The sequence below is a fragment of the Pseudomonas sp. PAGU 2196 genome (assembly GCF_022179005.1).
In the GTDB taxonomy this organism is placed as follows: Bacteria; Pseudomonadota; Gammaproteobacteria; order Pseudomonadales; family Pseudomonadaceae; genus Aquipseudomonas; species Aquipseudomonas kermanshahensis.
In genome coordinates this window covers 1-56,192 of the sequence record NZ_BNTL01000026.1, presented here as the reverse complement: position 1 = coordinate 56,192, position 56,192 = coordinate 1, and the positions used below count along the sequence as shown (strand labels likewise).

Here is a 56,192-nt window from a genome sequence, read left to right as displayed (position 1 = left end):
TGAATGGCAGAAGCGTTACCAGGACTTCAGCGACGAACAGCGCCGCCTGCTCAAAGAGCGCCGTACTGCCGAGCAGCAAGAGAAAGCCGAGGTGCGCCGATGAGCAGTGACAACCTGGTCAAGATGGCCAACCAGATTGCCCATTATTTTGACAGCGAACCGAACCGGCAGCTGGCGGTGCAAGGGGTAAGGCAGCACATCCAGAGCTTCTGGACGCCGGCGATGCGCCGGCAGTTGCTGGCGTGGAGCGAGGCCAATGCAGGGGAGGGGTTGGACCCGAAAGTGCGCGAGGCGCTGGTGTAAACGCGCCGCCCTTTGTATTTGTAGGAGCAGCCTTGTGCTGCGAAGAGGCCGGTGATAGCAGCATAGATTCTCTGAGCTGTCACCGGCCTCTTCGCAGCGCAAGGCTGCTCCTACAAGGGCCACGCATGCTTCAACCGCGGGCCAGCTCTGTCAGGTGGGCAATCGCTTGTTCGCTCTTGAGCACCAGCACATCCCCTTCGAGCGAATCGAGCACCACCTCGGAGGTATTCCCGATCAATGCCCCGGAAATACCCGTGCGGGCCACCGTGCCTATCACCGTCACCACGGCATCGTATTTTTTCTCGGTGTAGGGAATCAGCACATCCGCTGGGCCTTCGGCGACATGCAGGCGGTCATCGCTGATGTCGAACTCGGCCTGAAACGCGCGGCAGGCTTCCCGATAGCGGTTTTCTATCGTTTCGCTGAGCTGGTAAGCCGGGTCCGAGGCCGACAGCATTGGCGACGGATGGGCGCTGATGACATGCAGTTCGCCCTTGGCCAGTTTGGCAATCTCGAAACCATGGTCGATGATGCTGGCATGCAGGCGGCGGTGGTCCTCGTCATGGTTACCCACGTCCACCGCAGCCAGAATCTTGCCCCCGGTCCATGGCCGTTCGCTCTTGACCATCAGCACGGCACACGGGCAAAGGCGCAGCAGCTTCCAGTCGGTCGGGGTCAGCAGTGCCTTTTTCAGCGGGTTGTCCGGCCGATGCTCCTTGATGACCAGCTCGCAGCCCTCGGCTTGCTGCACATAGATGATGGTGTCGTGCAGGTTGTCACGCCAGGCTGCCTCATGGGTGACGTTGTCGTATCCGTCATCGTGCAACTGGCTGCTCAGCAGGCTGAGCAACGCACTGTGATCCTGCTTTTTGTCGCACATCAACAGGTGCAGGCGCGCGCCGGTCACGCCTGCGATCAGCTTGGCACGGGTCAAGGCCCGGCTGTGGGCATGCGCGGGGTCGAGGACGACGAGGATGCTGCGGACGGCTTGCATGGGCGTGAGCTCCGTTCAAAGATGGCGACCAGTGCCTGACTATAGTCGGCGTCTCACCCGTCGCCGCTTGATGTACATCAAGCATAGTCACTGGCGCTGCCGGTTGCCGCCGGTATAATCGCCGGCCCTGCCTGTTCTGTCTGGTTGCACGCTTATGTCCTTGATCCCCGAAATCGACGCCTTTCTTGGCTGCCCGACCCCAGATGCCTGGATCGAAGCGGCGCTTGCCGACCAGGAAACCCTGCTGATCGACCACAAGAACTGCGAGTTCAAGGCCGCCAGCACCGCCTTGAGCCTGATCGCCAAGTACAACACGCACCTGGACCTGATCAACATGATGTCGCGCCTGGCCCGTGAAGAGCTGGTGCACCACGAGCAGGTGCTGCGCCTGATGAAGCGCCGGGGCGTGCCCTTGCGGCCAGTGTCGGCCGGGCGTTATGCGTCCGGCTTGCGCCGCCTGGTACGTGCCCACGAGCCGGTCAAGCTGGTCGATACCTTGGTGGTGGGGGCGTTTATAGAAGCACGCAGTTGCGAGCGCTTTGCCGCGCTGGTGCCGCACCTGGATGAAGAGCTGGGCACGTTCTACCACGGCCTGCTGAAGAGTGAAGCGCGCCATTACCAAGGCTACCTGAAGCTGGCCCATCAGTATGGCGAAGAAGCGGATATCGCCCGCAGGGTTGAGCTGGTACGTGAGGCAGAAGCCGAGCTGATCCAGTCACCGGACCAGGAACTGCGCTTTCATAGCGGCATCCCAATGGCGCAGGCCGCCTGAAGCCGTTCAGGCGGCACTGCGTTCATAAAAGGGCTTAGTAGCGGCGACCCAATAGCAGGCCGACCACCAGGCCGAAGCCTGCGGACACCGCGACGGTCTGCCAAGGGTGGCCGCCGATGTAGTCCTGGGTGGCATCCACCACCGGTTGAGCCTTGTCACGCACGTTGCTCGCGGCCTGGCGAGCCTGGCGCAGTTTGAGGCTGACTTGCGCGCGCAGGGTTTCGGCCTCCTCGCCAACCAGGGCAGCGCTGTCGTTGAGCAGCTTTTCGGATTCTTCGATCAGTGACTGCAGTTCGCTGAAGACCTGATCCTTGATCTGATCGCTGGCGGCTTGTACGGCGTTTTTTCGGGCCATGAACTCATCCTCGTCAATGGGGGGGTGAACAATGGATGCCGGTGCGTCGGGAAAGTTGCGCCGGCTTTCCGATGACGCGTCGCTACGGTGTAAGATAGCGGCCATTTTCAGCAGGCAGGTACCTTCAATGAGTTTCAATCTGGCCAACAAGAGCTTCGAGGAACGGGCGCAGATCGAGGCAGAGAAGGCGCGGTTGTTCGAACTGTGGCAGAGCAACCTGGGCAAGGCCAAGGGCGAAGCCGCCCGGCTTATCTCCGAAAAGCCACGGCGCAAGGGTAAATGGGCGGAATGGGTACGGGCTGAACTGGAGGCCATGTCGCCGCCTGAATACGCCAGCATGGTGCGCAGCGAAGTCAACAAGATGATGGCCGCCGCCAACAGCAATCGCTGAGTGGTCTACCAGTAAGTCCCGGCTGCCTTGGGCAGGTCCAGCGTGCCCTCATCGGTGAAGCGGACGGTGCCCAGCAGCCCACCGGCCAATTTGCCGCGCAGTACATAGGGTAGCCCTTGCAGCGAACTCCGCTGGCCCAGGCCATAGGCCTGGCGCAGGAAGGAGAACGCGGTCACGCTCACCGGCACCACGATTACCGCCTCGTCGAAACGGCCTATGTGGCCCTGCTGGTCGCTGACACCGGCGGCCAGCGGCTGGCCGTTCACCTGCAGGTCGAGCGCGATACCGTTGTAATCGATCGCGGTTTCGTTGGGGTTCTGCACACGTATCTTCACCGCCATGCGCAGTTCCAGCTCCTGCCCGGGCAGCGGTTCGATGCCAATCACGTTGATATTCAGTGGGTCACGCGCCTGGAACAAGGCGCAGGCACTGAGGCCGTAAGCCATCAGCAGTATCAGCAACCAGCGGTGCAATCGGGCAGTCATGGGTTGCAACCTTGCCTGAAGAATTCATCCGCCAGTGTGGCAAATGCGCGTTGACGTTGAAAGTAGCGCGTCTAATGAAAGATACTGTTTCTCATTAACGCCCGATAATTCCTCTTACTGGCCTTTGTCCTACCCCATGCTGACGTCTCCCGTGTCTGGTCTGCTGGCGAGTTTCCAGGAGCACTACGACGACCTCTTGCTGTTCCTGACTCGGCGCATGAGCGACCGGCAGCGTGCTGCCGACGTCGCGCAAGAGACGTACCTGAAGCTGGTGAAGATCGACGCGCAGGCCGTGCCGGTGCTGCATGCACGCAGCTTCATTTTCCGGGTGGCGGGCAACCTGGCGATCGATGCCTTGCGCCGAGAACAGCGTATCGCCGCCCGCCACGAAGATGCCGATGGCACTGGCGAGGTGGCCTGCCCGGCGCCTGCGCCCGAGGCCGCGCTGCTCGCCCGCGAGCGCTTGCAGATACTCGATGAGGCGCTGTTGCAACTGTCCAGCAATGCCCGCCAGGCCCTGTTGCTCAACCGCGTCGAAGGCCTGACCCAGGCGCAGATCGCACAACGGTTGGGCGTTTCCGAGAGCATGGTGGCAAAATACATCGGCCAGGCGCTGCGCCATTGCCGTGACTGGCTCAAACACAACCATGACTGAGCCTCACGCCATGCCAGCCGCCCAACCGCTCAGCGACCTCTCTGACGATGCCCTCGATTGGCAGGTGTTGTTGCATTCGGGCAACGCCAGTGCGGCGGACCACGCGCGCTACCAGCGCTGGTGCGCACTGAGCCCGGCGCATGCCGAGGCCGCGCGCGAGGCAGAGGCACTGTGGCTGGACATCGGCCACACCCCAACCGCTCAGGTTGTCGCGCCACCGCCTGCCCGACGCAAACGGCACTGGGCCGCAGGCCTGGCAGCATCGCTGGCGCTGTTGGTCGCGGGTTATACCGGCTGGCAGCAGGCGCCTATCTGGCTGGCGGACTACCACACAGGCCTCGGGCAACGGCAGGCGGTGACCCTGGCCGATGGCTCGCGGGTACTGCTGAACAGCGGCAGTGCCTTGACCGTCGCGTTCACCGACCGCGAGCGCCGCGTGGTGCTTAATGCTGGCGAAGCCTTGTTCGAGACGGCCAGTGACCCACGGCCCTTTGTGGTCGATGGCGCAGGCGAGGCGGTGCGCGGCACGGGCGCGACCTTCAGCGTGCGCCGCGATGGCCGCGTGGTGCTGGCCCAGGGCGAAGCCACGGTGGGTGAGCGCAGCGTACCGGTGTCGCCTGACGCCAGTGCACAGACCGCTTGGCAGCGCGGCAAGCTGATCTTCAACGGCAAGCCGCTGGGGCAGGTGCTGGCGGAGCTTGAGCGCTACCAACAGGGGCGCATTCTGCTGTCTGACACGAAGTTGGCGGCCCTGGAAGTCAGCGGTGTATTCGACCTCGATGAACCCCAGGCGCTGCTGCGCACCCTTGAGCAACGTTATGGCCTGCAGGTCACCTACTTGCCATGGTTGGCCGTGGTGCACTGAGCCGGTAAAAAATAATCAAAATATTTTTCATCTGCCGCTGCAAGTTCAGCCAGGCCAGATCGTCGTAGTGGGACTGATCAGCAACCCATTCTCATTTACGACTTGCCTGGAAGCTCATTCGTGGCCCTTACGCTCAAGCCTACGCACCGCCGCAGCGGTCCCCTTCATCACGCCTTGTTGTCTTGCACTGCCTTGGCCATGCTGGCTGGCCCCTTGCAGGCGATGGCCTCAAGTGGTGCGCAACAGGCCCCGGTGGAAGCCCGCCAAGTGCAGCTGGACCTGCCTGCCCAGGCGCTGGACCAGGCACTGACGGCCTTCGCCGACCAGGCCGGGTTGCACCTGCTGTACACCACCCACGATGTCGCGGGCCTGAACAGCCCGGCGTTGCAGGGCAGCTACAGCATCGAGCAGGCACTGCAGCAGTTGCTGGCGGGCAGTGGCATGAGCTGGCAGTTCAGTGATGCCCGCACAGTTACCCTGCGCAAGGCGGACGCCACGCCGCAGGCCGTCAACCTCAAGCCCATCGAGGTCAGTGTGGCCTCGCGCACCAGCACGGCGATCAGCGAAATCCCTGGCACCGTTTGGGTGGTCGACCAGCAGCAGCTGCGTGAGCAGATCGACAGCGGGGTGAGCCTCAAGGAAGCCATCGGCAAGTTGGTGCCTGGCCTGGACCTGGCGCCAGAAGGGCGCACCAACTATGGCCAGAACATGCGCGGGCGCAATGTGCTGGTGATGATCGACGGGGTCAGCCAGAACAGCTCGCGCGGCCTGTCGCGCCAGTTCGACAGCATCTCGCCGTTCAACGTCGAGCGCGTCGAAGTGCTGTCGGGGGCCAGCGCCCTTTACGGCGGCGGCGCCACCGGCGGCATCATCAACATTGTGACCAAGAAGGGTGAGCCCGGCCCGGCCCGCTTCGAGACCCAGCTGGGTGCCAGCAGCGGCTTCAACAACAGTGATGACCTGGCCACCCGCATCGCCCAGTCGATCAGCGGCAGCAACGAGCGGGTCAGTGCCCGCCTTGGTATTTCCGGCGAACAGAACGAAGCCTTCTATGACGGCGCTGGCGATCAGATCTTCATCGACAACACCCAGACCGACCTGCAATACAACCGCACCATCGACGTGCTCGGCACCCTGGGGCTGAAGCTGACCGATGAGCAGAGCCTGGACCTGCTGGCCCAGTACTACGACTCGGGCAACCACGGCAGCACCGGCATCTACTTCCCCAACCTCAACTACAACGCCCCTTCGGACCTGGAAGACGCCGAGCTGCGCAGTGGCTATTCCTCTGACCTGGAGCCACGTACCCGGCGCCTGTTGCTCAACGCCAATTACCATCACACCGATGTGCTGGGCCAAGACTTCTACCTGCAGGCCTCGTACCGCAAGGAAGACGACAACTTCTACCCGTTCCCGTACTACAACCGCGCCACACCCACCGGTTCGCGCGGGGTGTACTTCGCCGCATCACAACAGAACTTCGAGGTCACCAGCCTCAAAGGCCTGTTCGCCAAGCAGTGGGACACGCTCAAGCTGACCTACGGTGTCGACCTGGACCGCGAGCGCTTCAACGCCGAACAGACCACCTTCGACGCCCTGACCTCATCCGAAAGCGGTGGCCTGGACATGGAAAAGGCCAGCAAGGCCGCGCGTTACCCCAGCTACCGGGTTGACGGTGTGTCGGTGTACGCCCAGCTCGATTGGCATGCCACCGACAACCTGACCTTGTCCGGCGGCGCCCGGCGGCAGCAGATGGACGTGGATGTCAGCGAATTCAAAGGCGTACCCGGCGGCAGCAACGATTACCAAGTCAACCTGTACAACGTCGGCGCCATCTACGACTTCAAGAATGGCCATCAGGTGTGGACCAACTACGGTGAAGGTTTCGACCTGCCGGACCCGGCCAAGTATTACGGCAAGCCGGGCTTGAGCGTCGCCGACAACCCGCTGGCCGGCATCAAGAGCCGCCAGGTCGAGCTGGGCTGGCGCTATGCCGACGTGGATTGGGACGCTCAGGCGGCGCTGTACTACATCTGGTCGGACAAGATCATCAATGTCGATTCGCAAACGCTGACCATCAATGTCGAAGAGCAGAAGAGCCGTGACTTTGGCTTCGAAGGTGCGTTGACCCGCCACTTCCAGAGCGGTTGGGAAGCCGGGGGTACGCTGCACCTGACCCGCTCCGAGGAAGAAGACGTCGACGGTGGCTGGATGAAACGCGATGCCCGTTACGCGTCGCTGTCCAAGTCCACGGCGTTTGTTGGCTGGAAGGGCGATGGCCGCAGTGCCCGCCTGCAAGCCAACCATGCGTTCACCCTCAAGGACGATGCCGACCACGAGATCGACGGCTACACCACCTTCGACCTGCTGGGCAGCCAGGAAACCGGCTTCGGCACCTTCAGCGCAGGCATCCAGAACTTGCTGGACAAGCAGTACAGCACGGTCTGGGGGCAGCGGGCGACGTTGTTCTACGCACCGACCTATGGCCCGGCGTACCTGTATGACTACCAGGGCCGTGGGCGCACCTACACCCTGACCTGGAGCATGGCTTACTGACAGCTATGCCGGGTTTCAGGTAGGAGCAGCCTTGCGCTGCGAAGAGGCCGGTGCAAACAGCGAAAATCTATGCTGTTGTCACTGGCCTCTTCGCAGCACAAGGCTGCCCCTACCCGAATCGTGCAGGGTGCGAGTGGTGTGGACTACAGTGACGGACAGCTCCCTTTGCCGAGGTGTCCGTCATGCGTCGATCGCTGTGCCTGCTGTCCCTGTGCCTGGCCCTGCCGCTGCAGGCCCAAGAGAAGGTCGTCAACCTCTACAGCTGGGCCGACTATGTCGCCCCGCAAACCCTCCAGCGCTTCGAGCGCGAAACGGGCTACAAGGTACGCTACGACACCTTTGACACCACCGAGGTGCTGGAGACCAAGCTGCTGACCGGTGGCAGCGGCTATGACGTGGTGGTGCCGTCATCCACCGTGCTGGCCCGGGCGCTCAAGGCCAAGGCCCTGCAGCCGCTCGATGCCCAGGCCATGCCCGGCTATGCCAACCTCGACAAGGACTTGCTGGCCAAACTGGCCGAGGCCGACCCCGGCAACCGCTACGCGGTGCCTTACACCTGGGGCACGCTGGGCCTGGGGGTGAATGTCGAGGCCGTGCGCCAGCGCCTGGGCGATGTGCCGCTGGACAGCCTCGACCTGTTGTTCAAGCCGGAGTACGCCAGCCGCCTGAAGGATTGCGGCATCGCCATGCCCGACTCGCCGCAGGAAGTGATCGGCCTGACCTTGAACTACTTGGGCAAGGACCCTTACAGCCAGAACAAGGCCGACTTGGACGCCGCGCAGGCACTGCTGAACCAGCTGCAGCCCTCTGTGCGCTATGTTGCCAACGGCCGGCAGATCAGCGACCTGGCCAATGGCAGCGTGTGCCTGGCACTCACCTACAACGGTGATGCGGCGATGGCCGCCGACCAGGCACGCCGTGCTGGCAAACCGTTCGAGCTGATCTACCGCATCCCCCAGGAAGGCACCTTGGTCTGGCAGGACAACCTGGTCATCCCCAAGGACGCGCCACACCCCGAGGCAGCCCGCGCGTTCATCGCCTTCATGCTCAAGCCGGACTCGGTCGCCGCGCTGACCAACACGCTGTTCTTCGCCAATGCCAACCAAGCGGCCACCCCCTTGGTCGACGCTGCCGTGCGCAACGACCCGGACATCTACCCGCCAGCCCAGGTGCGTCAACGGCTGTACGCCGACCGCAGCATGGCGCTGTCCGACTTGCGCCAGCGTAACCGCCTGTGGATGGCCTTCCGCAGCGGCCAATGAGCCCGGCGGGGCTGCGCTGCAGCCCCTTGGGGTCCATACTGAAACATCAGGAATTATCTCCAGCCGCTTTCACACTTTTGCCGCGAACCCCTCGCGCCTTAGGCTATCCAACGCACAAGGCGCGGCATTTCGTACAGGAGGTGAAGCATGAACCTAGCACTGCCAATCCTGGCCATTGGCCTGGCGTTGTGCCTGCCCGCGCGCGCAGCGCCGGTTGCGCCCTTGCAACTCGCGGCCAGCAACAACCCCTACAACAGCCCGATCCAGCGCGCCAACCCCAATAGCCGCCAGGGCAGCATGCCGGCCACACCGCCCGTGCGTGGCCCGTCCACCGACCCCTACCAGCGCACGCCCTCGCTGGACAACCGCGGCATTGGCAACGGCGACAACCTGCGCCGCCAACAGCAAGCGCCCAATCTGGAACCCACCCGGCCGCCGCGCGATAACCCACGCGCGCCGTAAGCCCCGTCGAAAGGAATTCTGCATGACCCGAGCTACCTGGCTGACCACCTTGACCGCTGCCGCGCTGCTGCCCCTGTTGGCGCACGCGGCTTCCGAGCAGCAGTTCCCCAGCGAAGAAGGGCCATTGACCGTCAGCACCGTCGCCGATGGCCTGCGCAACCCTTGGGCATTGGCTTTCTTGCCGGGCGGCAAGGACATGCTGGTGACCGAGCGCCCCGGCAACCTGCGGGTAGTCAACGCCGAAGGCAAGGTCGGCCCGCCTATCAGTGGCGTGCCTCAGGTCTGGGCCGAAGGGCAGGGCGGGTTGCTGGACGTGGTGTTGTCGCCGGAGTTCGGCAAGGACCGCACCGTTTACCTGTCCTATGCCGAAGCGGGTAATGATGGCAAGGCAGGGACGGCGGTCGGCCGCGGTCAGCTGTCCGAAGACCGCGCACGGCTAGAAAACTTCACGGTGATCTTCCGCCAGCAGCCCAAGCTCTCGGTGGGCAACCATTTCGGTTCGCGGCTGGTGTTCGACCGAGACGGTTACCTGTTCATTGCCCTGGGCGAGAACAACCAACGGCCGACTGCCCAGGACCTCGACAAGCTGCAAGGCAAGGTCGTGCGGATCTTGCCTGACGGCGAAGTGCCCAAAGACAACCCCTTCGTCGGCAAAGACAACGTGCGCTCCGAGATCTGGTCGTTCGGCCATCGCAATCAGCAGGGCGCAGCACTCAACCCTTGGACTGGCAAGCTCTGGACTCACGAACACGGCCCACGGGGCGGCGACGAAATCAACATTCCCCAGCCCGGCAAGAACTACGGCTGGCCGGTTGCCACCCACGGCATCAATTACTCGCTGCTGCCGATCCCGGAGGCCAAGGGCAAGCACGTCGATGGCATGGTCGACCCGCACCATGTCTGGGAAAAGTCCCCTGGCATCAGCGGCATGGCGTTCTACGACAGCCCGACGTTCAAAGCGTGGGACCACAACCTGTTCATTGGGGCGCTGGCTACTCAGCAATTGATCCGTCTGCAGCTCGAGGGCGACAAGGTGGTGCACGAAGAGCGTTTGCTTGGGGACCTCAAGGCGCGTATCCGTGATGTGCGGGTAGGCCCGGATGGGTATCTGTACGTGTTGACCGATGACAAGGACGGGGCGCTGTTGAAAGTGGGGCTGGGCGAGGGCTGAAGCGCTGGCTTCTGCCATGCACGGTCGGTGTAGGAGCAGCCTTGCGCTGCGAAGAGGCCGGTGGTGACACTTAAGATAGTTGTGGCCTGCACTGGCCTCTTCGCAGCACAAGGCTGCTCCCACACAGGAGCGGCGTTGGCTTGCTGAGGATGGGGCCAGTACCGATAATGCGGCATGACCGCCCAACCGCAGACCCTCTACCAACAAGCCCTGACCGACCACGGCTATGTCCATGACCCCGCCCAGGCCCACGCAGTCGATGCGTTGCAGGCCTGTTTCGAGGCGATCGAACAGGGCCGCCTCACCCAGGGTGTCTACCTCTGGGGCCCTGTCGGCCGGGGCAAGACCTGGCTGATGGACCAGTTTCACCGTTGCCTGCAGCACCCCAGTCGGCGCCAGCACTTTCACCATTTCATGGCCTGGGTGCACCAGCGGTTGTTCCAGCTCAACGGCACCGCCGACCCGCTGCTGGCCCTGGCCCGTGAACTGGCCCGGGAGATTCGCGTACTGTGCTTCGACGAGTTGTTCGTCAATGACATCGGTGACGCGATTATCCTCGGCCGCCTGTTCCAGGTGTTGTTCGACCAGGGCGTGGTGATTGTCGCCACCTCCAACCAACCGCCCGACCAGCTCTACCGCGATGGCTTCAACCGTGACCGCTTCCTGCCCGCGATTGCCGCCATTGAACGGCACATGCGGGTGTTGTCGGTGGCCGGCGAGCAGGACCATCGCCTGCATCCGGGCGCTGTGCGGCAGCGTTACTGGGTCACTGAGGCCGGTGAGCGCGGCGTGCTGGGTGAAGTGTTCCGCCAACTCAGCCCGGCTGACCTCGGCAGCGAGCAGCCGCTGGCCATTGGCTCAAGGCAGATAAAGGTTATTCGGCGCAGTGAGCAGGCCATTTGGTGCCGCTTCACCGACCTCTGCGAGCAGCCTCTGGCGGCGATGGAGTTCATGGCCCTGTGTGACCGTTTCCCGTCGATACTGCTGGAGGGCGTGCCGGCGTTAGGTGGCGAGCAACGGGCCGGGCGGATTGCCCGCGGTACCGAGGATGGTGCGGCGCGGGTCGCGGCAGGAGACCGGGAGCTGCCGGCGCTGTCGCCCAAGGACGATGCGGTGCGCCGGTTCATTGCCCTGGTCGACGAATGTTACGACCGCCGGGTGGCGTTGTACCTGGAGGCGCAGGTGCCGCTTGACGCGCTTTATACCCAAGGGTACTTGGCGTTCCCGTATCAACGCACCTTGAGCCGCTTACGCGAGATGCAGTTGCAACGCTTCGGCTAAGCCCCTGTGGGAGCGACGCGATGGATGGCACGGGCTGCGCCCGTGTTCGCGGGCAAGCCCGCTCCCACAGTGATCGCGCATAAGTTTAGATTTTGCCCAAGGCAGTTGCGCCCACTCAGTAGGTTGGGGGGTAGCCGACTCAGCGCCCCAACCACTCGATGAGCGTTCGGTTGAACCGCACCGGCTCTTCGATCTGCGGCGCGTGGCCCATACCCTCGAACGTCACCAGTTCACCCTGGGGGATCAGCTTGGCCACTTGTGGCCCCAGCACCTGGTACTTGCCCAAACGTGCCTTGACCTCTGGCGGCGCGATGTCGCTGCCGATGGCCGTGGTGTCCTGATCACCGATCAGCAACAGGGTCGGCATCTTCAGGTCCTTGAACTCGTGGTACACCGGCTGGGTGAAAATCATGTCGTAGATCAACGCCGAGTTCCACGCCACTGCTTCATGCCCCGGCCCTTGGTTGAGGCCCACCAGCATCTGTACCCAGCGCTCATACTCCGGCTTCCAGCGCCCGGCGTAATAGGTCTTGCGCTCATACTCACGCACCCCTGCGGCATCGAGCTTGAGCTCCCGTGCATACCACTGGTCCACCGTACGGTAGGGGACGCCCAGGGCCTTCCAGTCTTCCAGGCCAATCGGGTTGACCATCGCCAGGCGTTCGACCTGCTGCGGGTACATCAGCGCATAGCGGGTCGCGAGCATGCCGCCGGTGGAGTGGCCAAGCACAATGGCCTGCTTGACGCCCAGCTGGTCGAGCAAGGCGTGGGTGTTGTCCGCCAATTGCTGGAAGCTGTACTGGTAATACGCAGGTTTGCTTGAGGTGCAGAAGCCGATCTGGTCCGGGGCGATGACCCGGTAGCCGGCTTTGCTCAGGGCATTGATGGTGGTTTCCCAGGTAGCGGCGCAGAAGTTCTTGCCATGCATCAGCACCACGCTGTGGCCATTGACCTGGCCTTGGGCGGGTACGTCCATGTAGCCCATCTGCAGGGCTTGGCCCTGGGAGCTGAAGTCGAAATGCTTGAGCGGGTGAGGGTAGCTGAACCCTTCGAGTTGTTTGCCGTAGGTGGGCGACTCGGCAGCAAGGGCCGGGCCGCCGACAAGGCAGGCAAGGGCCAGGGCGGTTGCGCGCAGCATGGGGGCACTCCGTGTAGGGCCATGTAGGAATAGGCGACTGTATCAGCCAGTTGACCGCCTGAAGCGGCAAAGGTGTTACCAGGCGTGAAACCAGCCCAGGGTGATCATCGCCACCACGGCGTAACGGCCGGCCTTGGCCAGGGTCACCAGCAGCATAAAGCGCCAGAAGGGCTCACGCATGATCCCCGCGATCAGGGTCAGCGGGTCGCCGATCACTGGCATCCAGCTCAGCAGCAGCGACCACTGCCCCCAGCGCTGGTAGCGGTGTTGCGCACGTTCGAGCTGGCGGGCGCTGAACGGGAACCACCGCTTGTCACGCAGGTGCTCGATGGCCCGGCCCAATACCCAGTTGACCACCGAACCGAGCACATTGCCCAAGGTGGCCACCAGCAACAAGGTCGGCCAGGCGTCGGGCTGGCGCAGCAGCAAACCAACCAGCACAGCCTCCGATTGCAGCGGCAGCAGGGTGGCGGCGCCGAAGGCGCTGAGGAACAGCGCCCACTCGCTGAGCATCAGTAGTTGGCGACCACGGTGTCCTGGCCATCCTGGGTCACACCGATGACCTGGTAGGCGTCTTTGTGGTCACCCATTTCCATGCCCGGCGAGCCCATGGGCATGCCGGGGACGGCCAGGCCCTTGAGGTCGTTGCGTTTGGCCAGCAGGCGGACCTGTTCGGCCGGCACATGGCCTTCGACGAACTTGCCGTCGATCACTCCGGTATGGCACGACGCCAGGCGCGGTGCCACGCCCAGGCGTTGCTTGACTGCGCTCATGTTCGGTTCGACGTGGTCGTTGACGGTGAAGCCGTTGTCGCGCAGGTGGCTGATCCAGGCCTTGCAGCAGCCGCAGTTGGGGTCGCGGTAGACATCGATGGCCTCGGCGGCCTGGGCCAGGCCAGTGATAGCCAGCAGCCCGAGGGTCAGCAGGTGTTTGTGCAGCATGGTGAAACACTCCTTTAGAAACGCAGGCGGATACCGGCCACCAGGCGGGTCTGGCCGGTGTCTTCGCCGTCTTCGCGGGCCTGGTCGGCGCGGTTGCCGTGCAAGCGATTGAAACTGACCCCGACGTACGGCGCGAAACCACGGCTGATTTCATAGCGCAGGCGCAGGCCGATTTCGCTGTCGGCCAGCCCCGTGGCTTGCTCGCGGCGCGCATCGTCGCGGCCAAAAACATTGGCTTCCAGGGTGGGTTCGAGTACCCAGCGGTTGGTCAGCAGCATAGCGTAAGCGGCTTCCAGGCGCAGCGCGGTCTGTTGCCGCTCGCCGACGTAGGCAGTGGCCTCCAGCTCAACGCCATACAGCGGCGTGCCCTGGATACCGAAGGCGGCCCAGGCCTGCCCGCTGGCGGGCTTGAAGTCTTGGCGCAGGCCGCCGACCAGTTCCCACCAAGGGCTGATGGCGTGGCCCCAGAGCGCCTGCAGTTCGGCCTTGTGGGTCTTGCCCTGCTCGCGTTCGCCCTCGCTGCGCAGCCACAGGCGGTCGATGTCGCCGCCGACCCAGGCGCTGGCGTTCCAGTTCAACGCGCCGCTGCTGTCGAAGTGCTGGTATTCAAGCTGGTCGACGATCACCGCCCCGTTCAGCGCCCGGTCATGCACCTGGTGCCCTGGCAGCGGCGGGAAGGCTGCGCGACGGTCGGCGTCACTGAGCACCGGCAGCGGCGTACGCGGCTGTTGCGCAGGCGGCGTTGCGTGGTTCATCTGGCTGTGGTCCATGGGCATGGCTCCGTGGCCCCTGTGCTGCAGGCCGGCGGCCATGGTGCGTTCACTGGCGAGCAGCGCCACCAGGGCCACACCGGTGACGATGCGACGGCTATTGAGCTCATTCATCGACGCGCACCTCGCGGAACATGCCGGTCTCCATGTGGTAGAGCAAATGGCAGTGGTAGGCCCAGCGGCCCAGGGCGTCGGCGGTGACTCGGTAGCTGCGGCGGCTGCCAGGCGGGATGTCGACGGTGTGTTTGCGCACCAGAAAGCGCCCCTGTTCGTCTTCCAGGTCGCTCCACATGCCATGCAGGTGGATGGGGTGGGTCATCATGGTGTCGTTGACCAAGGTGATGCGCACCCGCTCGCCATAGGCCAGGCGCAACGGTTCGGCATCGCTGAACTTGACCCCGTCGAACGACCAGGCAAAGCGCTCCATGTGGCCGGTCAGGTGCAGCTCGATGTCGCGTGAGGGTTCGCGGCCATCCGGGTCGGGGTAAGGGCTGCGCAGGTCGGCGTAGGTCAGCACGCGCCTGCCGTTGCCACGCAGGCCGATGCCTGGGTCGGCGAGGTTGGGCCGTGGGGCCATGGTCTGCATGTCCACCAGAGGGTTGCCGGTTTCGCTGGGTGGGTGTTGCTGCATGGCGGCCATGCTGGAATGGTCCATGCCGGCCATGTTGCTGTGGTCCATGCCTGCCATGGCGCCGTGGCCCATGTCGGCCATGCTCAGTACGGGGCGCGGGTCTGGTTGCGGCACGGGCGCCTGCAGGCCGTTGGCGCGGGCCAGGGTGCCGCGCGCGTAGCCACTGCGGTCCATGCTCTGGGCATACAGCGTGTAGGCGGGCAGGTCGCCGACGGTCACCAGCACGTCGTAGGTTTCGGCCACGGCGATGCGCAGTTCGTCCACGCTCACGGGTGTCACCGGCAGGCCGTCGGCGGCGATCACGGTCAGCGTCAGGCCGGGGATGCGGAAGTCGAAATAGGTCATGGCCGAGGCGTTGATCAGCCGCAGGCGCACGGTTTCGCCCGGCTGGAACAGGCAGGTGAAGTTGCCATCCGGTGGTTGGCCATTGAGCAAGTAGGTGTAGGTGGCTGCGCTGACATCGGCCAGGTCCGTGGGGCTCATGCGCATGCGGGCCCAGCTCATGCGTTCGGCGACGGTGGTACTCCAGCCATTGTCGGCCACGTCATCGATGAAATCGGCGAGCGTACGTTTGTGGTAGTTGAAGGCGTCGGACTGCTTTTTCAGGGTCGCCAACAGCTGTTCAGGGGGCTGGTCCGACCAGTCGCTGAACAGCAGCACATGGTCACGCTGGGACTGATGCGCCTCGGGTTCGCGGGGCTCGATGACGATCGCCCCATACACCCCGGCCTGCTCCTGCAGCCCGGAATGGCTGTGGTACCAGTAGGTGCCGCTTTGGCGCAGGGTGAACTGGTAAAGGTAGTCGCCGCCGGGCTCGATACCCGCAAAGCTCAGGCCTGGCACACCGTCCATGTTGGCCGGCAGGAGGATGCCATGCCAATGGATCGAGGTGCTCTGGGCGAGGCGGTTACGCACGCGCAGGCTGACGGTGTCACCTTCGCGCCAGCGCAGCAGCGGGCCGGGCAGGCTGTCGTTGACGGTCAGGGCGGTGCGAGGGCGGCCGGTGATGTTGACTGCGGTCTGGCCGATCGACAGCTCGAAGTGCTGGCTGGCCAGGTCGCGGCCATTGGCGGCCTGGGCCAGTGGCCGCCAAAGCCCAAGGCCCGCCAGCGTAGTGGCGGCGCCCAGGCCTTTGACGAAGGTACGGCGGGAGGGGTTGCGCAACATGGCGTGGCCTCATGCGAGAGAACCCCGATGTTGGCCGTTGCTGGCTGTCAGCCAGCTGAGCTGCGCATTACAGCGTTGTCAGGCGGCGGCCTCGTCGTGGCGCAGGTCACGCATCAGCAGGCCGTACTCCAGCGGGACCTGCTCCGGAATCGGTAGGTACACCACATGGCCGTCACCCGGCGCTACTTCGATGGCCTGCTGCTGGCGGTCGCACAGGCGGTGCAGGTCGAAATGGTAGTTGCCGCGCGGGGTCATCAGCTCCAGGTGGTCGCCCACGGCGAAGCGGTTCTTGACCTTGACCTCAGCCAGGCCGTCCACACGCGCGCCGGTCAGTTCGCCGACGAACTGCTGGCGCTCGGACACCGAGTTGCCACGCTGGTAGTTCTGGTACTCATCGTGCACATGCCGGCGCAGGAAGCCTTCGGTGTAGCCGCGCTGCGCCAGGGATTCGAGGTTGCCCATCAGAGCGCGGTCGAAAGGCCGGCCTGCCACGGCGTCGTCGATGGCCTGGCGGTAGGACTGCACCGCGCGGGCGCAGTAGAAGTGCGACTTGGTGCGGCCTTCGATTTTCAGCGAGTGCACGCCCATGCTGGCCAGGCGTTCGACGTGCTGGATGGCGCGCAGGTCCTTGGCGTTCATGATGTAGGTGCCGTGTTCGTCCTCGAACGCCGGCATCGCTTCGTCCGGGCGGTTGCTTTCCTGCAGCAGGAAGACCTGATCGGTAGGGGCACCGAGCCCCAGGGTCGGTTGCACTTCGCGCACGATGTCGCCGGTGGCATCCTCGCTGGCCGGCGTGGCGTCGTACTTCCAGCGGCAAGCATTGGTGCAGGTGCCTTGGTTGGCGTCGCGCTTGTTGAGGTAGCCCGACAGCAGGCAGCGGCCGGAGTAAGCCATGCACAGGGCACCGTGGACGAACACTTCCAGTTCCATGTCCGGCACGTGGTGGCGGATGTCTTCAATCTCTTCGAGCGACAGCTCCCGCGACAGGATCACCCGGCTCAGCCCCAGCTGCTGCCAGAACTGCACGCTGGCCCAGTTGACGGTGTTGGCCTGCACCGACAAATGCACCGGCATCTGCGGGTAGTGCTGGCGCACCAGCATGATCAGGCCGGGGTCGGACATGATCAGCGCATCCGGCGCCATTGCGATCACCGGTGCGAGGTCCTTGAGGAAGGTTTTCAGCTTGGCATTGTGCGGGGCGATGTTGATCACCACGTAGAAGCGCTTGCCCAGGGCATGAGCCTCCTGGATGCCCAGCGCCAGGTGGGCGTGGTCGAATTCGTTGTTGCGCACCCGCAGGCTGTAGCGTGGTTGGCCGGCATAGACGGCGTCGGCGCCGTAGGCGAAGGCGTAGCGCATTGTCTTGAGGGTGCCAGCGGGGGCCAGCAGTTCGGGCTTGGCGGGAAGGGTCATGTGCGCACCGGGGCAAAAGGCCTGAATGCTATGGCTTGGCGGTTTTGCCGGCATTGACCTGAATCAACGGCGCGACGGCACTTTTACCCCTACGCCGCGCACTAACGTTCAGGACACTTGAGGATCCTTCATGAACGAAACCGCTTTGCAGAACAGAGCCTTGGCCGTGCTCCTGGCACTGGTGACCATCGCCTTCGTGTGGATCTTGCTGCCCTACTACGGGGCCATCTTCTGGGCGGTGATTCTCGGCATCCTGTTCGCGCCGCTGCAGCGCAGCCTGCTGATACGGTTTGGCAGACGGCGCAACCTTGCCGCCGCCACGACGCTGTTGATTTGCCTGGTGGTGGCTGTATTGCCTGTGATCATCACCAGTGCCTTGTTGGTGCAGGAGGGGGCGACGTTGTACCAGCGCATCGAGAGTGGGCAATTGGACATTGCCGGCTACGTCGAGCATGGCATGAACATGCTGCCGGGGTTCGTGCAGCACGGCCTGGACAGCTTGGGCATCGGCAACCTTGAAGGGCTGCGCGAGAAGATCACCAAATGGGCCACCCAAGGCAGCCAGGCGTTGGCCAGCCAGGCCTATAGCTTTGGGCAGGGCACGTTCGAGTTTCTGGTGAGCTTCGGCATCATGGTTTACCTGCTGTTCTTTTTCCTGCGCGAGGGTGCGGAAGTCGCGCGCCGCGTGCGCCTTGCGGTGCCGCTGCCCGAACACCAGAAGCGCCGCTTGCAGCTGAAGTTCAACCGCGTGGTGCGGGCAACGGTCAAGGGCAACGTGTTGGTTGCCATTACCCAGGGCGCGCTTGGCGGCTTCATATTCTGGGTGCTGGATATCCCCAGTGCGTTGGTGTGGGCGGTGATGATGGCGTTTCTGTCGCTGCTGCCAGCGGTGGGGGCGGGGATCGTGTGGGCGCCGGTGGCGGCGTATTTCCTGTTGAGCGGGGCGATTCTGCCGGGGGTGATCCTCACGGCGTTCGGGGTGCTGGTGATCGGCCTGGTGGACAACGTGCTGCGCCCGATTCTGGTGGGCAAGGACACGCGCATGCCGGATTACCTGATTCTGGTGTCCACCTTGGGTGGGTTGGCGGTGTTCGGGCTCAACGGGTTTGTGATCGGGCCATTGATCGCCGCATTGTTCGTGTCGAGCTGGGCCATTTTTGTTGCCACCAAGCCGCAGGTGCAGTTGCCTCAGTAGGGCTGCTTTGCAGCCCATCGCCGGCAAGCCGGCTCCCACAGGTGCGGCGCTAACCTTGGCGTCTGCACAGATCCTGTGGGAGCCGGCTTGCCGGCGATGAGGCCTGAACAGGCTGCAACTTGGGTTGATTACAGCCAGATCGCATCCCAGTGTGAGTAATCCCCAATCCGCTCTACCAAACCCGCCCGCTTAGGGTTCAAGACGATGTAGCGTGCCACTGCCTGCACATTCTCCTTCCTTCGCAAGGCTCGATCATGAAAGCCTTTCTGCCAGAGCCGCCCACTGCGTCCTTGCAGTCTGTTGATCGCCAGCGTGCTACGAGACTTCACGCGGCGCATCAGGGTTTTCAGGCTCACCGGCTCCAGCTCAACCAGCCAATGAAAATGGTCAGGCATCACCACCCATGCCAGAGATTGAGCTGTGCCTTCGTCCTGCGCCTGGCGCAACTGAGCGACCAGCAAGCGGGCAGACTGAAGCTCATTCAGAAGCGGGGCTCTGTGTAGCGTTGTGCTGGTTAATAGGTATAACCGGTTGGGCTCTGAAAACCGACCGAGTCTCAATTGGCTAGAGCGAGGACTGTCCATGTTGCCTACTCCTGATGGTTTGCTCATCAGGCTAGTGACAGTGGGCTTTTGCTGCAGGCTGGATTGAGACCGAGTATTTCATATTTAATGGTCGCCGCTCCCATCGCCGGCAAGCCGGCTCCCACAGGGATAGCGCTGGCATTGAACACTGCGCATTTTTTGTGGGAGCCGGCTTGCCGGCGATGGGCTGCAAGGCAGCCCCGTTTGGGTCGGGTCAGGATGCCTGCGGCATTTCACCCTTGGCCAGGCGCCGGTTGATGTGGGCAATCACTTCGGGCAGCTCATTGATGGTGTCGATCAGGTAGTGCGGGCGCGAGCTGGCGAACAGCGCGTGAATGCGCGTGCGCTCGCGCTCCAGTTTCTCGGCACTCAATGCCCGGTAGCCTTCCCAGGTCAGCCCCAGGGCGTTGCCGGAGCACACCAGTGCCACCGTCCACATGCCTGCACGGCGGCCTTCGAGGATGCCCGGTACGGTGTCATCGACCTTCACGCAGGCGGCCACGTCATCGATGCCCAGGGCAATCACGTTGGCCAGGGCTTGGGCCGGCCAGGGGCGGCCGTTCGGGGTTTCGTCGGTGGCCACCACATGGTCGGCGACATAGCCGTTTTGGGCGGCCAGCTCCACCACTTTATCCATCACCACCTTCGGGTAGCCTGAGCACGAGCCAATCTTCAGGCCGTCCTGGCGCAGGCCGGTGAGGGTGTCCAGGGCGCCGGGGATAAGCGCCGAGTGCACGGCGATCTTCTCGATTTGCAGCGGCATGAAGCGGTTGTAGATGGCCGTGACGTCATCGTCGGTGGGGGTGCGGCCGAACACATTGCGGTAGCGTTCGGCGATTTCCGGCACGTTGCACAGGGTGCGGATGTGGTCCCACTTGCCCATGCCCATCGGGCCTCGGGCTTCTTCGATGGACACCTGGACGTCGAACTCGGCGAAGGCTTCGACGAAGATCTGGGTGGGGGCGAACGAGCCGAAGTCGACCACGGTGCCGGCCCAGTCGAGGATGGCGGCTTGCAGCTGGGTAGGGTTGCTGTAATTCATGTGCGCTATTTCCTGAATTGGGGTGGGCAAAGGGTCAGATGTCCAGCACTTCCATTTCCCGCAGCACCTCGGCCACGGCGTTGACCGCGGCTTGCATGCCCTCCGGCCCGACCACGCCGATGCAGCCGACGCGGAAGGTCTCGACCTGGGTCAGCTTGCCGGGGTAAAGGATGAAGCCCTTGGCCTTGACCCGCTCGTAGAAGTCTTTGAACTGGTAGCGGGCATCGTTTGGGGCATGGAAGGTGACGATGATCGGCGCCTGGATCTCCGCCGGCAGGAAGCTGCGCAGGCCGAGGGCGGCCATGCCGTCGAGCAGGGTTTTGCAGTTGTCGGCGTAGCGCTGGTGGCGCGCAGGCAGGCCACCTTCTTCGTTGTACTGCTGCAGCGCTTCATGCAGCGCCGCGACCACGTGGGTGGGCGGGGTGAAGCGCCACTGGCCGGTCTTGGCCATGTAGGCGTGCTGGTCATGCAGGTCCATGGCCAGCGAGTGGGCGTTGCCTTCGGCAGCGGCCAGGGCGGTTTTTTCGGCGAAGACAAAGCCCATGCCCGGCACGCCTTCCAGGCACTTGCCCGAGGCGGCGATCAGTGCGTCGAAGGGGACCTTGCGGGCATCGATCGGCAGCGCGCCGAACGAGCTCATGGCGTCGATGATCAGGCGCTTGCCGTGGCGCTTGATCACCTGGGCGATCTCGGCCAGTGGGTTGAGGATGCCGGTACTGGTTTCGCAGTGGATCAACGCCACGTGGGTGATGGCTGGGTCGGCGGCCAGCAGGCGGTCGACATCGGCGGCGGTGGTCGGTTGGTCTTCGGCGGTTTCGAAGGTGCTGTAGGTGCGGCCCAGCACCTTGCAGATTTTCGCCAGGCGTTGGCCATAGGCGCCGTTGATCAGCACCAGCACCTTGCCATTGCGGGGTACCAAGGTGCCGATGGCGGCTTCCACGGCGAAGGTGCCGCTGCCTTGCAGGGGCACGCAGTGGTGGCTGGAGCTGCCGTCGATGACCGCCAGCAGTTGTTCGCAGACGCTGGCGGTGAGTTGGTTGAAGGCGTTGTCCCAGGAGCCCCAGTCCACCAGCATGGCTTGGCGGGTGCGCAGCGACGTGGTCAGGGGGCCGGGGGTCAGCAGGATGGGTGCGTTGCTCATTCCGTGGTTCCTCACAAGCGGCGGGTGGTCAGCCGAAAAATCTGGCGCTGAAACTACGGGGGCTAGGTTGCAATTGGCTAAGCTATCAATCAAATTGTTTGTTGTTATGCCAGCCATAAGTCAGGCCGATAAACATGAACCTGTTCCAGCTCCGCGCTTTCGATGCCGTCGCCCGTGAGGGCAGCTTCACCCGTGCCGCCGCGCGGCTGTTCATCAGCCAGCCGGCCGTGACTGGGCACGTCAAGGCGCTGGAAGAGCACTACCAGATCACCCTGCTCAGGCGCACGGCGCGGCGGGTGGAGCTGACCGAGGAGGGCACGCGGCTGGCGGCCATCACCCGGGCCATGTTCGGCCTGGCCGAAGAAGCCCAGGCGATGCTCGAAGCCAACCGGCAGCTGCTGACGGGGCGCCTGGAGGTGGCGGCGGACGGCCCGCACCGCGTGATGCCGATGCTCGCCCAGTTGCGCGAGCGCTACCCGGGCATCACCGTCAACCTGCGCTTGGGCAATGCCCAGGAAACCTTGGCCGCGCTGCTGTCCGAGCACGCCGATGTCGCGGTGCTGACCGAAATCGAACCGCGCAAGGGCTTGTACCTGCAAAGCTTGTGCGAGTCGCGGCTGTGCGCGTTGCTGCCAGCGGGGCATGCGTGGGCGGACGGTGACGGCGACTTGCCGTTGACCGCGCTGAATCAGCAGATCATGGTGCTGCGCGAGCCCAGTTCGACCACCCGCCGTACGTTCGACAAAGCCTGTGCCGCCGCCGGGGTGCAGCCCCGTGTGCTGCTGGAGCTCGACAGCCGTGAAGCGGTGACCGAGGCGGTGGCGTCGGAACTGGGGGTTGGCGTGGTGTCGTCGACCGAGGTGGCCCATGACCCGCGTGTGGTGGCGCGGCCGCTGGCGGGAGACGGCCTGGTCAACCAGCACATGATCGGCTGCCTGGAGCGGCGCCGCGAACTGCGGTTGATCCAGGCGTTTCTGGGTTTGGCGGCCAGCCTGTGAGGCAACGCTGGCGTTTTTCCTGCCCCGGCCTAAGATGGCCGGCATAGACCCACCTGGATGGCCGATGAGCGATAAAGACACCATCTCCATGCAACTGGTGCGTGAAGCCCTGTTGCAGACCTGCCCGGCCGGGCAGCCCGATGTCGGCGTGCTGCAGCGTGCCGGCATCGACCCGGCGCAGCTCGAGTTGCCCCAGGCACGTGTCTCTGCCGATGCCTATGCGCGGCTGTGGCGGCTGCTGGCGCGTCGCTGCAACGACGAGTTTTTCGCCATGGACCCGCGCGGTCTGCCGGTGGGCAGCCTGGCCTTTCTGACGCGTGCGGCCATGGCACAGCCTACTCTCGGGGCTGGCCTTGAAATTGCCATGGGCTTTCTGTCGCTGATGCTCGAAGACCTGCAGCCAAGCGTGGTGCGCCAGCAAAGCCTGGCCGAAATCGTCATCAACGAGCCGCGTGAGCAACCGCGTCGGGCCTTTACCTACTTCACCTTCTGGATGATCGTGCACGGCGTCGCCTGCTGGTTGGCGGGGCGGCGCATTCCGATCCTGGCCATCGACCTGCGCTGCGCAGAGCCGCCGTTCTGTGACGATTACCGAGTAATGTTCTCGGAAAACCTGCTGTTCGAACGCCCGCGCTCGCGCATCATCATCGCGGCCGACTGCCTGGACCTGCCGCTCAAGCGCACACCGCAGGAATTGCAGCGGTTTCTGGCCGAGGCGCCGGGCAATATCTTGGTCAAGTACCGCGACCCGGCCAGCCTCGCCCGGCGCATCCGTGGCCAACTGCTGGCCCTTGACCCGGCGCAGTGGCCGGATGCCGAAAGCCTTGCCCACGACTTGTGCCTGTCTGGCGCGACCCTGCGGCGGCGCTTGGCCGACGAGGGCCAGACTTATCAGCGGCTCAAGGACAGCGCCCGCCGTGAGCTGGCCATCGCCTGGCTGGCGCAAACGGAGCCGGCCCTGGGCGAAATCGCTGAGCGGCTGGGGTTTGCCGACAGCAGTTCGTTCTACAAGGCTTTTCGCAAGTGGTTTGGTTGTAACCCGGGGCACTATCGGGCGTTGATCCAGGCAGAAGGCCAGGGCGATGATTGAAGCGTTTCCAGCTGATGGACTGGGCATACAGGCACAAGCATGTACGGTCCATCGCCTACCACTGGAACCGCCATGCCCACGCCAACTGCCACTCAGCAATCGCCTGCCGTGCAAGCGAAGCTGTCGACTGCAACGGATGACTTCATCAAGGGCCAGTTACCCGACTGGCTAAAGCGCGCCACGCGGGCGCAGATCAATGCGCTACGCAGCCGTTTCAGTGAGCACAAGAACAGCCAAGATCAACTGCATGAGGCAATAGGTGGCTTGCCTGCGCTGCGGCAATTTGCCGAAACACATTTTCAAACGTTGCTGCCGGACAACGTGCCCCACGACGTGCGCTTGGCTGATCTGTCCTGGATCAAAGTGGTCAACGTAGCCCAGCCGAATTTGAATAGGTTTGTCTACCCCCGCAAGTACACCTACGAACCTGCTCTGGCCCGCCTGATGCAGGGCCTGCAAGCCAGTGCTGATGTTGTACTGAGCAAGGGCCTGGGTTTTGAAGGGAGCACTTCCCTGCTGCTGGAAGCCGATGATGCGTTTCTCGAACGCTATCGACAACTGGACGTAGGCAGGCGCTACCAGGATGAACTAGACCAGGTCTACAACCCACAGAACCTGAACTTGCTTGGCGCAGATAAACGCAGCGGCTTCAGTCTGGCCACTGAGCTTGCGGCGCTCAAAGGGCACCTTAGCCCGTGGGAGCATGCCGCCCTGCGCGAGATTGCGGCGTTTTCCCCGAATACCTATGGGCAGCCCAAACCTCACAGTGTCAGCACGCTCGAGATGCTCGGGCAGACACTTTCCAATACTTTGTTGATAGAGCTGCGTACACCCGCCAACGTCAGCCAGAGCGTGCTGCTGTACCTGCCTGGCGATTCGCATTACGCCTTGCGCCGCTATGGCTCGATGACCGAGATGCAGCAGAAGCTTGCCGTCGAGTTGCAGCAAGCGGGCTTTCGACAGGCGTTGGCGCAGCAAGTGAGCCTGAAGCAGCGTCCTGGGTTTATGCAGACCCTCAGCTTGCGCTTGCAGGACACGCAGCCGGACCTGTCGCTGACACGGGGTGAAATGGTCGAGGACGCCTTCCTTACGCTAGCCCGGCTGCAAGTGCTACAAGCGAAAGCCGATGCCCGGTTGCTGCTCGTGCCTACTGCCGACGTCGACGAGGCTGCAGCCGAACACAGCCGGCAGATGTGGAAGGCGCTGGGTGCCGGCGTGGTCAACCTGGCCGGGCTGTTCGTGCCAGCAGTGGGCGCGTTGCTGTTGGGGCAACTGGTGGTACAGACCTTGTCTGAGGTGTTCGAGGGCGTCAGGGATTGGTCGCGGGGCCATCAGCATGAGGCGCTGCAGCATTTTCTCAGCGTCGCCGAGGTGGTGGCGCTCACCGGCGCCACGGTCGCCGGGGTGGCGGTGGTGCGCAGTGTGTTCGTCGACAAGCTCGAACCCGTCGCGCTGGGCACGCAGCAGGTGCGGCTCTGGAACAACGACTTGGCCCCATATGAAACAACCCCTGAAGACCGAAGCCTGCAGCCTGATGGCCTGTATGGCGCGGGCAAGCGCCGCTGGATGCGGTTGCAGGCCCGTTATTACGAAGTGCATCGCCCTGTGGCCAACGGTTCTTGGTGCTTGCGCCATCCGCTGGACGACAGTGCTTATGGGCCGGCGCTGGTGCATAACGGCGAGCGCGGCTGGCGCTTGCAGCTCGACCCGCCACTGGCGTGGGACGACAGCGCCCGCATGCTCGATTGCCTGTGGCCACAGGACCCGCCCGTCGACAGGCAGACGGCCGAGCAGATCCTGAAGGTGGCCGGTATCGACCAGGATGAGCTGCGCGGTGTGTTGGTGGAGAACCGTACGGCCCCCATCACCCTCGCCGACACGCTGCGCCGTTTTGCTGCGGACGCACGTATCGAGGCCTTTGCTCGCCATTTACGCAACGAAACGCGCCTCCCCCGTGATGAAGAGCTGCTGACCTGGCTAAGCGCGCAGCGTGAAGTGGCAGGCCCCCCAGCCGGCCTGCGCGACAGGTTGCTGCAACAGCTACCGGGCATGCGTTGGCGTGCGTTCGAACATTTGGCCTATGCCCCGCGCTCTGCAGCATCGGTGGCCGGCCTGGTGTTGCGCGAGTTCCCAGGTTTGCCGAAGGGTTACATTCCTGAGGTTTTGAAAGACTGCAGTGCAGTCGAGTATGCCATTGCCCGTCGCGAGCAGCGCTTACCACTGCCACTGGCCAGCAAAGCGCGAGCGCTGCTGCGCGCCGCACGCCTGACCCGTGCCATCGAAGGTTTCTACCTGGCCAGTGCCAGTTGCAGCGAAACCGATGAGCTTGCCGTCGCCTTGCTGCGCAAGCTGCCAGCGTGGCCCGCCGGGCTTGCGCTGCAGGTGCGCGAGGCGACGCCGCAGGGCCGGCTGGTGGCCAGCTTTGTTCCAGAGGGCCAGGAAACGGCGCGTGTTCAGTTGGTTCGCATCGATCGGCATTTCCACCTGTACGATGCGCAAGGGCAAGCCCTGGCACAGCCCCATCCGGTGCCTGCCACGGTTTTCGAAGCCTTGGTCGCGGCGTTGTCGCCAGCCCAGTTGCAAGCACTCCGCCTTGAAGGAAATGACCCCGCCCTGGCCTTGCGAGAAAAGCTGCGAGCACAGTTGCCAGCCTCACACCAGGATTGTGTGGCGCTGCTAGGGTGGACGCCGCAACAGCGCTGGTTCAACCCGGGCCAGCGCCTGGCCGATGGCCGCGTGGGCTATCTGCTCAGCGGCCGTGGTGCGGTGGTACAGACACCGCGGCAAACCTTGCTCACCGGCTTGCGCCGGCTTTTCCCGGGCCTGGACGACAACCAACTGAACCAGGAGCTGGAGCATCTGCTGCAGAGCGAGGACATGCCGTTTGCACGGCTGGCAGGTTTGCAGGATGACCATGAGCAATTGAATCGGGCGGTCAACCGTTGGGTATCCGCAGAGTTCAACAACAGCAGGCGGGCCAGTCGGCAGTTGATTGCCGATCGGGTGCTCCGTGCCTGGCGTGGACAAGGGGATCGCTTGTCACTGGGCTTCGGCGAACTGGCCAGCCTGCCGGCACTGCCGGGGCATGTGCAATTTCGCTTCGTGACGTCGCTGGTCATTAACGACACCGCCATCAGCAGTGTGCCGAGTGACTTTCTGCACAGCTTCACCCACGTGAACTACCTGAACCTCAGTGGTAACCGGTTGTTGAGTGTTCCGCCCGGGCTCAGCTACTTGCCCCAGTTACGGACACTGCGGCTGGCGCGCAACTTGATTCGCCTGAATGCGTCGGCTGTCGAGACACTTGCCGGGCTGTCCGAACTGTCACGGCTGGACCTGAGCTACAACCCGCTGGGGGCGCTGCACTTGCGCTTCAATCGGCTGCAGCAGCTGATGCACTTGAACCTGCGACATTGTCGGCTCGGTATCTGGCCGCAGTACATCGAGCTGTGCCAGAACCTGCAAGTGGTCGACCTGCGTGACAACCAGCTCAGCGCGGTGGCTGATGAAACACTGCAGATGCCGCAAGCCTTCCGGCAGGTGTTCCTGGTGGCGCGCAACCGCTTGAGCAACCGCCAAGTCATGGCCCTTTACGCGCCAGACTCGATACCCGAAGTCCCGGAGGCCGATGTGGACCCCGCCTACGTGCGCGACCTGTGGCTTCAGGCCTCGCCTGAATCACTGCAGGCCGAGCGGGGCTTGGCATGGGCAGCAATAGCGACGCATCGCAACAGCGACGCGTTCGTTCAATTGTTAGGGCAATTGGAGCATGCCTCGGATTACGAGCAGGCACGCCCGCATATCGCCAGACAGGTGTGGTCACTGCTGGAGGAGATGCACCTCAGTGACACGCTGCGCGATGCCGTATTCGAGCAGGCTGGCGATACGCCCTCGGACGAGAGACGAGTAGTGGATGTGTTCAGCCGGATGCAGCTGCATAGCTTGCAGGCACGTGCTGCGGCAAATGCCCACCGGCTCGAGCGCATCAACGAGCATATCGGCCTGGGGCTCAGCCTGTTCCGTTTGGACTTCCTGGCAGTGATTGCACGGGAGACGGCCGCACACGTGAATGAGGAGCGGGAAATCGCCCGGTTGGCTAACCCCGCGATGATGGGCTTGGAGGATGTCGATGTCCGGGACATCGACTTGCTCTATCGCGTCAGGCTGAGGGAGGCCCTGAACCTGCCTGGCCAACCCCGAACGCTGCGTGACGCCGAGGCGCTGGGTGTCAGTGAGGCATCGATAGACGATACCAGGCAACGTATCGAACGGGTGGGCGATATCGAGACGTTCGCCGACGACTTGAGCCAGCGAGGCTTCTGGCAGCGCTACTTGCGCAGCCAGCATGCGGAAGATTTTCTCGCCTTGGAGCGTGCTCATGGTGAGCGTGTCCGCCGGCTCCATACCGAGCAGCCAGACGCACCTGCGCCAGTGCGTGCGCAGGCCTTGGAAAATCTGGAAATCGAGCATGAGTCGGCCATGCAGCGTCACAGCGTGGCACTGACGCGCTTCGAGCTGAGGACCCACTTGGCCCGCCAGGGCTGACGCTAGCTACGCTATCAGCCCTTGAGCGTGCCTGAAGGGGCGGCTTTCCGGGTTCAGGCAGGGTGTGGAGGGCCGCAGAGTTAGCGGCTCATCCACCACTGTGATCACCGCCATGACCGAACCGACTCCAGACCTCCCACGCCAACAGGCAACCGATGCGTTCATCGCGCAAACGCTGCCCGACTGGCTGAAAAACGCTGATCACCAACAGTTGCTGGCCCTGCGCAGCAGCTTCGACGCGCACATCCAGAGCCAACAGAAGATTCAGCAGACGTTTGCCCGGCTGCAGCCGATCGATGCGTTCGCCACCGCGTTGCTGCAAGAGCGCTTGCGCGTCGCCATGGCACTGAGCATCACGCTGGCCAAGGCGCAATGGCGAGAGCAGCGTTTCAAGAAAGTCGACGATGCGCCAGCCAAGCAGTTCGAACCCTACTACCTGCGCCAGCCGGCATTGCAGAGACTTATGCAGAACTTCAAGGCCGGGGAGTCGTTTTATCCAGATACTGGTTTGGTGTACCCGGACGATTCAGCGACGGGCGAGGCGGAGGAGGTGCTGACCACCTCGGGTGACACGCTGGTCGAGACGTGCCGGGCGCTGGATATTGGCAAGCAGTACCAGCAGCACCTCGACACGCTGCTCGATGCCGACTGCATGGCCCTGATTGCCGAGGACAAGCGCTTGCAACTGGCCTTGGCGATTGAAATCGCGGCGTTGAAAGAGCAGCTACCGGACGATGACCTGGCGATGTTGCGGCGGGTCTTGCAAGGCAAGCCACCGACTCACGCCCGCAGCAACCGCGCCTATGTAGGGGCGTTGACAGTTCTGGGCTGTCGGGTGGAGGGCGCAATGGCATTCGAGTGCAGGAATGTCGCCCCCTTGGTCGGTACTGGGTCTTCCGTCGTGACCGGTGTCATCCTGTATCTGCCAGACGACCCTGAACAGTCGCTGCGTGCCTATGGCACTTGGCGCGAGGCCAGCCTGGACCTTGGCAGGCGTTTGCGCGAGCCCGGCTATCAGCGGGCATTTAGCCAGCGCATCGCGTTAGCCGACCGGCCTGAGTACCTCACCACCTTGAGCAAACGCCTGGCCGATAAAAAGACCGATGCCCAGTGCGATTGCGAGGCGATCCATGAGGCGTTGTTCGCGACATTGGCAGCCCAGCAGTTGCAGCAGATTCGCGACAACGCGGGGTTTATCGCGGTGCCCACCGCGCAGGTCGATGCCCGTGTCAGCGCCCAACGCCTGAAAACGCTGGAAGCGATAGGGATGGGCCTGCTCAACCTGGCCGGCCTGTTCGTGCCTGTGATCGGTGAGGTGCTGGCGGCCGACATGATCGGCCAGACGCTGAAGGAGGTGTGCGAGGGGGTCGAGGACTGGCATCAGGGGCATCGCCATGAAGCCATCGAGCACCTGCTGGGCGTCGCTGAAACGCTGGCGGTCGGCGCTGCCTTGGCTGGCGGTACAGCCGTGGTCGCCCGAGGCTTCACCCGCAGCGTGCAGGTCGATCAATTGTTGCCGGTGCTCAACGATGCGGCAGAGCCACGCCTCTGGAACGGGGATGTCAGCCATTTCGAGGACAAGGCGCCGCCCACCGACCTACAGGCGCTGGACAATGGCTTGCTCGCCAAGGGGGAGGGGCGCTGGTGGCGCAACGGCGATACCTACTACCAAGTCAGGCCGGTGCCTGGGCGCAGTGCCTGGCAGCTGCGCCACCCGCAGCGTGAGGCAAGCTTCGGCCCTGTACTGGAATTTAACGGCGAGCGTAGCTGGCGCTTGCCGACCGAGCGACCACTGGCATGGCAAGGGGAGGGGCTACTGTTGGGGCGTCTTTGGCCGCCGGCGGCAGCGCTGAGCGAGCAAAGGATCGGGCAGATCCTCAAGGTGGCCGATGTCGACCAGGAACACCTGCGCGGGCTGTTGGTGGAGGCTCGGCCGTTACCAGTGGCGTTGCGTGACACGGTCGAACGGTTTGCTGTTGAGGCGCGAATCGAGGTGTTCTTCACGCAATTGGCCGAAGGCCAACCCGCAGATGCCCCGCTGTGGCAGTGGTGCATGGAGAGCTTGCGCATCGAGGCGTTGTCTTTGGAGGAGCAACGCCTGGAACTGCTGGATGACGCGGCAGATTTGAGGGAGCAACTGCTTGAGCATTTTTCGCGCCAATACCTGGCAACAGACCCATTGTTGCCGTTGATCCAGAGGGACTTTAACGGTCTGCCTGACGCTTACGCCCTTGATGTGCTCAGGTCGGCAACAGACACCGAGCGCCAATGGATGCTCAGGGAAGACCGCATACCATTACCCGTCGCGGAAAGGGCCCGTGAGCATTTGCAATTGGCGCGGCTGACGCGCATGCGTGAAGGCCTGTACCTCAAGGGCAGCTATCACCCCGATACGGTCAAGTTGGTGTTTGCGCTGTTGCGCCAGCAGGCCAACCTGAGCGGGGCGGTCGACCTGGAGTTGCGCGAAGACTCGGATGTTGGCCGGATGTTGGCGCAGTTGCACCCGGACAAGAGCTCGGAATATGTCACCACGGTAGTGGTGAAGCGCCCTGGCGGCTTCAAGTGCTATGACGCGCAGGGGCGTGAGCTGGAGGTCGACCTGGGGGACCCCGTCGATATCGCCGAAGTAGTGGCCAGGCGCCTGGCCCCTCGTGATCTTGCTCGCCTGACCTGGGATGGCAGCCAGGCCCCTGAGCAAATCCGCAATGCGCTGCGTAGCTGGCTACCTCGCGAGCGTCAGGCGCAGGCCGACCTCGTCGGGTTGCGCGAGATCAAACCTTCGCGCAGTCCTTTGCGACGGCTTGCCGATGGGCGAATCGGTTACCTGCTCAATGGGCGTGATGACCTGCCTGATTCGCTCCGGCAAGACCTGGTCGGAGCGGTAGGGGATTTGTTCCCATCTTTCCGCGCACTGGAAGTGGACCGCTACGTGTCGGTATTGCTCGAGTCGCCGGAGACCGCTTATGCCGCGATGATCCGGCTATACAGGGAATATATGGGAATGGACCGGGCTCTGCATGCCTGGATGTTGGACGTGCCGCCCGGCAACGTGCGTGGCGCGCGTCATCACGTGGCCGCCACGTTGCGCCGCAGTTGGCGCCTGGAAGGGTTACGCATCGATGCCCAAGGCGCGAATCGGGAGTATCGGCGCTTGAGCCTGGTTGGGATTGAGGTCGGTAGTTTGCCCACATTGCCTGTCGGCACGCAGTTTGGGCATGTCAACGACCTGGGCTTGATCGGCCTGCGGCTGCAGACGCTGCCGCAAGGTTTTCTACGCTGCTTTACGGGGTTGCGCTTGCTCAACCTCAGCAACAATGCCCTGACTACGCTGCCGGCGGAGATCGGCGAGTTGAACCAGCTGACCAGCTTGCGCGTGTCGCATAACCGGATCCGCATGAGCGAGGCGGTGGCGACCTGCCTGGGAGGATTGTCGCAATTGGATACGCTGGACCTGAGCTTCAACCGTTTGGGTAGCGTCAGCCTGCAATTGGGTGAGTTGACGCACCTTAGAGTGCTGAACGTGCGGCGGACCAACCTGCAGAGCGTGCCCGTGGGGCTTGAGCGGTGCGTGCAACTGGAATCTGCCAACCTGCGTGACAATCACATCGCGCACCTGAGGCTGAGTTTGTATGACGCGCCTTTGCAGCTTCGCCGTGCACTACTGCTGGATAACAACCCGCTGGCGCTGGCCGATCGCGAGCGTCTTCATGCCTTTAATTCGATGCCAGCCCTGTCGCCGGAGCCTGCCGAAAACTTTGCCCAAGCCCGCGGTGACTGGCTGCAACAGCTGGAAGCGCCTGACAGGGCAGGCCGTGAGCGACAGTGGGATGCCTTGCAAGCATTGAATGAAAGTTCTGAGTTTTTCAGTTTGCTCAGGGCATTGACCCTAACCAGCGACTTTCGGCGCGAGCCGCAGGACCTGGCGCGCCGAGTATGGACGGTGATCGCGGCGGCCAGCGAGGATGCTGCCTTGCGTGATGAGCTGTTCGAAACGGCCTCTTCACGTGGCTGTGTGGACAGCGTGATCTCGTGTTTCAGTGCGCAGGAGGTGGGCGTGATGGTGGCGCAGGCGATGCGCGCCGAAGGAGAGCCGGCGCAGCAAAGCGCCTTGCTTGAACTGGCCACAGGCTTGTTCCGTCTGGATCAAGTCGAGGTACAGGCACGCATGGACATCGAGCGACGCGTGGCGCTGGAAGAGGACAGGTTGCGCAATGTTGGCCTGGTAGAGGCTGATGCGGCACAGCGCGCCCGTGACAGCGTGGATGAGATCGAGGTCAGCTTGGCTTACCGAATTGGGCTGGCGCGTGTGTTGAAGCTTCCGGGGCAGCCAAAAACCATGCAGTTCGAGGCACTGGGTGGCGTCAACCAGCAGCAGCTCGACAATGCTGCAGCTTCAGTGCGTTGGGCGGAAAGTACCGATGCATTGGTGAGTTACATCAGTGATCGGAATTTCTGGGTCAAATACCTGCGGGCACGCCATGACGATGAATTCGTCCAGATCAGGCAACCGTTCGATGAGCAAATGGAGGCAGAAAGCCCACTCGATGCAGGGCGTGGGAGGCAGATCCAGAATGCATACGATGAGGCTGAACGGCGGCTGATCCTGCGCATGACGCGCAAGGCCCTGAGCGAACAGGCCTCAGGCCAAACCGCTCATCACGATTGAGCAGTTAGGCCATTGCCGAGCGGCAGGTGTAGCGACACCATCATCAGATAACGGGTGCACTCCAACAATAAAAAGCCAGGAGTCTGATGATGCGTAACTACGCCGAGGCCGCTCGTGCCTTCGACCACGCCCAGGCCGCCGCTGATGCCCTGCAGGGCGATCTGTCTGCGCTCAACGCCTGCGTCGAATGCTGCGACCGCCATGTGGGCAGCGACAAGCTTGCCCTGCTGTGGGTGAACCGTGACGGCGAAAGCCAGCCGTTCACATTCGATACGCTGTGCGAGCAGGCCGCGCGCTTTGCCAACGTGCTCAAGGCCCAGGGTGTAAAAGCGGGAGACCGCGTTGCCGGCCTGATGCCGCGTACCCCACAGCTGCTGGTGACCATCCTTGCCACGTGGCGCCTGGGTGCTGTCTATCAGCCGCTGTTTACTGCGTTCGGGCCCAAGGCCATCGAGCATCGCCTGGAACAGTCCGGGGCCAAGGTGGTGGTCACCGACAGCCAGAACCGCGCCAAGCTGGATGAGGTGCACGGTTGCCCAACGATCATCAGCGTCCAGGCCCGCGCCGGTGAGCTGGACTTTCAGCAGAGCCTGGACGGCGCCGCCGAGCACTGCCCGCCGGTCATGCGCTCGGGCGATGACCCTTTCCTGTTGATGTTCACCTCCGGCACTACAGGCCCGGCCAAACCCCTCGAAGTGCCGCTGCGCGCGATCGTTGCCTTCCAGGGTTACATGCGCGACGCCATCGACCTGCGGCCGGAAGACAACTTCTGGAACTTGGCCGACCCGGGCTGGGCCTATGGGCTTTACTACGCGGTCACCGGCCCGCTGGCGCTGGGCCATGCCACCACCTTCTACGATGGCCCGTTCAGCGTTGAAAGCTGCGCGCGGATCATCGACCAGTTTGGCATCACCAACCTGGCCGGCTCGCCGACCGCGTACCGCCTGTTGATCGCGGCAGGCAGCGAATTTTCGGCACCGATCAAAGGCCGCCTGCGGGTGGTCAGCAGCGCCGGCGAGCCGCTCAACCCAGAGGTGATCCGCTGGTTCGCCGACGAGCTACGGGTAACCATCCATGACCATTATGGGCAGACCGAACTGGGCATGGTGCTGTGCAACCACCATGGCCTGGAGCACCCGGTGCACCTGGGGTCTGCCGGCTTTGCCATCCCTGGGCACCGCATCGTGGTGCTGGACGAGCAGGGCGCGGAGCTGCCGCCTGGCCAGCCCGGCATCCTCGCCGTGGACCGCGAGCAGTCGCCGTTGTGCTGGTTTGGTGGCTACCACGGCGTGCCGACCAAAGCCTTCGTCGGTAAGTATTACCTTAGCGGCGACACGGTCGAACTCAATGCCGATGGCAGCATCAGCTTCGTGGGCCGCAGCGACGACGTGATCACCACCTCCGGCTATCGAGTTGGCCCCTTCGACGTGGAGAGCGCGCTGATCGAGCACCCGGCGGTGGTCGAGGCGGCTGTGGTCGGCAAGCCCGACCCTGAACGCACCGAGCTGATCAAAGCGTTCGTCGTCCTGGCCAAAGGCGTGGAGGGCACCCCCGAGCTGGAAGAAACCCTGCGCCAGCACGTGCGCAAGCGGCTGTACGCCCACGCCTACCCCCGTGAAATCGAATTCGTCAGCGAGCTGCCCAAGACCCCGAGCGGCAAGCTGCAACGCTTCATCCTGCGCAACCAGGAAATCGCCAAACAACAGGTCCAACTGGCCGCTCACGCCAGTGCCTAAAGGAAGGACACCATGCAAATAGCCAACAAACACTTTATCGTCAGTGGCGCCGCATCTGGGCTGGGTGCCGCCACCGCACAGATGCTGATCGAGGCCGGTGCCAAGGTCATGCTGGTCGACCTCAATGCCCAGGCGGTCGAGGCCAAGGCGCGCGAGCTGGGCGACAATGCCCGCTTCGCGGTCGCCGACATCAGCGACGAGCAGGCCGCCACGGCTGCGGTCGACGCCGCCGTCAGCGCGTTTGGCAGCCTGCATGGGCTGGTCAACTGCGCCGGTATCGTCGGCGCCGAGAAAGTCCTGGGTAAGCAAGGCCCGCATGGCCTGGCCAGTTTCGCCAAGGTCATCAACGTCAACCTGATCGGCAGCTTCAACCTGCTGCGCTTGACTGCAGCAGCGATGGCCGAGGGGCCGGCGGATGAGCATGGCGAGCGCGGGGTAATCATCAATACCGCCTCTATCGCTGCCTATGACGGGCAGATCGGCCAGGCCGCCTACGCGGCCTCCAAGGGCGCCATTGCCAGCCTCACGCTGCCAACGGCCCGTGAGCTGGCGCGTTTCGGCATCCGCGTGATGACCATCGCCCCGGGCATTTTCGAAACCCCGATGATGGCCGGCATGACCCAGGAAGTGCGTGACTCGCTGGCCGCTGGGGTGCCGTTCCCGCCGCGCCTGGGCCGCCCTCAGGAATACGCTGCACTGGCCCGCCACATCATTGAGAACAGCATGCTCAACGGCGAGGTGATCCGCCTCGACGGCGCGCTGCGCATGGCTGCCAAGTAAGGAGTAATGAACATGACCCTCGCCAACGACCCAATTGTCATCGTCAGCGCCGTGCGCACGCCCATGGGCGGCCTGCAGGGCGACCTCAAGAGCCTCACCGCACCGCAGTTGGGTGCCGCAGCGATCCGCGCCGCCGTCGAGCGCGCCGGCATCGAGGCCACCAGCGTCGAACAAGTACTGTTCGGTTGTGTGCTGCCGGCAGGCCTGGGCCAGGCCCCCGCGCGCCAGGCAGCGCTGGGCGCCGGCTTGGACAAGCACACCACCTGCACCACCTTGAACAAGATGTGTGGCTCGGGCATGCAGGCCGCGATCATGGCCCATGACCTGCTGCTGGCCGGCAGCGCCGATGTGGTGGTGGCGGGCGGCATGGAGAGCATGACCAACGCGCCCTACCTGCTGGACAAGGCCCGCGGTGGCTACCGCATGGGCCATGGCAAGATCATCGACCATATGTTCATGGATGGCCTCGAAGACGCCTACGACAAGGGCCGTTTGATGGGCACCTTCGCTGAGGATTGCGCCCAGGCTGGCGCTTTCAGCCGCGAAGCCCAGGATGCCTTTGCCATCAGCTCGCTGACCCGTGCCCAGGACGCCATCAAGCAGGGCCGTTTCAGCGCCGAGATCGTTCCGGTGGAAGTCACTGAGGGCAAGGAAAAACGCGTCATCAAGGATGACGAGCAGCCACCCAAGGCGCGCCTGGACAAGATCCCGCAGCTTAAACCGGCCTTCCGTGAAGGCGGTACGGTGACGGCCGCCAACGCCAGCTCGATTTCCGACGGCGCTGCTGCGCTGGTGCTGATGCGCCGCAGCGAAGCCGAAAAGCGCGGTTTGAAACCTTTGGCCGTGATCCATGGCCATGCGGCCTTCGCCGATGCGCCCGCGCTGTTCCCCACCGCGCCGATCGGGGCCATCGACAAACTGATGAAGCGCACCGGCTGGAACCTGGCCGAGGTGGACCTGTTCGAGATCAACGAAGCGTTTGCCGTGGTGACCCTGGCGGCCATGAAACACCTCGACCTGCCACACGACAAGGTCAATATCCATGGCGGTGCCTGCGCCTTGGGCCACCCGATCGGCGCCTCGGGCGCGCGCATTTTGGTGACCTTGCTGTCGGCCCTGCGCCAGAACAACCTGCGCCGCGGCGTGGCGGCCATCTGCATCGGCGGTGGCGAGGCCACGGCCATGGCCGTCGAATGCTTGTATTGAGGTGAACCATGTTGGTAACTGACGAGCAACAACAGATCGCCGACGCCGTGCGTGACTTTGCCCAGGAGCGCCTGCGCCCGTTCGCTGAGCAATGGGACAAGGCCCACCGCTTCCCGCGTGAAGCCATCGACGAGATGGCTGCCCTGGGCCTGTTCGGCATGCTGGTGCCTGAGCAGTACGGTGGCAGTGACACGGGCTATGTGGCGTACGCCATGGCCCTGGAAGAAATTGCCGCAGGCGATGGTGCCTGTTCGACCATCATGAGTGTGCACAACTCGGTGGGCTGCGTGCCCATCCTGAAATTCGGCACCGAGCAGCAGAAGCAGCAGTTTCTGGCGCCGCTGGCCAGCGGCGCGATGATCGGCGCCTTCGCCCTCACCGAGCCCCAGGCCGGCTCCGATGCCAGCAGCCTGAAGACCCGCGCACGCCTGGACGGCGACCACTACGTGCTCAACGGCAGCAAGCAGTTCATTACCTCCGGCCAGAATGCTGGCGTGGTCATCGTCTTCGCCGTCACCGACCCGGAGGCGGGCAAGCGTGGCATCACGGCGTTCATCGTGCCGACCGATTCGCCGGGCTACCAGGTTGCCAGGGTCGAAGACAAACTCGGCCAGCATGCCTCGGACACCTGCCAGATTGTCTTCGACAATGTGCGGGTGCCGGTCGCCAATCGCCTGGGCGAAGAGGGGCAGGGTTACAAGATCGCCCTGGCCAACCTTGAAGGGGGCCGTATTGGCATTGCGTCGCAGTCGGTCGGCATGGCCCGGGCGGCCTTCGAGGTGGCCCGCGACTATGCCAAAGAGCGGCAGAGCTTCGGCAAGCCGTTGATCGAGCACCAGGCCGTGGCCTTCCGCCTGGCCGACATGGCCACGCGCATTGCCGTGGCGCGGCAGATGGTGCTGCACGCCGCTGCCTTGCGTGATGCCGGGCGGCCGGCCTTGACGGAGGCGTCGATGGCCAAGCTGTTTGCCTCGGAAATGGCCGAAAAGGTCTGTTCGGACGCCTTGCAGACCCTGGGCGGTTATGGCTATCTGAGTGACTTCCCGCTGGAGCGGATCTACCGCGACGTTCGGGTCTGCCAGATTTACGAAGGCACCAGCGACATTCAGCGCATGGTCATTGCGCGCAATCTTTGAAGGAGCAGTCTGCATGGCATTCGAAACCATCCTGTTGGACATCCATGGCAAGGTCGGCCTGATCACCCTCAACCGGCCGCAGGCGCTCAATGCGCTCAATGCGCAGATCGTCGGCGAGATCAACCAGGCCCTGGACCAACTCGAGCGTGACCCGAACATCGGCTGCGTGGTGCTGACCGGCTCGGCCAAGGCCTTTGCCGCAGGTGCCGATATCAAGGAAATGGCCGACCTCCAGTACCCTCAGATCTACGTCGACGACCTGTTCAGTGACGCAGACCGGATTGCCAATCGGCGCAAACCGATCATTGCGGCCGTGTCCGGGTTTGCCCTGGGCGGCGGGTGTGAGCTGGCGATGATGTGCGACTTCATTCTGGCAGCGGACAATGCCCGGTTCGGCCAGCCTGAGATCAACCTTGGGGTGTTGCCGGGCATGGGCGGCACCCAGCGGCTGACCCGCGCGGTGGGCAAGGCCAAGGCCATGGAACTGTGCCTGACAGGGCGCTTGATGGGCGCCGAGGAGGCCGAACGTGCGGGGCTGGTGGCGCGCGTGGTGCCGCAGGCTGAGCTGGTCGAAGAAGCCTTGAAGGTGGCGGCGACCATCGCCAGCAAGTCGATCCCGGTGAGCATGATGGTCAAGGAAAGTGTCAACCGGGCCTTTGAAGTGACCCTGAGTGAGGGGGTGCGTTTCGAGCGTCGGGTGTTCCATGCGGCCTTTGCCACTGAAGACCAGAAGGAAGGCATGAGCGCTTTTATCGCCAAGCGCGAGGCACAGTTCAAGGATCGTTGAACCCGCCTTCACAGGCGTGACTGGCCCGAAATAGATGTGGAGCAGCCTTGTGCTGCGAAGCGCCGCGCGAGCGGCGCTCTATCTCATGGCCGCTGCATAACCCAAGGCAGGCGCCTGTCAGCCCAGACGCGCCCGCAACCCCTGCCACCCGAGCACCGACCAGCGGATTCTGGTCAATCGAATCAAATTCGCCTCCGATTGCAGTTGCTCCACGCGACGTGGCGCCTTAGACTGCCGCCCCCTGTAAAAGAGTGCCGGTTGGCGCTTGAAGAATTCCGCTGCCGATGCACTGGCGTCGGCGGCACCCGAATCGCCCAAATGCACATTTTTCATAGAGAAATCGATGACCAAGGAACAGTTGCTGGCCATGTCGGCCGATGACTACATGAACGCTGATCAGCTCGCCTTCTTCACTGGCCTGCTGCAGTCGATGAAAGTCGAAACCCATGAGCGCATCGAGTTGAGCCGTGCCACCATCGAGGGCCTGGACACTCCGTCGGACCCTGCTGACGTGGCTTCGGTAGAAGAAGAGCGTAGCTGGTTGGTCAATGCCATCGACCGCGACCAGCGTTTGCTGCCACAGCTTGAAATGGCGCTGGACCGTATCGCCGACGAGAGCTTCGGCTGGTGCGATGACAGTGGTGAGCCGATTGGCCTGAAGCGTTTGCTGATCAGCCCGACCACCAAGTACTGCATCGAAGCCCAGGAACGCCACGAGCAGCTCGATCGCCACCAGCGCCAGGTCTGATCGCGCGCAGTGCGTGAAGCCCCACGGAGCAGTCCCTGGGGCTTTTTGTGTTTGTACGTGATATGCCCAGATTTGTTGCCTGTGGCGTAACACTGCTGTACCGAGATGCGCTGTTTCCTGCGTGCAGGCAGGCGTATCATGGCTTTATCGTTAGGGTGCTAATTAAATTCCGGAGGGGATGATGAATAGCCGTGTCGATGTAGCCGTGATGATTGGCTCGGGGGTACCTGCCACTCTGCAGGCGCTGGGTAAGCGTATTTGTTGGGTGGTGCTGGTCAATGGCGAGCGCCGTGGCACGGCGTTCGCCACCCGTGACGAGGCCCTGGAGTGTCAGGCGGCCTGGATGCAACAACTCAGAAAAGGCCTGGCCGCCTGACGGCCGTCATTGCTCCAGGTGGCGGGCCAGTTCACACGCGTCCTGATGCCGGCAGCGAAACCCTTTGACCCGGCCCGTGGCGCTTTCGGTGACATGAAAGAAGCGGATACCTGCCGGTATGACAACGTAACGTGGCGTTGCATGAGTGCTGGCGATGTAAGAAATGTTCTTTGCCTCTCGACGGATTTCGGTGTTTTCGTGCATATTCCTTCCCCAGTAATGCGCTGATGGATTTCAGAGCCCGTTCTGTCGAGCGCTCTGCAACTACCTATCGCATCTTTTCTGGCAGGTTTGTTGTCAGGCATTACGCTTCCCGCGTTGGGAATTTGCCGAAAACCTGCACTTAGGCCATATCTGGCAAGCCAGAGTAAAGATTCCTGCAGGCTGCAGTGCCAGCGGATACAGACATCAGCGCATCGCTTTATTACTCTTTTCGCCTATCGATATGTAATGGCCGTGCCTCACCGAGCGTGTGTGGGGGCGGGATGTAACCGATTGAGGATCACTTCATTGGCAGTCAGCACACTTGATACCCACGCCTTGTTCGCCTTGGGCGATTTGCGCGGTAAATTGGCCCAGCTGTTCCAGGGCCGCTTTGTTTATGTCACCGAACAAAGTCCTGAAGGCCTGTACATGGCCGAAATCGACACCGAAAGCGCATTGGTGGTCGATGACAAACAGCGTCTGGAACTGAAGGTTGGCGATCACTTCCGCGCTGCGGTATTGCCCAGCCGCGAGGGTGGCAAGCTGGAAATGCGCTTTCGAGACATCAAGTTCAACGTCTACGGTGTTGGCGACTACGCCTTTGTTTCCGTGCCTGAAGGCGAGGGCGTCGTGTTGCGCGAAGGCAATGGCGTGATGCTGGTCTTTGCCGCGCAACAGCAAGTGCAGGAAGGGTTGGGTAAGCTGCTCAAGGCAGTGACTGGCAAAGTCGCGAAGTGGCGCAAGGGTGAGCTGACCACGTTCAAGGCCAGTGAATGACCGAGCGCGACAACGCGCCTGTGTCGCGTGCCGAGTTTCATCACCAGCACCAGGCGGATGCGCTGGCGCAAGCCGAACGGCTGTTGGCCAGGCGTGAAGCGCTGCAAGGCGCTTGGCTGAACTGGGTGGCAGGCGAGCTCTATCGACTCAGTCCGCCACCGTATGCCGCCATGGTGCGGCGTGAGCTGCAGCGCCTCAGCCAGGGTTGAGGCTGCAACCGGTCAATGGCCGCGGTCGCTGCCGCTACTGACTTCTTCAGGTACCGCCTCTTTGGACATCCGCTTGCGAAACAGCGCAGCCCTGGCCAGCAAGAGTGTGGTGACCGGCACCGTGATCGACAACAGGATCGGGATCAGCCAGGCGTGCAGAACGGGCCCTTCTTTAAGCCACGAAAAGTAGATGATCGAGGCCAGGGCAACACACCAAGCGCCAATGGTGGAGGCCAGCGCGGGTGGGTGCATGCGCTGAAAGTAATCCTTCAGGCGCACTAGGCCCACGGCACCGATCAGGGCGAACAGGCTGCCGATCAGCAGCAGCGCAGCGGTGACCAGTTCAAGCCAGAAGGGCAGTTGTAGCGCTTCGGTCATTCGATCACCTCACCACGTAGCAGGAACTTGGCCAGGGCGAACGAGCCGACAAAGCCGAACAGTGCAATCAGCAGGGCACCTTCGAAGTAGGTGTCGCTGGCATAACGGATCCCCAGCACCAGCATCGTCAGCATGGCCAGGATGTACAGGTAGTCCAGTGCCAGTACCCGGTCCTGGGCGGACGGGCCGCGGAACAACCGGATCAGTGCAAGGGCCATGGCCAGGGCGAAGATGAACAGGCTGGCGAGTACAGCGTTGGCAAGCAGGCCTGTCATTGGAAAATCTCCATCAGCGGGCGTTCGTAGGTGTGCTTGAAATGCTCGATGAAGGCGGCTTCATCCTCAAGGTCGAACACATGCAGCAACAGCACGCTGCGGTCCAACGCCAGTTCGGACCAGACCGTGCCAGGTACCACCGTGGTGATCATCGACAGGGCAGCCAAGCCATGGGCATCGCGCAAGGCCAGCGGAATGTGCACGAATGCCGAGCGCGGCGGCTGCTTGCCTGCACGCAGAACGCCGCGGGCCACCAACAGGTTGGACACGATCACATCCAGGCCGACCCGGCCAATCAACTTGGCAATCACCCAAGGCCGCTGCACATGGGCGTGCTGAGGGCGTAGGGGGGCCATTAGCAGAGGTGCAAAAATGCCGAGGATGGCACCCAGCAGCAGGTTGCCGGCGCTGACCGACAGGTTCAGCAGCAACCACAGGCCGAACAGCGAGACCGACAGCAGTGGGGCGGGAAACAGGCGCTTCATGGCAGTACCTCCACGTCGAGGGAGGTCGGGCCGGGGATGGGCCGAGCGGCCATCACCGCTTTGATATAGGTGTCGGGTGCCTGCAGGCTGGCCGCCGTGTCCTGGGTGTAGCGCAGCAGCGGCTCGGCCTTGAGGCTGAGGATGATGCACAGGCCCAGCAGGATGACGATCGGCAGGCATTCATAACGACGCAGCAGCGGCGAGGGGCGCTCTTCGGGCTTCCAGAAACGCTGGATGCCCACGCGGCCGAAGGCGATCAGCGACGCCATGCCGGACAGCACCAGCAGTGCCACCAGGCCCCAACCTGCCGCTGTCAGCGGTTGCTCCGGCGCGATACCCAGCCCCAGCGGGTTGAACAGCGCGTTGATCAGGTTGAGTTTGCCGACGAAGCCCGACAGCGGCGGCATGCCGATGATCAGCAGCGCGCAGGCGATGAAGCTCAGGCCGAGGAAGGCCATGGTCCAAGGGATGATCTGCCCGATCACCACCTTTTGTTCATCATCGAGGTTGATGCCCTTGGGTGGGTGCAGCGATTCCAGGGGCGAAGGCATGGCATCTTCTTCGTCATCCAGCGGCGCTTCATTGGCTGAACGCGAGCGCTCGACCAGTTCGGCGAGCAGGAACAACGCGCACAACGCCAGGGTCGAGTTGACCAGGTAGAACAAGGCCGCACCCGTTAACGCCGGCTGGGCAAAGCCGACGGCCGCGAGCAGGGTGCCGGCGGACACCAGGATGCTCAGGGCAGCCATGCGCTCCAGGCGCTGTGCGGCCAGTATCGAGACCGCGGCCACGGCCAGTGTGACCAGCCCCCCGTACACCAGCCACTCGCCGCCAAACTGCGCGGAGGCGCCGGCCTGCCCGGAGAACAGCAGCGTCCACAGGCGCAGCACGGCATACAGGCCGACCTTGGTCATGATCGCGAACAGCGCGGCAACCGGTGCGCTGGCCGAGGCGTAGGCCGGCACCAGCCAGAAATTCAGCGGCCAGATACCGGCCTTGGCCAGAAACGCCATGGCGAGGATGGCGGCGCCTGCATGCAGCAGGCCTCGGTCGGCCTCTGGCACCAGCGGGATCTTCAGCGCAAGGTCGGCCATGTTCAGGGTGCCTGTCACGCCATAGAGCATCGCCGCGCCCACCAGGAACAACGACGAAGCGAACAGGTTGATGGCGATATAGTGCAAGCCCGCCTTGACCCTGGCACGCCCCGAGCCATGCAGCAGCAAACCGTAGGACGCGGCCAGCAGCACCTCGAAGAACACGAACAGGTTGAACAAGTCGGCGGTCAGGAAGGCACCGTACAGTCCCATCAGCTGGATTTGGAACAGCGCGTGGAAGCTGGCGCCGGCACTGTCCCACCGGGCCCGGGCAAACAGCAGTGCGCTGAAGCCGATGATGCCGGTCAGGGTCAGCAGCAAGGCAGACAGGTGGTCCACCACCAGCACGATGCCAAACGGTGCAGGCCAGTTGCCCGGCAGGTAGACACCGATCGATTCGGCTTGGCCCTGGGTACGGACCCACAGCAGCAGGCTGACCGCGATGGCCAGGCCAGCGAAGGTGGACAGCAGGTTAAGCCGCGCCTTGATCCGCCGGTGTTTCTCGCCCAGCAACAGCATGATTGCCGCCGTGATGAGGGGCAGCAGGATGGGCGCGACGATCAGTTGACTCATACCACTCATTCGTCACGCTCCCGGCCATCGACGTGGTCGGTACCGGTCAAGCCGCGCGAGGCCAGCAGCACGACCAGAAACAGCGCGGTCATGGCGAAGCTGATGACGATGGCGGTGAGCACCAAGGCTTGCGGGAGCGGGTCGGTGTAATGCAGCAAGTCTTGGGTGACGCCGTCCTTGATGATCGGTTCCTTGCCGATGAACAGGCTGCCCATGCTGAAGATGAACAGGTTGACCCCGTACGACAACAGGCACAGGCCCATGATCACCTGATAGGTCCGTGGGCGCAGGATCAACCACACCCCGGAGGCGGCCAGTACACCGATGGCAACTGCAATGACTTCTTCCATCAGGCGGCTCCTGCTTGGCTGGATTTCGACGGGTTGCCCGGGCGGTAGGCGCGCACCGATTGGTGCGCCAGGGCAGTGAGGATCAGCAGGGTCGAGCCGACCACCACGGTGTACACGCCGACGTCGAAGAACAGCGCGCTGGCCACATGCACATCACCCAGCACAGGCAGGTGCAAGTGGGCGGTGTGCGTGGTCAGGAAGGGGTAGCCCAGCAGCATGGCGCCTACCCCGGTCAGGGTGGCGCAGAGCAGGCCGGTGCCCATCCAGCGCAGCGGGCGCAGGCTCATCTGCGCTTCGACCCACTGGGTACCGGCGACCATGTACTGCAGGATGAACGCCACCGACATCACCAGGCCTGCGACAAAGCCGCCGCCCGGCTGGTTGTGGCCGCGCATGAACAGGTACATCGATACCAGCAGGGCGATCGGCAGCAACAGCCGCACCAGCACCGCAGGCACCATCATGAAGCCCAGCGCGGTGTCTGTAGCGTGGCGCGGGTTGATCAGGTCAGTGACCACGTCGGGCGCCAGCTGGCGTTGCTGGGCGGGCAGCTGCATGCTCTCTTTGGGGGGGCGGAAGCGTCGCAGCAGGGCGAATACGGTCAGGGCCACGGCGACCAGCACGGTGATTTCACCGAGGGTGTCGAAGCCGCGGAAATCGACCAGCATCACATTGACCACATTGGTGCCGCCGCCCTGGGGCAGGGCGCGGCTTAGGTAGAACGAAGAAATGTCGTTGGGGGTCGGCCGGGTCAGCATGGCATAGGACAGAATCGCCATGCCGCCGCCTACCAGCACGGCCAGCAACAGGTCGCGCAGGCGACGCATGCGGGCGCGCTCCAGGCTGCCGGGCAGCGGCGAAACGCCCTCGATACGGCGCGGCAGCCAACGCAGGCCGAGCAGGATCAGCACGGTGGTGACCACTTCCACAACCAGTTGAGTCAGGGCCAGGTCGGGCGCCGAGAACCAGACGAAGGTGATGCAGGTCATCAGGCCGCAGACACTGACCATGATCAAGGCGGCCAGGCGGTGATACTTGGCTTGGTAGGCGGCGCCGATGGCGCAGGCGATGGCGATCAGCCAGAGTGCGACAAAGACACCGGAGCCCGGAATTTTCGGGCGCTCGCCCCAGGTCAGGCCGCTGTAGAGCATGGGTGTGAGGCCGGCCAGAAACGCCGCCAGCACCAGCATGAACAGCTGCGATTGCAAGCGGCGCGAGGTCAGCAGGTTTTCGATTCGCCGGGCCAGCAGCATCAGGTGGACCTGGCCATGCTCGAACAGGCGCTTGCCATTGAAACGCTCGATCAGCGGCGGATAAGGGAAACGCCCCAGGCGCAACTGCTTGCGCAGCAGCAGGTACAGCACGATCCCGCCGCTCATGGCGATCAGGCTCATGATCAAGGGTGCATTCCAGCCGTGCCAGATGGCCAGGCTGTATTCCGGTAACGTACCGCCCACCACCGGCAGGGCTGCCGCCGCCAGCAGCGGGCCTACCGACTGCGCGGGGAAAATACCGACCACCAGGCAGGTGAGCACCAGCAACTCGACCGGCGCACGCATCCAGCGCGGCGGTTCGTGGGGGGTGTGGGGCAGGTCCTGGGCGGGTGGCCCGAAGAACACATCGACCGTGAAGCGCAGGGCGTAGGCCACGCTGAATGTACCGGCCAGGGTGGCGATTACCGGCAGGGCGGTTTCGACCCAGGCGGTGGAGCTGATGAATACCGTTTCGGCGAAGAACATCTCTTTGGACAGGAAGCCGTTCATCAGCGGCACGCCGGCCATCGAAGCGCTGGCTACCATGGCCAGGGTCGCGGTGTAGGGCACCAGGCGGATCAGGCCGCTAAGCCGTCGGATATCGCGTGTGCCGCTCTCGTGGTCGATGATGCCGGCGGCCATGAACAGCGAGGCCTTGAAGGTGGCATGGTTGAGAATATGGAACACCGCGGCGACCGCTGCCAGTGGGCTGTTGAGGCCCAGCAGCAGGGTGATCAGGCCCAGGTGGCTGATGGTGGAGTAGGCCAGCAGGCCCTTGAGGTCGTTCTGAAACATCGCGGCGAAGGCGCCGAGCAGCAGTGTGATGGCGCCGGCGCCGCCGACGATCCAGAACCACTCCTCGCTGCCTGACAGCACAGGCCAAAGCCGCGCCAGCAGGAACACCCCGGCCTTGACCATGGTTGCCGAATGCAGATAGGCGGAGACCGGCGTGGGTGCTGCCATCGCGTGGGGCAGCCAGAACTGGAAGGGGAACTGCGCACTCTTGCTCAAGGCGCCAATCAGGATCAAAGGCAGCAGCACCGGGTACAGCGCGTGCTGGCGGATGAGGTCGCCGGCAGCCAGGACCTTGTCCAGGTCGTAGCTGCCGACCACATGGCCCAGTAGTAACGCCCCGACCAGCAAGCACAGGCCGCCGGCACCGGTGACCATCAGCGCCATGTAGGCGCCGCGGCGGGCGTCGGCGCGGTGGTGCCAATAGCCGATCAGCAGGAACGAGAACAGGCTGGTCAGCTCCCAGAAGAACACCAGCTGGATCAGGTTGCCGGAGATCACCAGGCCCAGCATGGCGCCCATGAACGCGAGGAAGAAGGCGAAGAAGCGCGGTACCGGATCCTGCGGCGACATGTAGTAGCGGGCGTACAGCGACACCAGTGTGCCGATGCCCAGTACCAGCAGCGAGAACAGCCAGGCGAAGCCGTCCATGCGCAATACAAGGTTCAACCCCAGGCTGGGCAGCCAGAGGAATTCCTCGCGAATCACGCCACCGTGGGCAACTTGGGGGTACAGCAGTGCTACCTGGACCGTACCGACCAAGGCGACAAGCCCGGCGAGTATGGACTCGGCGTTTCGTGCGTTGTGCGGCAGCACGGCTGCCAGGCAACTGCCCACGAACGGCAGAAGCAATAGCACTATCAAGGACATAGCGTTCTATTCTGGAGAGGTTTGCCAAGGATCATACGTGCCGAGCAGTTGATCACCAACACGCAAGCTGTCGCAGAATCGTACAAATACGGTGTTACAAGGTATTTTTTTATAACAGTTTTTTACAAAGCATAGCTGGAGTTGGCGGGTTTACAGGCCTGTTTGGTGCTCGGCTTCCTCCTGCGCTTCGCGCGTTGTGGCGCTTTCGCGGGGGCGGCGCACCTTCAATTCGCTGACCACCACGGCGATCACGATCAGCAGCCCGCCAATCAACGCCACACCGGGCAGACGCTCGCCGGCGATGCGCCCAACGATCCCGGCCCACACAGGCTCGCCCGCGTAGATCAGCGTGGCGCGGGTGGGTGAAACCGACTTTTGTGCCCAGTTCATGGCCAGCTGGATCACTGCGCTCATGGCGCCGAGCCCCACCGCACTCATCACCAACAGCCAGGAGAAGTCGGGGAGGCGCTCCTGGGTCGGCACGATCATCAGGAATGACAGCAACGACGCGGTGGCCAGCTGCACCACGGTCACGCGGCGCACATCGACCTGGCCGGCATAGCGGCTGATCAGGATGATCTCGCCGGCGATGGCGATGGCGCTGACCAGGGTCACCATCTCGCCTTCGCTGAAGTGCAAGCTGCCGCCTTCCGGCCCTGCCAGCAACATCAGGCCAAGGAATGCCAGGCAGATGCCGAGGCTCGGCATCAGGCCGGGGCGACGGCCAAGCACTAGCCATTGCAACAACGGCACGAAGGGTACATACAGCGCGGTGATGAACGCGGACTGGCTGCTGCTGATGGTTTGCAGGCCCATGGTCTGCAAGCCGTAGCCGAGCATGATCGAGACGCCGATCAGTACGCCCGCCTTGAGTTCGGTAAAGGTCAGCCCCGACAGCGCGCGTGCCGAGATCGCGCCAACGAACAACGCCGCCGCAGCAAAGCGCAGGCCGACGAAGAACATCGGGCCGCTGACCGTCATCACGTTATGCACCAGCAAGAAGGTGCCACCCCACAGCATGGTGATGAACACCAGCATCAGTTCGGCTTTGCTCAGGCGCAAAGAAACGCGTGTATTGGGCTTGCAGGTGGGTTGGCTCATGGTCTTGCGCACTCGGAGGGGGCGGCGCACAATCTGCGCAAAGTGGGCAGTATACTGCGCAGTCACGATCAGCGAGCAATACAGTGCACAAAAATTCCACGCACCGGGCATCGGTGTTACAGCATGTTAGCCTCAACGTACGCAGCCTGCGTCACGCAGCGGGTATGAGCCAGTCTGCCTTGGCCGAGCGTTCTGGCGTCAGCCGACGCATGTTGGTGGCGATCGAGGCGGGTGAGAAGAATGTCAGCCTTACCACGCTCGATTTGATCGCCGAGGCCTTGGGGGTGGCGTTCAGTACGTTGATCCAGGCGCCCGAGCGGCGGGACCCCAGCCGCATTGACGAACTGGCCTGGGCCGGTGAACATCCGCAAAGCAAGGCAGTGCTGCTGGGGAGCAGCACCGCCCGGCGTGAGGTCGAACTGTGGGAGTGGACCCTGGCACCGGGCGAGTGCTATGTCAGCGAGGCCGATGCCGATGGCTGGAGCGAGCAGATCTATGTGGCCGAAGGGCAGCTCACATTAGTCATCGAACAGGCCGAGTATTGCCTGCAGGTTGGCCAATTTCATGTCTTCCCCAGCAACCGCCGCTACGCCTACCGCAACGATGGCGCCGTAGCGGTGCGCTTTGTGCGCAATGTGGTGATCTGACACTCGCCTTAAAGGCGGGGCGCGATCATTTGCCGAGCAGATCATCGGTCTTCACCACCTTGGCGTAGGCAAACGCCAGGGCCGCCATTGCCGAGTCGTGTACATGGGCCGCCGGCACCTGTTTGCCATCGAACGCCAGCGGCAAGGTCGCGCAGGCGTCGTGAGCCACGGTCACGTCGTAGCCATAATCGGCGGCGGCGCGGGTCGCTGCATCGATGCACATGTGGCTCATGCTGCCGACGATGGTCAGTGCCTCGATCCCTTGCTGGTCCAGCGTGTGCTTGAGGTCGGTACCGAGAAACGCATTGACCTTGTGCTTGAGCACCACCGGCTCGCCCGCCTTGGGTTGCACCTTGGCGTGGATGGCCGCGCCGGGGGAGTCCGGTGCGAAGAACGGCGCATCGGCACTTTCGAACTCATGCCGCACATGCACCACCAGGTCGCCCCGCTCACGCGCGGCCGCCAACAGCCGGGCGGCGTTGTCGGCTGCCTGGTCTGCGCCGTCGAGGGTCCATTTGCCACCGGGGAAATAGTCGTTCTGGATGTCGATGATGATCAGCGCTTGCTTGCTCATGTTGCCTCCTGCGGCAGTGGTCGTTGGATGACGATAGTTATAGGCTGTGCGCTTCGACCTGAGGATTGGCACGACCGACACAATGAGGGCAAAAACTGACAACCCTGCGCGCCTGGACATCGGCCTGCTGCTCTACCCAGGGGCGCAGCGTGCGGCCGTGCATGGCCTGACCGACCTGTTCACGGTGGCCAACCGAGTTGCCGCCGAGTTGGGCGCTGTCGAGCTGCCGCAGATCCGCGTCAGCCACTGGCAGGTCGATGAAGCGGGGTTGTTGCAGTGGGTTGAGGATAGCGGCTTCGAGGCGGCCACGGCGCTGAGGGTGATGATCATTCCGCCAAGCCTGGACTCGGCGCCACACGCTGAGCTGCTTGCGCGCCATCGCCTGCCCTTGAATCAGCTCCACGGGCGCGGCACGGTGCTGGCGTCGGTGTGCATCGGCGTGTTTTTCATCGCGGCCAGTGGGCTGCTCGACGGGCGCCCGGCCTGTACCCATTGGAACTACGTGCAAGCGCTTGCACAGCGTTTTCCATTGGTGCGGGTGGAGGCGAACCAGCCGCTGCTGGACGACGGTGACATCATGACGTCGGCCGGGCTGATGGCCTGGACCGAGCTGGGCTTGCGCCTTCTGGAGCGGTTCATGGGGGCGACGGTGGCGCGCGAGACGGCTCGCTACCTGGCTGTCGAACCCGTGGCGGCGCCGTTGCCGGGTGCATTGTTCAACCCCCGCCTGGACCATGGCGATGAGGCAGTGCTCAAAGTGCAGCACTGGTTACAGGGCAATGGTGGGCAGGATGCCGACCTGGCCGCCATGGCCGCTTGTGCAGGCCTTGAGGAGCGGACCTTTCTGCGGCGCTTTCGAGCTGCCACCGGTTTACGGCCGACCGAGTATTGCCAGCAAGTACGGGTTGGGCGTGCGTGTCGGTTGCTGGAGTTTACCCGGCGCAATGTCGAACAAATCGCCTGGGGTGTGGGTTATCAGGACCCGGGCGCTTTCCGCAAAGTGTTTCAGCGCATCACCGGTTTGACGCCCAGTGAGTATCGACGACGCTTTGCGGTTTCAGGTTGAGCCAGCGGTCGCTCCTGCGCCAGCAAAAAACACTTGACCTTGACTTAACTTGAGGTTTTACCCTGCTCAGCATCACGCCAAGGGCGTCCGGAGCAAGGAGACTTTTCATGACGGCAACGCCTCATTCTCTGTGGTTTACCCAGATGATCGAATACGAAGTGCCTGCGCTGCAGCAAGTGGCGTTGGCCCAGGCCCTGGTGGTGCGCAGCGAAGCATTGGCCGCAGGTTGTGAGGGCTTGCAGGGCGTGAGCATCCAGGCCAGTGACGATGGCAGCCGGGTCCTCCAGTACTTGCAATGGCAATCGCGCCAGGCCTGGGTGGCGGCCGCCGACCGTTTCGTTGAAGAACCCTTTCTCGACCTGCTGTGCCAGCACCAGGCGCGGGGCGTCAACTTCGCGGCCTACCAGACATTGCGTAGCCTGGTCCGCAATGCCGACGGTGGCCTGCACTGCCAGGTCGGTGAGCCTTAGGCATACCAGGGCGCGTAGTGTGGGTAGCGGTCCAGGCGTGCGCCAATGACCATCTCGCTGATCCAAGACGCGAGAATCGAGCTGTAGGCTTTCTGGCTTTCTTCGCTGGACAAGGCGTGGTCGGCACCGTCGACGATGCGGTGGGTCAGCGAATGGGCGCTGATGAATGCCGAGCGGTAGCTCATCAGTGTGCTGTGGGGTACATAGTCATCATGTTCGGACTCCACCAGTAACACATCGCCGCCGAATTCGGCGCACGCGGCCAGTGCGCGGTTGTCCGCCGGGCCAAGCTGGCGCTGGCGGTAGGCATTCAGCCGCTGCCGATCAAGGGTTTGCTTGGGGGTTTCCCACTCATCGTCCCAGTACAGGGCAGGCACCCGCATTGCCAGCCACCTTACTGCCCGCAACCGCGTCAACAAGGTGGCCAGGTAACCGCCATAACTGCTGCCAATGATGGCGATGGAGTTGCTGTCCACGCTGGGGTGACTGACCAGGCGGTCGTAGGCTGCCAGCAGGTCGTTGAGGTTCTGTTCGCGGGTGACGGTCAGGCGTTGGCTTTCGGTCTTTTCATGCCCGCGCAAGTCGAAGGTCATGCACACGCACCCCAGGCCGGTAATGTGCCGTGCGCGGGCCAGGTCGCGTTGCTGGCTTCCGCCCCAGCCGTGGACGAAGAGTATGCCGGGCATCTTGCTGCCAGGGCTGACTAGGGTGCCGACGATGCTGTCGTTCTCGACGTGCAGCTCAATGGTCTCACTCTGAATGCTCATGTTCGCGAATCCGCGCAAATTTGCTGAGTTGTCCGAGTTCACTGTCGATTCCTTGGTAGAAGAGAGTGGCGTCAGTGGGCAGGTCGGGCGTGCCGAACACTTCATGGGTCGAAGCACGCACTCGCTGCAGTGTCGGCTCAGCGGCGAAGGCCTGCAGGGCCAGCAGTTCTGCACTGCTGGCACCGCCCAGACGCCAGGATTGTTCAAGCACGCCGCTGCGTACATGGCCTTGGGCGGTGGTGCCGCGGGCAATGTCGTAGTTACGTCTTGACGCCATGAAGCCTGGGAAGTGCTGCTCCGCGGCACGTTCGTAGACCATGGCTTGGTTGATCGCCAGGCGCAGGTGGTCTTCCAACGGCAGTTGCAGCAACGCCTGGTAATCACCGCGCACTACGACCAGATCGGAGCCGCCATAGACCTCTGTGCCCTGGTGGTCGTGCGTCAGTTGCTGAGTGCCGTGGTAGCTACAGGTCAGGCCGGCGACACGCACTTGGCCAACACTGAAGGTCTGCACCTCGCTCAGGTCTTCTTCGAGCACCAACCCCCAGACGGCGAGGTCTTGGTCATCCATGTCGGCCAGTAACGGCTCCAGCGCATCCAGTGTGTCGATGACCTGCTGCCCCCGCCCGGCACAGGCCAGCACCGGCTTGATCCGTAGAGGGCCATCAAGCAGGAGCAAGCGTGCGGCATTGCGAGCGTCGGCCTTGCTGAATACGGTATAGCCACGCAACAGCGCATCACTGGCCTGAAGGGCGAAGGCGTCGGTCCAGCCAGGGGGGAAGCTGGCGGCGGCCGGCAGCGGGTGGGAAATCGCCTTGGTCGCCATATAAGGAAAAGCGACCAGCCCGCCGAACAGGTCCTGTTCGGTGCGGATACCCAAGGCTGCATGGCGCTGCGGGTCGATCAGCGTCTCGGTCGGCAGGTAGTAGTAGCGGTCGCTGGGCGTGGAGGGCGGGTCGAGATGCACGTGTGTGCAACCCAGCAGCTGCGCCAGGCCATCGGCAAGCTTGAGGTGTACAGCATGTTCATGGTCAGGCGTGTGCTGGCGGGTGTCGAGCAGCACAACGGCGGTTTTCGCGTCACCGGCAGCGGGCATAGAGGGTGGCCTGTCTGCAATGAATGTACTTGGTGTGAAGCCGGGGTTTTTGGGAAGTTCAGCAGGATGTGATCGGTGGTCCTGGTTCTGCTGTAGGAAATGTCCTGATTGCAGAGGGCGTGATGGGCAATGCATGCCGCAGGCCGGTCGCCGTGATTGCAGGGCGGGGGTGGCTGTACCATTATCGATAGTCTGAAATCAGTAGAGATGTTTTCGCAGGAGTGCGCATGAACGTTCAGACCACGATAGAGCAAGCTGTGCCAGAGCGCCTGGCGCGGGTGCGTAAGGCCATGGCCGCAGAGGGGGTCGATGCGCTGCTGGTGCCCTCGGCCGACCCTCATCTTTCCGAGTACCTGCCTGGTTTCTGGCAGGGGCGCCAATGGCTGTCCGGTTTTCAAGGGTCGGTCGGCACGCTGGTGGTCACGGCGGGTTTTGCCGGACTCTGGGTTGACAGCCGCTATTGGGAGCAGGCCGAGCACGAGCTGGCAGGCAGCGGCATCGAACTGATGAAGCTGCTGCCAGGCAAGCCGGGCGCGCTGGAATGGCTGGGTGAGCATGTCGAGCCAAAGGGCGTTGTGGCAGTGGACGGTGCTGTCATGGCCTTGGCGTCGGCGCGTTTGCTGGGTGAGCGTCTGAAGGCCCGGGATGTGCGGCTGGTCACGAACAACGACGTGCTTGGCAAGGTTTGGGAGGGGCGCCCGTCGCTGCCGAGCAACCCGGTCTACCAACACTTGCCGCCGCATGCCACGCAGAACCGGGCAGACAAACTCGCCCAGTTGCGTGAGGCATTGAAGGCCAAGGGCGCTGACTGGCATTTCATAGCCACCCTGGATGACATCGCCTGGCTCTTCAATCTGCGTGGCAGTGATGTGTCCTACAACCCAGTCTTTGTTTCCTTTGCCCTGATCAGTCAGCAGCAGGCGACGGTGTTCGTTGGCCAGGAAAAGGTCGATGATCATCTGCGCCATGTGTTGTCGGTTGATGGGATTGAGGTGCGTGACTATGCCGAAATCGGTCAGGCCCTGGGCGCCGTGCCTTCAGGCAGTCGCCTGTTGGTCGATCCGGCGCGTGTCACCTGCGGTTTGCTGGAAAACCTGGCCTCAGGCGTTGAGCTGGTCGAGGGGGTTAACCCCACCACGCTGAGCAAGTCGTGCAAGGGTGAGGATGATCTTGTGCATATTCGCCGGGCCATGGAGCAGGACGGCGCCGCCTTGTGCGAATTTTTCGCCTGGTTCGAGGGGGCTCTGGGCCATGAGGTCATTACCGAGCTGACGGTCGATGAGCGATTGAGCGCCGCCCGTGCCCGCCGTCCAGACTTCGTGTCGTTGAGTTTCTCGACCATCGCCGCCTTTAATGGCAATGGTGCGATGCCTCATTACCGCGCCACCGAGCAGTCGCATGCGGTCATCGAAGGTGACGGTTTACTGCTGATCGATTCCGGGGGGCAGTACCTGGGGGGGACTACTGACATTACCCGGATGGTGCCGGTGGGTAACCCTACGCTCGAGCAGAAGCAGGATTGCACGCGTGTGCTCAAGGGCATGATTGCGTTATCGCGCGCTACCTTCCCCCGCGGGATCCTCTCGCCGCTGCTCGATGCCATTGCCCGGGCACCGATCTGGGCCGATCAGGTGGACTATGGCCACGGCACCGGCCATGGCGTGGGTTACTTCATGAACGTCCACGAGGGGCCGCAGGTGATAGCCTATCAGGCGGCGCCCACGCCCCAAACGGCCATGCAGGCGGGCATGATCAGTTCGATCGAGCCGGGTACTTACCGGCCGCGTGAGTGGGGCGTGCGCATTGAGAACCTGGTGGTTAGCCGGGAAGCGGGCAAGAGTGTGTTCGGCGATTTCCTGAACTTCGAGACCTTGACGCTGTGCCCGATCGACACACGCTGCCTGTTGCCCGAGTTGCTTGCCAAGGAAGAGTTGGCGTGGCTGAACGGTTACCACGCGAGTGTGCATGAGCGTCTTGCGCCGCTGTTGAAGGGCGAGGCCCTGGCATGGCTACAGGCGCGTACCGCGCCGCTGTGATGACGAATAAAAAGGGGCAGCGCTCGCGCTGCCCCTTTGAACTCAATGCCTGGTGGTCATCACTTGCAGATGACGATCATGCTGCGGCTGGTATAGCCAGCTGGATTGATACCGAACAGGTAATCGCCTTGCTCTTCGTCGGTATCGCCGGAGCGAGCAATGACTTTGTAACCGCGGGTGCTGCAGGAGGTGGCGGCCTTGCTGTAGCAGTTATCCCACGATGAGGAGAGGCCGGAGCAATTGATATGCAGGCCTTTCTTCCCCTTTTTGACCTCAGTCTTGGCCGTGGCGGCACATCCAGCAATAGCCAAAATGGCCAGAATGAGCAAAATACGTTTCATTCCCTTCCTTAAATGCAGGGCGGATCATTTGTCGGGCCCTGTCGTTGTCACTGCTGTCTTCCTGAAAAATCCCCAGCGTCCGTCTTCGGTCCACCAGATCGCGTAAAGTTATTGATTCTGTGTGACAGCTTAATCAGCGAGGCGGGCCGCTACAATCACTAATCCCATCTCAAATGAAAATAGTTCTCATATCAGTCGGCGGCGACGGGTGGGGTTGGCGTCTGGCGCATTGACAACGTGGTGCCTACAGACGCGACGATGATGGCGAGAATCGCGAGCCATTGGGTAGTGCTCAATACCTCGCCGAGGAACAGAAGGCCTGAAAGTGCGCCAAACGCCGGCTCGATGCTCATCAGGGTGCCGAAGGTGCGTGCAGGCATGCGGGTCAGGGCAACCATTTCCAGGCTATAGGGCAGGGCGGTGGACAGTATCGCGACACCCAGTGCCATCGGAATGACTGCTGGGGTGAGCAGTGCGCTGCCGGCATGAATCACCCCGATCGGGGCAACGAACAGCGCGGCGACCACGACGCCGAGGGCGGCGCTCTGGATGCCGTGCTCGGCGCCGGCGCGTTGCCCGAACAGGATATACAGCGCCCAGCACACCCCCGCACCCAAGGCATACGCCGCGCCTACCGGGTCCAGAGCCTGGCCGCCATCGCCCGCTGGCAGCAACAGTAGAAGCCCGGCGATCGCCATCGCGATCCAGAGAAAGTCGATAGGGCGGCGCGAGGAGAAGATCGCCACCGCCAGTGGCCCCGTGAACTCCAGTGCAACGGCGATACCGATAGGTACTGTTTGTAGCGCCATATAGAAGAGGAAGTTCATGCCCCCAAGTGCCATGCCATAGATGATGACATTGCGCAGAGTGGTGGCGGTCATGCGGACGCGCCATGGGCGCAGGATGAGCAGCATGATGATACTGGCGAAGATCAGGCGCAGGGCTGTGGTGCCTTGGGCGCCGATGATGGGGAACATGCTTTTGGCCAGTGAGGCACCAGACTGTATGGATGCCATGGCGATCAGCAGCAGGCCGATAGGGAAGAGGGTGGCGGCCAGGCTGCGGGGTTGGGTGTTCATCTCTGCGCGGCGATCCTTGGGCGGGTAGGGGTGTGCACTATAGTGCGCACTTACGTGGGCCGAGGGCAAGATGTCACGCTTTTGAAATTAAAGGTTGACGGGGTTTCGAATCC

Annotated in this window: 53 protein-coding genes and 1 pseudogene (1 of these 54 running past the window's edge); 29 read left to right on the top strand and 25 right to left on the bottom strand. The window is 63.2% G+C overall.

Going from position 1 to position 56,192, the window contains the following annotated elements; all coding sequences use genetic code 11:
• Both fdhF and MFF34_RS21105 read left to right on the top strand, forming a co-directional pair.
• Positions 1-103 carry the 3' end of a formate dehydrogenase subunit alpha gene (fdhF, locus tag MFF34_RS21110; RefSeq protein WP_238216270.1) on the top strand. 2,777 nt of this gene lie to the left of the window's left edge, so the window shows 103 of its 2,880 coding nt (coding positions 2,778-2,880); its start codon lies beyond the left edge, outside the window; it ends in the stop codon at positions 101-103.
• Entirely contained in the window at positions 100-303 is a 204-nt protein-coding gene (locus tag MFF34_RS21105) for a formate dehydrogenase subunit delta (protein ID WP_085274167.1), read from the top strand. Before fdhF ends, MFF34_RS21105 begins: the two co-directional genes overlap by 4 nt.
• Positions 304-433: 130 nt before the next feature.
• Here MFF34_RS21105 and MFF34_RS21100 read toward each other — a convergent pair whose 3' ends face one another.
• Entirely contained in the window at positions 434-1,297 is an 864-nt protein-coding gene (locus tag MFF34_RS21100; RefSeq protein WP_238216268.1) for a universal stress protein, read from the bottom strand.
• A 154-nt stretch (positions 1,298-1,451) separates the two neighbouring features.
• Between MFF34_RS21100 and MFF34_RS21095 the strand changes: the two genes are divergently transcribed.
• Entirely contained in the window at positions 1,452-2,069 is a 618-nt protein-coding gene (locus tag MFF34_RS21095; protein ID WP_027596580.1) for a tRNA-(ms[2]io[6]A)-hydroxylase, read from the top strand.
• A gap of 34 nt (positions 2,070-2,103) precedes the next feature.
• On the opposite strand, the gene MFF34_RS21090 is transcribed toward MFF34_RS21095, so the two are convergent.
• Positions 2,104-2,424: a YqjD family protein gene (locus MFF34_RS21090; RefSeq protein ID WP_027596579.1), complete on the bottom strand. Its 321-nt coding sequence runs from the start codon at positions 2,422-2,424 to the stop codon at positions 2,104-2,106.
• A gap of 127 nt (positions 2,425-2,551) precedes the next feature.
• Here MFF34_RS21090 and MFF34_RS21085 point away from each other — a divergent pair, with 127 nt between their 5' ends.
• Entirely contained in the window at positions 2,552-2,815 is a 264-nt protein-coding gene (locus tag MFF34_RS21085; RefSeq protein ID WP_027596578.1) for a hypothetical protein, read from the top strand.
• A 5-nt stretch (positions 2,816-2,820) separates the two neighbouring features.
• Here the strand turns inward: MFF34_RS21085 and MFF34_RS21080 are convergent, their stop codons facing one another.
• A complete protein-coding gene (locus MFF34_RS21080; protein WP_027596577.1) occupies positions 2,821-3,300 on the bottom strand; it encodes an LEA type 2 family protein in 480 nt (159 codons plus the stop codon).
• A 136-nt stretch (positions 3,301-3,436) separates the two neighbouring features.
• Here MFF34_RS21080 and MFF34_RS21075 point away from each other — a divergent pair.
• The 7 genes and pseudogenes from MFF34_RS21075 to zapE all read left to right on the top strand — a co-directional run.
• Positions 3,437-3,943, top strand: a pseudogene (locus MFF34_RS21075) (RNA polymerase sigma factor); the annotation flags it as partial.
• A 4-nt stretch (positions 3,944-3,947) separates the two neighbouring features.
• Positions 3,948-4,820 carry a FecR domain-containing protein gene (locus MFF34_RS21070; RefSeq protein WP_238216266.1) on the top strand — a complete coding sequence of 291 codons (873 nt, stop codon included), beginning with the start codon at positions 3,948-3,950 and terminating at the stop codon, positions 4,818-4,820.
• Positions 4,821-4,940: 120 nt separating this feature from the next.
• Positions 4,941-7,376, top strand: coding sequence for a TonB-dependent receptor (locus MFF34_RS21065; RefSeq protein ID WP_238216264.1), 2,436 nt, complete (start codon positions 4,941-4,943; stop codon positions 7,374-7,376).
• A 182-nt stretch (positions 7,377-7,558) separates the two neighbouring features.
• Positions 7,559-8,638, top strand: a complete 1,080-nt coding sequence (locus tag MFF34_RS21060; protein WP_085274169.1) for an extracellular solute-binding protein — start codon at positions 7,559-7,561, stop codon at positions 8,636-8,638.
• Between the two features lie 147 nt (positions 8,639-8,785).
• A complete protein-coding gene (locus MFF34_RS21055; RefSeq protein WP_238216262.1) occupies positions 8,786-9,100 on the top strand; it encodes a hypothetical protein in 315 nt (104 codons plus the stop codon).
• A 22-nt stretch (positions 9,101-9,122) separates the two neighbouring features.
• Complete coding sequence (locus tag MFF34_RS21050) at positions 9,123-10,271, top strand: PQQ-dependent sugar dehydrogenase (protein WP_085274170.1); 1,149 nt, start codon at positions 9,123-9,125, stop codon at positions 10,269-10,271.
• 174 nt (positions 10,272-10,445) lie between these two features.
• Positions 10,446-11,552, top strand: a complete 1,107-nt coding sequence (gene zapE, locus MFF34_RS21045; RefSeq protein WP_238216260.1) for a cell division protein ZapE — start codon at positions 10,446-10,448, stop codon at positions 11,550-11,552.
• Positions 11,553-11,691: 139 nt separating this feature from the next.
• Here zapE and MFF34_RS21040 read toward each other — a convergent pair whose 3' ends face one another.
• From MFF34_RS21040 to yegQ, 6 genes are all read right to left on the bottom strand, one after another.
• Positions 11,692-12,690 carry an alpha/beta fold hydrolase gene (locus MFF34_RS21040; RefSeq protein WP_238216258.1) on the bottom strand — a complete coding sequence of 333 codons (999 nt, stop codon included), beginning with the start codon at positions 12,688-12,690 and terminating at the stop codon, positions 11,692-11,694.
• A gap of 75 nt (positions 12,691-12,765) precedes the next feature.
• The gene (locus tag MFF34_RS21035; protein ID WP_027596568.1) at positions 12,766-13,203 is read right to left on the bottom strand and encodes a YqaA family protein; all 438 of its coding nucleotides are present in this window, start codon (positions 13,201-13,203) and stop codon (positions 12,766-12,768) included.
• Positions 13,203-13,631 carry a DUF411 domain-containing protein gene (locus tag MFF34_RS21030; protein ID WP_027596567.1) on the bottom strand — a complete coding sequence of 143 codons (429 nt, stop codon included), beginning with the start codon at positions 13,629-13,631 and terminating at the stop codon, positions 13,203-13,205. The genes MFF34_RS21035 and MFF34_RS21030 overlap by 1 nt, the downstream gene beginning before the upstream one ends.
• Before the next feature lie 14 nt (positions 13,632-13,645).
• Positions 13,646-14,515, bottom strand: coding sequence for a copper resistance protein B (locus tag MFF34_RS21025; protein WP_238216255.1), 870 nt, complete (start codon positions 14,513-14,515; stop codon positions 13,646-13,648).
• Positions 14,508-16,196: a copper resistance system multicopper oxidase gene (locus MFF34_RS21020; RefSeq protein ID WP_374707417.1), complete on the bottom strand. Its 1,689-nt coding sequence runs from the start codon at positions 16,194-16,196 to the stop codon at positions 14,508-14,510. The genes MFF34_RS21025 and MFF34_RS21020 overlap by 8 nt, the downstream gene beginning before the upstream one ends.
• 81 nt (positions 16,197-16,277) lie before the next feature.
• Positions 16,278-17,612: a tRNA 5-hydroxyuridine modification protein YegQ gene (gene yegQ / locus MFF34_RS21015; RefSeq protein WP_238216251.1), complete on the bottom strand. Its 1,335-nt coding sequence runs from the start codon at positions 17,610-17,612 to the stop codon at positions 16,278-16,280.
• Between the two features lie 130 nt (positions 17,613-17,742).
• On the opposite strand from yegQ, the gene MFF34_RS21010 reads away from it, so the two are divergent.
• Positions 17,743-18,807, top strand: a complete 1,065-nt coding sequence (locus tag MFF34_RS21010; protein ID WP_027596563.1) for an AI-2E family transporter — start codon at positions 17,743-17,745, stop codon at positions 18,805-18,807.
• Positions 18,808-18,935: 128 nt separating this feature from the next.
• Here the strand turns inward: MFF34_RS21010 and MFF34_RS21005 are convergent, their stop codons facing one another.
• The 3 genes from MFF34_RS21005 to MFF34_RS20995 form a co-directional block, all read right to left on the bottom strand.
• Positions 18,936-19,391, bottom strand: a complete 456-nt coding sequence (locus tag MFF34_RS21005) for a transposase (protein WP_238216249.1) — start codon at positions 19,389-19,391, stop codon at positions 18,936-18,938.
• A gap of 214 nt (positions 19,392-19,605) precedes the next feature.
• Positions 19,606-20,433 (bottom strand): phosphonoacetaldehyde hydrolase, encoded by an 828-nt coding sequence (phnX, locus tag MFF34_RS21000; RefSeq protein ID WP_238216247.1) that lies wholly within the window; start codon positions 20,431-20,433, stop codon positions 19,606-19,608.
• 34 nt (positions 20,434-20,467) lie between these two features.
• Positions 20,468-21,574 carry a 2-aminoethylphosphonate--pyruvate transaminase gene (locus MFF34_RS20995; protein ID WP_238216244.1) on the bottom strand — a complete coding sequence of 369 codons (1,107 nt, stop codon included), beginning with the start codon at positions 21,572-21,574 and terminating at the stop codon, positions 20,468-20,470.
• A gap of 134 nt (positions 21,575-21,708) precedes the next feature.
• Between MFF34_RS20995 and MFF34_RS20990 the strand changes: the two genes are divergently transcribed.
• From MFF34_RS20990 to MFF34_RS20940, 11 genes are all read left to right on the top strand, one after another.
• The gene (locus MFF34_RS20990; RefSeq protein WP_238216242.1) at positions 21,709-22,572 is read left to right on the top strand and encodes a LysR substrate-binding domain-containing protein; all 864 of its coding nucleotides are present in this window, start codon (positions 21,709-21,711) and stop codon (positions 22,570-22,572) included.
• A 64-nt stretch (positions 22,573-22,636) separates the two neighbouring features.
• Positions 22,637-23,662, top strand: coding sequence for an AraC family transcriptional regulator (locus tag MFF34_RS20985; protein WP_238216240.1), 1,026 nt, complete (start codon positions 22,637-22,639; stop codon positions 23,660-23,662).
• A gap of 72 nt (positions 23,663-23,734) precedes the next feature.
• Positions 23,735-28,207 carry an NEL-type E3 ubiquitin ligase domain-containing protein gene (locus MFF34_RS20980; RefSeq protein ID WP_238216238.1) on the top strand — a complete coding sequence of 1,491 codons (4,473 nt, stop codon included), beginning with the start codon at positions 23,735-23,737 and terminating at the stop codon, positions 28,205-28,207.
• A 112-nt stretch (positions 28,208-28,319) separates the two neighbouring features.
• Positions 28,320-32,873, top strand: a complete 4,554-nt coding sequence (locus MFF34_RS20975; protein ID WP_238216236.1) for an NEL-type E3 ubiquitin ligase domain-containing protein — start codon at positions 28,320-28,322, stop codon at positions 32,871-32,873.
• A gap of 89 nt (positions 32,874-32,962) precedes the next feature.
• On the top strand, positions 32,963-34,609 hold the full coding sequence (locus tag MFF34_RS20970; RefSeq protein ID WP_238216234.1) for an acyl-CoA synthetase: 1,647 nt from the start codon (positions 32,963-32,965) through the stop codon (positions 34,607-34,609).
• Positions 34,610-34,621: 12 nt separating this feature from the next.
• The gene (locus MFF34_RS20965) at positions 34,622-35,389 is read left to right on the top strand and encodes an SDR family NAD(P)-dependent oxidoreductase (RefSeq protein WP_238216232.1); all 768 of its coding nucleotides are present in this window, start codon (positions 34,622-34,624) and stop codon (positions 35,387-35,389) included.
• A gap of 12 nt (positions 35,390-35,401) precedes the next feature.
• On the top strand, positions 35,402-36,595 hold the full coding sequence (locus MFF34_RS20960; protein WP_238216230.1) for an acetyl-CoA C-acyltransferase: 1,194 nt from the start codon (positions 35,402-35,404) through the stop codon (positions 36,593-36,595).
• An 8-nt stretch (positions 36,596-36,603) separates the two neighbouring features.
• On the top strand, positions 36,604-37,731 hold the full coding sequence (locus tag MFF34_RS20955; RefSeq protein WP_027596554.1) for an acyl-CoA dehydrogenase: 1,128 nt from the start codon (positions 36,604-36,606) through the stop codon (positions 37,729-37,731).
• Between the two features lie 13 nt (positions 37,732-37,744).
• Positions 37,745-38,518 (top strand): enoyl-CoA hydratase, encoded by a 774-nt coding sequence (locus MFF34_RS20950; RefSeq protein WP_099429973.1) that lies wholly within the window; start codon positions 37,745-37,747, stop codon positions 38,516-38,518.
• A gap of 343 nt (positions 38,519-38,861) precedes the next feature.
• Entirely contained in the window at positions 38,862-39,266 is a 405-nt protein-coding gene (locus MFF34_RS20945) for a TraR/DksA C4-type zinc finger protein (protein ID WP_027596552.1), read from the top strand.
• Between the two features lie 181 nt (positions 39,267-39,447).
• Positions 39,448-39,642, top strand: coding sequence for a hypothetical protein (locus MFF34_RS20940; RefSeq protein WP_027596551.1), 195 nt, complete (start codon positions 39,448-39,450; stop codon positions 39,640-39,642).
• Between the two features lie 6 nt (positions 39,643-39,648).
• Here MFF34_RS20940 and MFF34_RS20935 read toward each other — a convergent pair whose 3' ends face one another.
• Entirely contained in the window at positions 39,649-39,846 is a 198-nt protein-coding gene (locus tag MFF34_RS20935; RefSeq protein ID WP_238216314.1) for a hypothetical protein, read from the bottom strand.
• Positions 39,847-40,152: 306 nt separating this feature from the next.
• Between MFF34_RS20935 and MFF34_RS20930 the strand changes: the two genes are divergently transcribed.
• Complete coding sequence (locus MFF34_RS20930) at positions 40,153-40,623, top strand: hypothetical protein (protein ID WP_027596550.1); 471 nt, start codon at positions 40,153-40,155, stop codon at positions 40,621-40,623.
• Positions 40,620-40,832: a hypothetical protein gene (locus MFF34_RS20925; protein ID WP_238216228.1), complete on the top strand. Its 213-nt coding sequence runs from the start codon at positions 40,620-40,622 to the stop codon at positions 40,830-40,832. Before MFF34_RS20930 ends, MFF34_RS20925 begins: the two co-directional genes overlap by 4 nt.
• A gap of 12 nt (positions 40,833-40,844) precedes the next feature.
• Here the strand turns inward: MFF34_RS20925 and MFF34_RS20920 are convergent, their stop codons facing one another.
• The 7 genes from MFF34_RS20920 to MFF34_RS20890 all read right to left on the bottom strand — a co-directional run bounded on the left by MFF34_RS20920 (position 40,845) and on the right by MFF34_RS20890 (position 48,003).
• Positions 40,845-41,210 (bottom strand): Na+/H+ antiporter subunit G, encoded by a 366-nt coding sequence (locus MFF34_RS20920; RefSeq protein ID WP_027596548.1) that lies wholly within the window; start codon positions 41,208-41,210, stop codon positions 40,845-40,847.
• The gene (locus MFF34_RS20915) at positions 41,207-41,485 is read right to left on the bottom strand and encodes a K+/H+ antiporter subunit F (protein ID WP_003259015.1); all 279 of its coding nucleotides are present in this window, start codon (positions 41,483-41,485) and stop codon (positions 41,207-41,209) included. The genes MFF34_RS20920 and MFF34_RS20915 overlap by 4 nt, the downstream gene beginning before the upstream one ends.
• Positions 41,482-41,970, bottom strand: a complete 489-nt coding sequence (locus MFF34_RS20910; RefSeq protein ID WP_027596547.1) for a Na+/H+ antiporter subunit E — start codon at positions 41,968-41,970, stop codon at positions 41,482-41,484. The genes MFF34_RS20915 and MFF34_RS20910 overlap by 4 nt, the downstream gene beginning before the upstream one ends.
• Positions 41,967-43,646, bottom strand: coding sequence for a monovalent cation/H+ antiporter subunit D (locus tag MFF34_RS20905; RefSeq protein ID WP_027596546.1), 1,680 nt, complete (start codon positions 43,644-43,646; stop codon positions 41,967-41,969). The genes MFF34_RS20910 and MFF34_RS20905 overlap by 4 nt, the downstream gene beginning before the upstream one ends.
• Positions 43,643-43,987 (bottom strand): Na+/H+ antiporter subunit C, encoded by a 345-nt coding sequence (locus MFF34_RS20900; RefSeq protein WP_003250128.1) that lies wholly within the window; start codon positions 43,985-43,987, stop codon positions 43,643-43,645. The genes MFF34_RS20905 and MFF34_RS20900 overlap by 4 nt, the downstream gene beginning before the upstream one ends.
• Positions 43,987-46,902: a monovalent cation/H+ antiporter subunit A gene (locus MFF34_RS20895; protein WP_238216227.1), complete on the bottom strand. Its 2,916-nt coding sequence runs from the start codon at positions 46,900-46,902 to the stop codon at positions 43,987-43,989. The genes MFF34_RS20900 and MFF34_RS20895 overlap by 1 nt, the downstream gene beginning before the upstream one ends.
• A gap of 150 nt (positions 46,903-47,052) precedes the next feature.
• The gene (locus MFF34_RS20890; protein ID WP_238216225.1) at positions 47,053-48,003 is read right to left on the bottom strand and encodes a DMT family transporter; all 951 of its coding nucleotides are present in this window, start codon (positions 48,001-48,003) and stop codon (positions 47,053-47,055) included.
• An 83-nt stretch (positions 48,004-48,086) separates the two neighbouring features.
• Between MFF34_RS20890 and MFF34_RS20885 the strand changes: the two genes are divergently transcribed.
• Positions 48,087-48,650 (top strand): helix-turn-helix domain-containing protein, encoded by a 564-nt coding sequence (locus tag MFF34_RS20885; RefSeq protein ID WP_238216223.1) that lies wholly within the window; start codon positions 48,087-48,089, stop codon positions 48,648-48,650.
• A gap of 25 nt (positions 48,651-48,675) precedes the next feature.
• Here MFF34_RS20885 and MFF34_RS20880 read toward each other — a convergent pair whose 3' ends face one another.
• Complete coding sequence (locus MFF34_RS20880; RefSeq protein WP_238216221.1) at positions 48,676-49,224, bottom strand: cysteine hydrolase family protein; 549 nt, start codon at positions 49,222-49,224, stop codon at positions 48,676-48,678.
• 82 nt (positions 49,225-49,306) lie between these two features.
• On the opposite strand from MFF34_RS20880, the gene MFF34_RS20875 reads away from it, so the two are divergent.
• Entirely contained in the window at positions 49,307-50,290 is a 984-nt protein-coding gene (locus MFF34_RS20875) for a GlxA family transcriptional regulator (RefSeq protein ID WP_238216219.1), read from the top strand.
• A 107-nt stretch (positions 50,291-50,397) separates the two neighbouring features.
• Positions 50,398-50,760 carry an antibiotic biosynthesis monooxygenase gene (locus MFF34_RS20870; protein WP_238216217.1) on the top strand — a complete coding sequence of 121 codons (363 nt, stop codon included), beginning with the start codon at positions 50,398-50,400 and terminating at the stop codon, positions 50,758-50,760.
• On the opposite strand, the gene MFF34_RS20865 is transcribed toward MFF34_RS20870, so the two are convergent.
• Both MFF34_RS20865 and MFF34_RS20860 read right to left on the bottom strand, forming a co-directional pair.
• On the bottom strand, positions 50,757-51,527 hold the full coding sequence (locus tag MFF34_RS20865; RefSeq protein ID WP_238216215.1) for a S9 family peptidase: 771 nt from the start codon (positions 51,525-51,527) through the stop codon (positions 50,757-50,759). The two genes, MFF34_RS20870 and MFF34_RS20865, sit on opposite strands and share 4 nt — an antisense overlap.
• Positions 51,511-52,623 (bottom strand): DUF3182 family protein, encoded by a 1,113-nt coding sequence (locus tag MFF34_RS20860; protein WP_238216213.1) that lies wholly within the window; start codon positions 52,621-52,623, stop codon positions 51,511-51,513. The genes MFF34_RS20865 and MFF34_RS20860 overlap by 17 nt, the downstream gene beginning before the upstream one ends.
• Before the next feature lie 227 nt (positions 52,624-52,850).
• Between MFF34_RS20860 and MFF34_RS20855 the strand changes: the two genes are divergently transcribed.
• Positions 52,851-54,659 (top strand): aminopeptidase P family protein, encoded by a 1,809-nt coding sequence (locus tag MFF34_RS20855; protein ID WP_238216211.1) that lies wholly within the window; start codon positions 52,851-52,853, stop codon positions 54,657-54,659.
• Between the two features lie 59 nt (positions 54,660-54,718).
• Here MFF34_RS20855 and MFF34_RS20850 read toward each other — a convergent pair whose 3' ends face one another.
• Positions 54,719-55,000: a hypothetical protein gene (locus tag MFF34_RS20850; protein WP_027596536.1), complete on the bottom strand. Its 282-nt coding sequence runs from the start codon at positions 54,998-55,000 to the stop codon at positions 54,719-54,721.
• Positions 55,001-55,191: 191 nt separating this feature from the next.
• Complete coding sequence (gene rhtA / locus MFF34_RS20845; RefSeq protein ID WP_027596535.1) at positions 55,192-56,079, bottom strand: threonine/homoserine exporter RhtA; 888 nt, start codon at positions 56,077-56,079, stop codon at positions 55,192-55,194.
• Positions 56,080-56,192: the final 113 nt, after the last annotated feature.

Coding starts and splice junctions, on each gene's coding strand:
- MFF34_RS21105 (WP_085274167.1), top strand. CDS start 100: ATGAGCAGTGACAACCTGGTCAAGATGGCCAACCAGATTGCCCATTAT.
- MFF34_RS21100 (WP_238216268.1), bottom strand. CDS start 1,297: ATGCAAGCCGTCCGCAGCATCCTCGTCGTCCTCGACCCCGCGCATGCC.
- MFF34_RS21095 (WP_027596580.1), top strand. CDS start 1,452: ATGTCCTTGATCCCCGAAATCGACGCCTTTCTTGGCTGCCCGACCCCA.
- MFF34_RS21090 (WP_027596579.1), bottom strand. CDS start 2,424: ATGGCCCGAAAAAACGCCGTACAAGCCGCCAGCGATCAGATCAAGGAT.
- MFF34_RS21085 (WP_027596578.1), top strand. CDS start 2,552: ATGAGTTTCAATCTGGCCAACAAGAGCTTCGAGGAACGGGCGCAGATC.
- MFF34_RS21080 (WP_027596577.1), bottom strand. CDS start 3,300: ATGACTGCCCGATTGCACCGCTGGTTGCTGATACTGCTGATGGCTTAC.
- MFF34_RS21070 (WP_238216266.1), top strand. CDS start 3,948: ATGACTGAGCCTCACGCCATGCCAGCCGCCCAACCGCTCAGCGACCTC.
- MFF34_RS21060 (WP_085274169.1), top strand. CDS start 7,559: ATGCGTCGATCGCTGTGCCTGCTGTCCCTGTGCCTGGCCCTGCCGCTG.
- MFF34_RS21055 (WP_238216262.1), top strand. CDS start 8,786: ATGAACCTAGCACTGCCAATCCTGGCCATTGGCCTGGCGTTGTGCCTG.
- MFF34_RS21050 (WP_085274170.1), top strand. CDS start 9,123: ATGACCCGAGCTACCTGGCTGACCACCTTGACCGCTGCCGCGCTGCTG.
- zapE (WP_238216260.1), top strand. CDS start 10,446: ATGACCGCCCAACCGCAGACCCTCTACCAACAAGCCCTGACCGACCAC.
- MFF34_RS21040 (WP_238216258.1), bottom strand. CDS start 12,690: ATGCTGCGCGCAACCGCCCTGGCCCTTGCCTGCCTTGTCGGCGGCCCG.
- MFF34_RS21035 (WP_027596568.1), bottom strand. CDS start 13,203: ATGCTCAGCGAGTGGGCGCTGTTCCTCAGCGCCTTCGGCGCCGCCACC.
- MFF34_RS21030 (WP_027596567.1), bottom strand. CDS start 13,631: ATGCTGCACAAACACCTGCTGACCCTCGGGCTGCTGGCTATCACTGGC.
- MFF34_RS21025 (WP_238216255.1), bottom strand. CDS start 14,515: ATGAATGAGCTCAATAGCCGTCGCATCGTCACCGGTGTGGCCCTGGTG.
- yegQ (WP_238216251.1), bottom strand. CDS start 17,612: ATGACCCTTCCCGCCAAGCCCGAACTGCTGGCCCCCGCTGGCACCCTC.
- MFF34_RS21010 (WP_027596563.1), top strand. CDS start 17,743: ATGAACGAAACCGCTTTGCAGAACAGAGCCTTGGCCGTGCTCCTGGCA.
- MFF34_RS21005 (WP_238216249.1), bottom strand. CDS start 19,391: ATGGACAGTCCTCGCTCTAGCCAATTGAGACTCGGTCGGTTTTCAGAG.
- phnX (WP_238216247.1), bottom strand. CDS start 20,433: ATGAATTACAGCAACCCTACCCAGCTGCAAGCCGCCATCCTCGACTGG.
- MFF34_RS20995 (WP_238216244.1), bottom strand. CDS start 21,574: ATGAGCAACGCACCCATCCTGCTGACCCCCGGCCCCCTGACCACGTCG.
- MFF34_RS20990 (WP_238216242.1), top strand. CDS start 21,709: ATGAACCTGTTCCAGCTCCGCGCTTTCGATGCCGTCGCCCGTGAGGGC.
- MFF34_RS20985 (WP_238216240.1), top strand. CDS start 22,637: ATGAGCGATAAAGACACCATCTCCATGCAACTGGTGCGTGAAGCCCTG.
- MFF34_RS20980 (WP_238216238.1), top strand. CDS start 23,735: ATGCCCACGCCAACTGCCACTCAGCAATCGCCTGCCGTGCAAGCGAAG.
- MFF34_RS20975 (WP_238216236.1), top strand. CDS start 28,320: ATGACCGAACCGACTCCAGACCTCCCACGCCAACAGGCAACCGATGCG.
- MFF34_RS20970 (WP_238216234.1), top strand. CDS start 32,963: ATGCGTAACTACGCCGAGGCCGCTCGTGCCTTCGACCACGCCCAGGCC.
- MFF34_RS20965 (WP_238216232.1), top strand. CDS start 34,622: ATGCAAATAGCCAACAAACACTTTATCGTCAGTGGCGCCGCATCTGGG.
- MFF34_RS20960 (WP_238216230.1), top strand. CDS start 35,402: ATGACCCTCGCCAACGACCCAATTGTCATCGTCAGCGCCGTGCGCACG.
- MFF34_RS20955 (WP_027596554.1), top strand. CDS start 36,604: ATGTTGGTAACTGACGAGCAACAACAGATCGCCGACGCCGTGCGTGAC.
- MFF34_RS20950 (WP_099429973.1), top strand. CDS start 37,745: ATGGCATTCGAAACCATCCTGTTGGACATCCATGGCAAGGTCGGCCTG.
- MFF34_RS20945 (WP_027596552.1), top strand. CDS start 38,862: ATGACCAAGGAACAGTTGCTGGCCATGTCGGCCGATGACTACATGAAC.
- MFF34_RS20940 (WP_027596551.1), top strand. CDS start 39,448: ATGAATAGCCGTGTCGATGTAGCCGTGATGATTGGCTCGGGGGTACCT.
- MFF34_RS20935 (WP_238216314.1), bottom strand. CDS start 39,846: ATGCACGAAAACACCGAAATCCGTCGAGAGGCAAAGAACATTTCTTAC.
- MFF34_RS20925 (WP_238216228.1), top strand. CDS start 40,620: ATGACCGAGCGCGACAACGCGCCTGTGTCGCGTGCCGAGTTTCATCAC.
- MFF34_RS20920 (WP_027596548.1), bottom strand. CDS start 41,210: ATGACCGAAGCGCTACAACTGCCCTTCTGGCTTGAACTGGTCACCGCT.
- MFF34_RS20915 (WP_003259015.1), bottom strand. CDS start 41,485: ATGACAGGCCTGCTTGCCAACGCTGTACTCGCCAGCCTGTTCATCTTC.
- MFF34_RS20910 (WP_027596547.1), bottom strand. CDS start 41,970: ATGAAGCGCCTGTTTCCCGCCCCACTGCTGTCGGTCTCGCTGTTCGGC.
- MFF34_RS20905 (WP_027596546.1), bottom strand. CDS start 43,646: ATGAGTGGTATGAGTCAACTGATCGTCGCGCCCATCCTGCTGCCCCTC.
- MFF34_RS20900 (WP_003250128.1), bottom strand. CDS start 43,987: ATGGAAGAAGTCATTGCAGTTGCCATCGGTGTACTGGCCGCCTCCGGG.
- MFF34_RS20895 (WP_238216227.1), bottom strand. CDS start 46,902: ATGTCCTTGATAGTGCTATTGCTTCTGCCGTTCGTGGGCAGTTGCCTG.
- MFF34_RS20890 (WP_238216225.1), bottom strand. CDS start 48,003: ATGAGCCAACCCACCTGCAAGCCCAATACACGCGTTTCTTTGCGCCTG.
- MFF34_RS20880 (WP_238216221.1), bottom strand. CDS start 49,224: ATGAGCAAGCAAGCGCTGATCATCATCGACATCCAGAACGACTATTTC.
- MFF34_RS20875 (WP_238216219.1), top strand. CDS start 49,307: ATGAGGGCAAAAACTGACAACCCTGCGCGCCTGGACATCGGCCTGCTG.
- MFF34_RS20870 (WP_238216217.1), top strand. CDS start 50,398: ATGACGGCAACGCCTCATTCTCTGTGGTTTACCCAGATGATCGAATAC.
- MFF34_RS20865 (WP_238216215.1), bottom strand. CDS start 51,527: ATGAGCATTCAGAGTGAGACCATTGAGCTGCACGTCGAGAACGACAGC.
- MFF34_RS20860 (WP_238216213.1), bottom strand. CDS start 52,623: ATGCCCGCTGCCGGTGACGCGAAAACCGCCGTTGTGCTGCTCGACACC.
- MFF34_RS20855 (WP_238216211.1), top strand. CDS start 52,851: ATGAACGTTCAGACCACGATAGAGCAAGCTGTGCCAGAGCGCCTGGCG.
- MFF34_RS20850 (WP_027596536.1), bottom strand. CDS start 55,000: ATGAAACGTATTTTGCTCATTCTGGCCATTTTGGCTATTGCTGGATGT.
- rhtA (WP_027596535.1), bottom strand. CDS start 56,079: ATGAACACCCAACCCCGCAGCCTGGCCGCCACCCTCTTCCCTATCGGC.